At 67.1% G+C, this 55074-nt stretch carries 59 protein-coding genes and 1 tRNA gene (2 of these 60 running past the window's edge); 20 read left to right on the forward strand and 40 right to left on the reverse strand.

The window, feature by feature from the left end:
• On the forward strand, window positions 1-701 hold the 3' portion of the coding sequence (locus IAE24_RS10735; protein WP_013804419.1) for a putative bifunctional diguanylate cyclase/phosphodiesterase. 1255 nt of this gene lie to the left of the window's left edge; only the last 701 of its 1956 coding nucleotides appear in the window; its start codon lies beyond the left edge, outside the window; it ends in the stop codon at window positions 699-701.
• Window positions 702-780: 79 nt separating this feature from the next.
• On the opposite strand, the gene hmpA is transcribed toward IAE24_RS10735, so the two are convergent.
• The gene (gene hmpA / locus IAE24_RS10740) at window positions 781-2007 is read right to left on the reverse strand and encodes an NO-inducible flavohemoprotein (RefSeq protein ID WP_199960531.1); all 1227 of its coding nucleotides are present in this window, start codon (window positions 2005-2007) and stop codon (window positions 781-783) included.
• A 120-nt stretch (window positions 2008-2127) separates the two neighbouring features.
• Between hmpA and norR the strand changes: the two genes are divergently transcribed.
• Entirely contained in the window at window positions 2128-3711 is a 1584-nt protein-coding gene (gene norR / locus IAE24_RS10745; RefSeq protein WP_199960532.1) for a nitric oxide reductase transcriptional regulator NorR, read from the forward strand.
• On the opposite strand, the gene IAE24_RS10750 is transcribed toward norR, so the two are convergent.
• The 5 genes from IAE24_RS10750 to IAE24_RS10770 all read right to left on the reverse strand — a co-directional run bounded on the left by IAE24_RS10750 (window position 3695) and on the right by IAE24_RS10770 (window position 11550).
• Entirely contained in the window at window positions 3695-4615 is a 921-nt protein-coding gene (locus IAE24_RS10750) for a DMT family transporter (RefSeq protein ID WP_034389992.1), read from the reverse strand. The two genes, norR and IAE24_RS10750, sit on opposite strands and share 17 nt — an antisense overlap.
• An 88-nt stretch (window positions 4616-4703) precedes the next feature.
• On the reverse strand, window positions 4704-5123 hold the full coding sequence (locus tag IAE24_RS10755) for an FKBP-type peptidyl-prolyl cis-trans isomerase (RefSeq protein ID WP_047219586.1): 420 nt from the start codon (window positions 5121-5123) through the stop codon (window positions 4704-4706).
• A gap of 145 nt (window positions 5124-5268) precedes the next feature.
• The gene (locus IAE24_RS10760; protein WP_061287232.1) at window positions 5269-6411 is read right to left on the reverse strand and encodes a pyridoxal-phosphate-dependent aminotransferase family protein; all 1143 of its coding nucleotides are present in this window, start codon (window positions 6409-6411) and stop codon (window positions 5269-5271) included.
• A gap of 100 nt (window positions 6412-6511) precedes the next feature.
• Window positions 6512-9805, reverse strand: coding sequence for a carboxyl transferase domain-containing protein (locus IAE24_RS10765; protein WP_199960533.1), 3294 nt, complete (start codon window positions 9803-9805; stop codon window positions 6512-6514).
• A 146-nt stretch (window positions 9806-9951) separates the two neighbouring features.
• Window positions 9952-11550, reverse strand: a complete 1599-nt coding sequence (locus IAE24_RS10770) for an AMP-binding protein (RefSeq protein ID WP_199960534.1) — start codon at window positions 11548-11550, stop codon at window positions 9952-9954.
• 158 nt (window positions 11551-11708) lie between these two features.
• On the opposite strand from IAE24_RS10770, the gene IAE24_RS10775 reads away from it, so the two are divergent.
• Both IAE24_RS10775 and IAE24_RS10780 read left to right on the forward strand, forming a co-directional pair.
• Complete coding sequence (locus IAE24_RS10775; protein WP_199960535.1) at window positions 11709-12431, forward strand: TetR/AcrR family transcriptional regulator; 723 nt, start codon at window positions 11709-11711, stop codon at window positions 12429-12431.
• Window positions 12432-12457: 26 nt separating this feature from the next.
• Window positions 12458-13726 (forward strand): branched-chain amino acid ABC transporter substrate-binding protein, encoded by a 1269-nt coding sequence (locus tag IAE24_RS10780; protein WP_199960536.1) that lies wholly within the window; start codon window positions 12458-12460, stop codon window positions 13724-13726.
• A gap of 38 nt (window positions 13727-13764) precedes the next feature.
• Here IAE24_RS10780 and IAE24_RS10785 read toward each other — a convergent pair whose 3' ends face one another.
• A complete protein-coding gene (locus IAE24_RS10785; RefSeq protein ID WP_099734814.1) occupies window positions 13765-14490 on the reverse strand; it encodes a YggS family pyridoxal phosphate-dependent enzyme in 726 nt (241 codons plus the stop codon).
• A 37-nt stretch (window positions 14491-14527) separates the two neighbouring features.
• Here IAE24_RS10785 and IAE24_RS10790 point away from each other — a divergent pair, with 37 nt between their 5' ends.
• From IAE24_RS10790 to IAE24_RS10805, 4 genes are all read left to right on the forward strand, one after another.
• Entirely contained in the window at window positions 14528-15571 is a 1044-nt protein-coding gene (locus IAE24_RS10790; RefSeq protein ID WP_012202999.1) for a type IV pilus twitching motility protein PilT, read from the forward strand.
• A gap of 31 nt (window positions 15572-15602) precedes the next feature.
• A complete protein-coding gene (locus tag IAE24_RS10795; RefSeq protein ID WP_012202998.1) occupies window positions 15603-16235 on the forward strand; it encodes a cyclic nucleotide-binding domain-containing protein in 633 nt (210 codons plus the stop codon).
• Between the two features lie 121 nt (window positions 16236-16356).
• Complete coding sequence (locus tag IAE24_RS10800; RefSeq protein WP_012202997.1) at window positions 16357-17493, forward strand: PilT/PilU family type 4a pilus ATPase; 1137 nt, start codon at window positions 16357-16359, stop codon at window positions 17491-17493.
• 125 nt (window positions 17494-17618) lie between these two features.
• Window positions 17619-18530 (forward strand): NAD(P)-dependent oxidoreductase, encoded by a 912-nt coding sequence (locus tag IAE24_RS10805; protein ID WP_012202996.1) that lies wholly within the window; start codon window positions 17619-17621, stop codon window positions 18528-18530.
• Between the two features lie 199 nt (window positions 18531-18729).
• On the opposite strand, the gene IAE24_RS10810 is transcribed toward IAE24_RS10805, so the two are convergent.
• From IAE24_RS10810 to IAE24_RS10820, 3 genes are all read right to left on the reverse strand, one after another.
• Window positions 18730-19461: a BON domain-containing protein gene (locus tag IAE24_RS10810; protein ID WP_063327425.1), complete on the reverse strand. Its 732-nt coding sequence runs from the start codon at window positions 19459-19461 to the stop codon at window positions 18730-18732.
• The gene (locus IAE24_RS10815; protein WP_012202994.1) at window positions 19458-20066 is read right to left on the reverse strand and encodes an SIS domain-containing protein; all 609 of its coding nucleotides are present in this window, start codon (window positions 20064-20066) and stop codon (window positions 19458-19460) included. Before IAE24_RS10815 ends, IAE24_RS10810 begins: the two co-directional genes overlap by 4 nt.
• Before the next feature lie 73 nt (window positions 20067-20139).
• On the reverse strand, window positions 20140-20556 hold the full coding sequence (locus IAE24_RS10820; protein WP_013804432.1) for a YraN family protein: 417 nt from the start codon (window positions 20554-20556) through the stop codon (window positions 20140-20142).
• Here IAE24_RS10820 and rsmI point away from each other — a divergent pair.
• Window positions 20556-21497 carry a 16S rRNA (cytidine(1402)-2'-O)-methyltransferase gene (rsmI, locus tag IAE24_RS10825; protein WP_192367366.1) on the forward strand — a complete coding sequence of 314 codons (942 nt, stop codon included), beginning with the start codon at window positions 20556-20558 and terminating at the stop codon, window positions 21495-21497. The genes IAE24_RS10820 and rsmI overlap by 1 nt on opposite strands.
• Here rsmI and IAE24_RS10830 read toward each other — a convergent pair whose 3' ends face one another.
• The 3 genes from IAE24_RS10830 to IAE24_RS10840 all read right to left on the reverse strand — a co-directional run bounded on the left by IAE24_RS10830 (window position 21498) and on the right by IAE24_RS10840 (window position 24272).
• A complete protein-coding gene (locus IAE24_RS10830; RefSeq protein ID WP_099751589.1) occupies window positions 21498-22754 on the reverse strand; it encodes an Hsp70 family protein in 1257 nt (418 codons plus the stop codon).
• A 116-nt stretch (window positions 22755-22870) separates the two neighbouring features.
• Complete coding sequence (locus IAE24_RS10835) at window positions 22871-23695, reverse strand: VOC family protein (RefSeq protein WP_199960537.1); 825 nt, start codon at window positions 23693-23695, stop codon at window positions 22871-22873.
• Between the two features lie 25 nt (window positions 23696-23720).
• A complete protein-coding gene (locus IAE24_RS10840; protein WP_199960538.1) occupies window positions 23721-24272 on the reverse strand; it encodes an OsmC family protein in 552 nt (183 codons plus the stop codon).
• A 252-nt stretch (window positions 24273-24524) separates the two neighbouring features.
• Here IAE24_RS10840 and IAE24_RS10845 point away from each other — a divergent pair, with 252 nt between their 5' ends.
• From IAE24_RS10845 to IAE24_RS10875, 7 genes are read left to right on the forward strand one after another with little or no spacing between them, the layout of a single operon-like run.
• Complete coding sequence (locus tag IAE24_RS10845) at window positions 24525-26198, forward strand: TIGR04028 family ABC transporter substrate-binding protein (RefSeq protein ID WP_199960539.1); 1674 nt, start codon at window positions 24525-24527, stop codon at window positions 26196-26198.
• 28 nt (window positions 26199-26226) lie between these two features.
• Complete coding sequence (locus IAE24_RS10850; RefSeq protein ID WP_012202987.1) at window positions 26227-27174, forward strand: ABC transporter permease; 948 nt, start codon at window positions 26227-26229, stop codon at window positions 27172-27174.
• A complete protein-coding gene (locus IAE24_RS10855) occupies window positions 27171-28127 on the forward strand; it encodes an ABC transporter permease (RefSeq protein ID WP_199960540.1) in 957 nt (318 codons plus the stop codon). Before IAE24_RS10850 ends, IAE24_RS10855 begins: the two co-directional genes overlap by 4 nt.
• Window positions 28124-29815, forward strand: coding sequence for a dipeptide ABC transporter ATP-binding protein (locus IAE24_RS10860; RefSeq protein WP_199960541.1), 1692 nt, complete (start codon window positions 28124-28126; stop codon window positions 29813-29815). The genes IAE24_RS10855 and IAE24_RS10860 overlap by 4 nt, the downstream gene beginning before the upstream one ends.
• A complete protein-coding gene (locus tag IAE24_RS10865) occupies window positions 29796-30926 on the forward strand; it encodes a putative FMN-dependent luciferase-like monooxygenase (protein WP_199960542.1) in 1131 nt (376 codons plus the stop codon). Before IAE24_RS10860 ends, IAE24_RS10865 begins: the two co-directional genes overlap by 20 nt.
• The gene (locus IAE24_RS10870; protein ID WP_199960543.1) at window positions 30923-31618 is read left to right on the forward strand and encodes a CMD domain protein; all 696 of its coding nucleotides are present in this window, start codon (window positions 30923-30925) and stop codon (window positions 31616-31618) included. The genes IAE24_RS10865 and IAE24_RS10870 overlap by 4 nt, the downstream gene beginning before the upstream one ends.
• On the forward strand, window positions 31615-32202 hold the full coding sequence (locus tag IAE24_RS10875) for an alkylhydroperoxidase domain protein (RefSeq protein ID WP_013804442.1): 588 nt from the start codon (window positions 31615-31617) through the stop codon (window positions 32200-32202). Before IAE24_RS10870 ends, IAE24_RS10875 begins: the two co-directional genes overlap by 4 nt.
• Window positions 32203-32214: 12 nt before the next feature.
• Here IAE24_RS10875 and IAE24_RS10880 read toward each other — a convergent pair whose 3' ends face one another.
• Window positions 32215-33720, reverse strand: a complete 1506-nt coding sequence (locus IAE24_RS10880) for a DASS family sodium-coupled anion symporter (protein WP_199960544.1) — start codon at window positions 33718-33720, stop codon at window positions 32215-32217.
• Window positions 33721-34014: 294 nt separating this feature from the next.
• Here IAE24_RS10880 and IAE24_RS10885 point away from each other — a divergent pair, with 294 nt between their 5' ends.
• A complete protein-coding gene (locus IAE24_RS10885; protein WP_012202980.1) occupies window positions 34015-34332 on the forward strand; it encodes a hypothetical protein in 318 nt (105 codons plus the stop codon).
• An 81-nt stretch (window positions 34333-34413) separates the two neighbouring features.
• Here the strand turns inward: IAE24_RS10885 and IAE24_RS10890 are convergent.
• The 26 genes from IAE24_RS10890 to IAE24_RS11015 form a co-directional block, all read right to left on the reverse strand.
• A tRNA-Met gene (locus IAE24_RS10890) sits at window positions 34414-34490 on the reverse strand.
• 21 nt (window positions 34491-34511) lie between these two features.
• On the reverse strand, window positions 34512-34904 hold the full coding sequence (gene rplQ / locus IAE24_RS10895) for a 50S ribosomal protein L17 (protein ID WP_012202979.1): 393 nt from the start codon (window positions 34902-34904) through the stop codon (window positions 34512-34514).
• 186 nt (window positions 34905-35090) lie between these two features.
• A complete protein-coding gene (locus IAE24_RS10900) occupies window positions 35091-36089 on the reverse strand; it encodes a DNA-directed RNA polymerase subunit alpha (protein ID WP_012202978.1) in 999 nt (332 codons plus the stop codon).
• 112 nt (window positions 36090-36201) lie between these two features.
• The gene (gene rpsD / locus IAE24_RS10905) at window positions 36202-36825 is read right to left on the reverse strand and encodes a 30S ribosomal protein S4 (protein WP_012202977.1); all 624 of its coding nucleotides are present in this window, start codon (window positions 36823-36825) and stop codon (window positions 36202-36204) included.
• A gap of 90 nt (window positions 36826-36915) precedes the next feature.
• A complete protein-coding gene (gene rpsK / locus IAE24_RS10910) occupies window positions 36916-37320 on the reverse strand; it encodes a 30S ribosomal protein S11 (RefSeq protein ID WP_012202976.1) in 405 nt (134 codons plus the stop codon).
• An 18-nt stretch (window positions 37321-37338) separates the two neighbouring features.
• Entirely contained in the window at window positions 37339-37704 is a 366-nt protein-coding gene (rpsM, locus tag IAE24_RS10915; RefSeq protein WP_012202975.1) for a 30S ribosomal protein S13, read from the reverse strand.
• Window positions 37705-37726: 22 nt separating this feature from the next.
• A complete protein-coding gene (rpmJ, locus tag IAE24_RS10920) occupies window positions 37727-37840 on the reverse strand; it encodes a 50S ribosomal protein L36 (protein ID WP_003050535.1) in 114 nt (37 codons plus the stop codon).
• A gap of 132 nt (window positions 37841-37972) precedes the next feature.
• A complete protein-coding gene (gene secY, locus IAE24_RS10925) occupies window positions 37973-39292 on the reverse strand; it encodes a preprotein translocase subunit SecY (protein WP_012202974.1) in 1320 nt (439 codons plus the stop codon).
• Window positions 39293-39316: 24 nt separating this feature from the next.
• Window positions 39317-39748: a 50S ribosomal protein L15 gene (rplO, locus tag IAE24_RS10930; protein ID WP_012202973.1), complete on the reverse strand. Its 432-nt coding sequence runs from the start codon at window positions 39746-39748 to the stop codon at window positions 39317-39319.
• An 11-nt stretch (window positions 39749-39759) separates the two neighbouring features.
• The gene (rpmD, locus tag IAE24_RS10935; RefSeq protein ID WP_012202972.1) at window positions 39760-39942 is read right to left on the reverse strand and encodes a 50S ribosomal protein L30; all 183 of its coding nucleotides are present in this window, start codon (window positions 39940-39942) and stop codon (window positions 39760-39762) included.
• 14 nt (window positions 39943-39956) lie between these two features.
• Window positions 39957-40478: a 30S ribosomal protein S5 gene (gene rpsE, locus IAE24_RS10940; RefSeq protein WP_012202971.1), complete on the reverse strand. Its 522-nt coding sequence runs from the start codon at window positions 40476-40478 to the stop codon at window positions 39957-39959.
• A 15-nt stretch (window positions 40479-40493) separates the two neighbouring features.
• On the reverse strand, window positions 40494-40859 hold the full coding sequence (gene rplR / locus IAE24_RS10945; RefSeq protein ID WP_012202970.1) for a 50S ribosomal protein L18: 366 nt from the start codon (window positions 40857-40859) through the stop codon (window positions 40494-40496).
• 11 nt (window positions 40860-40870) lie between these two features.
• The gene (gene rplF / locus IAE24_RS10950; RefSeq protein WP_199960545.1) at window positions 40871-41404 is read right to left on the reverse strand and encodes a 50S ribosomal protein L6; all 534 of its coding nucleotides are present in this window, start codon (window positions 41402-41404) and stop codon (window positions 40871-40873) included.
• A gap of 24 nt (window positions 41405-41428) precedes the next feature.
• Complete coding sequence (rpsH, locus tag IAE24_RS10955) at window positions 41429-41824, reverse strand: 30S ribosomal protein S8 (RefSeq protein WP_012202968.1); 396 nt, start codon at window positions 41822-41824, stop codon at window positions 41429-41431.
• A gap of 20 nt (window positions 41825-41844) precedes the next feature.
• Window positions 41845-42150 (reverse strand): 30S ribosomal protein S14, encoded by a 306-nt coding sequence (gene rpsN / locus IAE24_RS10960; protein WP_012202967.1) that lies wholly within the window; start codon window positions 42148-42150, stop codon window positions 41845-41847.
• An 8-nt stretch (window positions 42151-42158) separates the two neighbouring features.
• Window positions 42159-42698: a 50S ribosomal protein L5 gene (gene rplE, locus IAE24_RS10965; RefSeq protein WP_012202966.1), complete on the reverse strand. Its 540-nt coding sequence runs from the start codon at window positions 42696-42698 to the stop codon at window positions 42159-42161.
• 10 nt (window positions 42699-42708) lie between these two features.
• Window positions 42709-43029, reverse strand: coding sequence for a 50S ribosomal protein L24 (rplX, locus tag IAE24_RS10970; protein WP_012202965.1), 321 nt, complete (start codon window positions 43027-43029; stop codon window positions 42709-42711).
• A gap of 10 nt (window positions 43030-43039) precedes the next feature.
• On the reverse strand, window positions 43040-43408 hold the full coding sequence (rplN, locus tag IAE24_RS10975) for a 50S ribosomal protein L14 (RefSeq protein ID WP_012202964.1): 369 nt from the start codon (window positions 43406-43408) through the stop codon (window positions 43040-43042).
• Window positions 43405-43566, reverse strand: coding sequence for a hypothetical protein (locus tag IAE24_RS10980; RefSeq protein ID WP_013804445.1), 162 nt, complete (start codon window positions 43564-43566; stop codon window positions 43405-43407). The genes rplN and IAE24_RS10980 overlap by 4 nt, the downstream gene beginning before the upstream one ends.
• 529 nt (window positions 43567-44095) lie before the next feature.
• Window positions 44096-45685 carry a glycerol-3-phosphate dehydrogenase/oxidase gene (locus IAE24_RS10985; RefSeq protein WP_012202963.1) on the reverse strand — a complete coding sequence of 530 codons (1590 nt, stop codon included), beginning with the start codon at window positions 45683-45685 and terminating at the stop codon, window positions 44096-44098.
• A 344-nt stretch (window positions 45686-46029) separates the two neighbouring features.
• On the reverse strand, window positions 46030-47763 hold the full coding sequence (locus tag IAE24_RS10990) for an ABC transporter substrate-binding protein (RefSeq protein WP_012202962.1): 1734 nt from the start codon (window positions 47761-47763) through the stop codon (window positions 46030-46032).
• 100 nt (window positions 47764-47863) lie between these two features.
• Complete coding sequence (locus IAE24_RS10995) at window positions 47864-48172, reverse strand: DUF2160 domain-containing protein (RefSeq protein ID WP_043820414.1); 309 nt, start codon at window positions 48170-48172, stop codon at window positions 47864-47866.
• A gap of 182 nt (window positions 48173-48354) precedes the next feature.
• A complete protein-coding gene (locus tag IAE24_RS11000) occupies window positions 48355-49170 on the reverse strand; it encodes a carbohydrate ABC transporter permease (RefSeq protein WP_013804448.1) in 816 nt (271 codons plus the stop codon).
• A gap of 75 nt (window positions 49171-49245) precedes the next feature.
• A complete protein-coding gene (locus IAE24_RS11005) occupies window positions 49246-50139 on the reverse strand; it encodes a carbohydrate ABC transporter permease (RefSeq protein WP_013804449.1) in 894 nt (297 codons plus the stop codon).
• Window positions 50136-51218, reverse strand: coding sequence for an ABC transporter ATP-binding protein (locus IAE24_RS11010; protein ID WP_199960546.1), 1083 nt, complete (start codon window positions 51216-51218; stop codon window positions 50136-50138). The genes IAE24_RS11005 and IAE24_RS11010 overlap by 4 nt, the downstream gene beginning before the upstream one ends.
• A 1-nt stretch (window position 51219) precedes the next feature.
• Window positions 51220-52299, reverse strand: coding sequence for an ABC transporter ATP-binding protein (locus IAE24_RS11015; protein WP_199960547.1), 1080 nt, complete (start codon window positions 52297-52299; stop codon window positions 51220-51222).
• 271 nt (window positions 52300-52570) lie between these two features.
• On the opposite strand from IAE24_RS11015, the gene IAE24_RS11020 reads away from it, so the two are divergent.
• From IAE24_RS11020 to IAE24_RS11030, 3 genes are all read left to right on the forward strand, one after another.
• Window positions 52571-53335, forward strand: coding sequence for a DeoR/GlpR family DNA-binding transcription regulator (locus IAE24_RS11020; RefSeq protein ID WP_012202956.1), 765 nt, complete (start codon window positions 52571-52573; stop codon window positions 53333-53335).
• A gap of 73 nt (window positions 53336-53408) precedes the next feature.
• The gene (gene glpK / locus IAE24_RS11025) at window positions 53409-54905 is read left to right on the forward strand and encodes a glycerol kinase GlpK (RefSeq protein WP_199960548.1); all 1497 of its coding nucleotides are present in this window, start codon (window positions 53409-53411) and stop codon (window positions 54903-54905) included.
• Window positions 54874-55074 carry the start of an esterase-like activity of phytase family protein gene (locus IAE24_RS11030; protein WP_199960549.1) on the forward strand. Its footprint extends 1005 nt past the window's final position, so 201 of the gene's 1206 nt are visible here — the first part of the coding sequence; the start codon lies at window positions 54874-54876; its stop codon lies off the right edge, out of view. The genes glpK and IAE24_RS11030 overlap by 32 nt, the downstream gene beginning before the upstream one ends.

Below are 55074 nucleotides of genomic sequence, written 5' to 3' on the forward strand. Positions count from 1 at the left end.
GCCGCCTGGTGGGCGCCGAGGCCCTGGTGCGCTGGCTGGACCCGGACGAGGGCCTCATCTCCCCGGCACGCTTCATTCCCGTGGCCGAAAGCTCGGGCGTCATCGGCGCGCTGGGCCTGTGGGTGCTGCGCGAGGCCTGCGCCCAGGGTCAGCGCTGGCGCGATCAGGGCCTGCCCGAGATGACCATCGCGGTCAATGTCTCGCTGCACCAGTTCCTGCTGACCGACATCGCCGGTGCCACCGCCGACGCGCTGGCCGCCACGGGCTTCGCTCCGCACTGCCTGGAACTGGAGATCACCGAAAGCGCCCTGGCCGAGCGCCCCGAGGAGGCCCTGGCCGTCATGCGACGCCTGCGCGCCCAGGGCCTGCGGCTGGCCATCGACGACTTCGGCACCGGCTATTCCTCGCTCGCCCACCTCAAGCGCTTTCCGCTGGACCTGCTCAAGATCGACCAGGGCTTCATCCGCGATATCCCGCACAGCGCGGACGACATGGCCATCAGCGGATCGGTGATCGCGCTGGGGCATGCCATGGGGCTCAAGGTTCTGGCCGAGGGCGTGGAGACGGCCGAGCAACTGGCATTCCTGCGCGGCAAGGGGTGCGACTTCTTCCAGGGCTATCTGTGCAGCAAGCCCTTGCCCGCACAGGCGTTTGGGGAGTGGGTGTCGGACAACCAGGGCATGTGGGCCGTGCAGGGCTGATCGCCCGATGCACGGCGGGCCGAGGCCCGGCCCCTGCTCCACCACTCAGGCCAGGGGACCCGAGCGAATCGACGGCAAATCAGGCCAACGCCTCCGCCGGCCCAAAGAATTCATAGCGGACCTGCCCTTCCGGCACCCCCAACACCCGCAACGACTCCTTCACCGACCGCATGAACGGCCGCGGTCCCAGGAAATACACATCGGCATCCACTGAAGGCAGCCACTCACCCAACTGCCGGGCGGTCAGCAGCCCCTGCGCATCGGCCTCATCGCCCTCCTCCACCCGGTCATAGCAGTAGTACCGGCTGAGCTGCGGATGCACTGCGGCCAGCGCATCCACACGTTCACGGAAGGCATGCACCCCGCGCTCGCGTGCGCAGTGGATGAAGACCACGGGCCGCCGGGTCGGCAAGGCCGCATCCAGCATGGGCAGGGTCGGCGTGATGCCCACGCCACCGCTGATCAGCACCAGCGGACGCTCGCCGGGCTGCAGCGTGAAGTGGCCTGCGGGCGGGAACAGCTGCAGCGTGTCGCCGACGCGGACCCGGTCGTGCAGGAAGTTGGAGACCTTGCCGCCTGCCTCGCGCTTGACGCTGATGCGCAGGCTGCGGCCATCGGCGGGCGCGGACAGCGAGTAGTTGCGCCGCTGCTCCTGGCCGTCCACCACCAGGCGCAGGCCGATGTACTGGCCGGGCTGGTGGGCGATCACGGGGCCGCCATCGGCCGGCACCAGGTAGAACGAGGTGATCTCGGCGCTTTCCGCCACCTTGTCCGCGACCACGAAGGCACGCTCGCCGCGCCAGCCGCCTTCGGCCGCCGCCGTGCGGTCATAGGCCTGGCGCTCGGCGCCGATCAGGATGTCGGCCAGTTGCTGGTAGGCGGCGCCCCAGGCATCGATGACCTCGTCGGTGGCGATCTCGGCGCCCAGCACTTCGCGGATGGCGCGCAGCAGGCAGGTGCCGACGATGGGGTAGTGCTCGGGCTGCACCTGCAGCGCAACGTGCTTGTTGATGATCTGCGCGGGCAGATCGCCCAGGGCTTCGAGCCGGTCGATGTGCTTGGCGTACATGAGCACGCTATAGGCCAGGGCACGCGGCTGGGCACCGCTTTGCTGGTGGGCCATGTTGAACAGGGCGCGCACCTCGGGGTACTCGCCCAGCATGGTCTGGTAGAAGTGGGTGATCAGCGCCTCGCCGCCGGTTTCAAGCAGCGGGACGGTGGATTGGACGATGGCACGTTGGCGGTCGGTCAGCACAAGAAACTCCTTGGGTACGGGGACGGGCATGCCCGAAGCGATGGCGGGCATGCCTTGACAAAGGCAAGTGCCGTGCCAGGACTGCAGCCCTTGCAGAACAAGGGTTTGGCGTTTCATGCGTCAATATGACCTTCGTCAAATCGAGTCTTTTTGACAGCGATTGCAGTCTTTATGACCACATCCACCGCCCTGCATGCCCTGACCCCTCTGGTGGCCGACCTGGCCCAGGACCTGCCCGAGCGCGAGCGCTTTCGCCGCCTGCTGGCAGCCCTGCGCGCCGTGCTGCCGGCCGATGCCGCCGCCCTGCTGCGGCTGGAGGGCGAGTGGCTGCGGCCCGTGGCCATCGATGGCCTGGTGCCCGATGCGCTGGGCCGGCGCTTTCGCATTGCCGAGCACCCGCGCTTCGCCCAGCTGCTGGCGGCGGGCCAGGCCATGCGCTTTGCGCCCGACAGCCCGCTGCCCGATCCCTATGACGGCCTGGTGGCCCAGGGCCACGGGCCGCTGGAGGTCCACGACTGCATGGGCTGCGTGCTGCAGACGGGCGGCCTGCCCTGGGGCCTTCTCACGCTGGACGCGCTGGACCCGGGGCGCTTTGCCGACCCCGCCGCGCTGGCGGCGCTGCAGGCCTTCAGCAACCTGGCGGCGGCCACCGTGACCACGGCCGAGCGGCTGCGCCGGTTGGCGCGCAGTGCGCGCGCCCTGCCCGCGCCCGGCGCCGCCCCGGGGGGCGATTCATCGCGTCCGCTGATCGGCCAGAGCCCGGCCATGCGCGCGCTGCAAAAGGACATCGCCCTGGTCGCGGCCAGCGACCTCAACGTGCTGATCACGGGCGAGACCGGCACGGGCAAGGAACTGGTGGCCCAGGCCGTGCATGCGCAGTCGGCGCGTGCAGGCCGGGCGCTGGTCAGCATCAACTGCGCGGCCCTGCCCGACAACCTGGTCGAAAGCGAGCTGTTCGGCCATGTGCGCGGCGCCTTCACGGGCGCGCTGTCCGAGCGCAGCGGCAAGTTCGAGCAGGCCGACCAGGGCACGCTGTTCCTGGACGAGGTGGGCGAGCTGTCCCTGCCCGTGCAGGCCAAGCTGCTGCGCGTGCTGCAAAGCGGCCAGCTGCAGCGCCTGGGCTCGGACCGAGAACACCATGTGGACGTGCGCGTGATCGCCGCCACCAACCGCGACCTGGCCGCCGAGGTGGCGGCAGGCCGCATGCGCGCCGATTTCTTCCACCGCCTGAGCGTGTACCCGCTGCGCGTGCCCGCGCTGCGCGAGCGCGACAGCGACGTGCTGATGCTGGCCGGCTTCTTCCTCGAGGAAAACCGTTCGCGCCTGGGCCTGGGCGGCCTGCGCCTGCACCCCGCCGCGCAATCTGCCTTGCTCGCCCAGGAATGGCCCGGCAATGTCCGGCAGCTGGAGCACCTCATCAGTCGCGGCGTGCTGCGGGCGCTGAGCCGTGCGCCCTCCACCGCTCCAGCCGGTGGCCGGGCTCGCATGGTCACGCTGGGCCAGGCCGATCTCCGGGATGACGCGCAGCCCCCGGCGACGGGCACCCCGTCCCTGCCCGTCCCACAGGCCGCATCGCCCGGCGCCAGCCCCCAAGGCCTGCGCGAAGCCGTGGAGAGCTACGAGCGCCATCTGATCGACGCCAGCCTGCAGCGCCACCAAGGCAGCTGGGCCGCCGCCGCACGCGAACTGCAGATGGACCGCGCCAACCTGCAGCGGCTGGCGCGGCGGCTGGGACTGGTCAGGCAGGACGCCTGAGCGACTTCAGCCACCCATACCCGCTCACCAGCAGCACCCCCGCCAGCACCATCAGTGCCCCTGCCAGGAAGTTGGGCTCGATGGGCTCGCTGAGCAGCCAGGCACCGAAGACCACGCCGAAGATGGGCGTCATGAAGGAGAACACGCCCAGGCGCGAGGCCAGGTATTGCGTGAGCAGCCAGAACCAGACCAGGAAGCTCACGAAGCAGACCAGCACGGACTGGAAGGCCAGGCCGGCCCAGGCCAGCGGCGTGGGCTCGAAGCGGGTCTGGCCCAGCAGGAAGGCGGCGGGCAGGAGCAGCGCAAAGCCGGTGGCCAGTTGGTAGAGCAGGGTCTGCGCGGCGGGCAGCGATGCCAGCCGCGTGGTGCGGATGGCCACCGTGGTGGCGCCCCAGGCCACGCCGGCGGCCAGCGCCAGCAGGTCGCCCAGCAGCATGGCGGCGCCGGCTGCCTTCGAAGGCTTGCCGCCGCCCAGGAAGGCCAGCGCTATGCCGGCAAAGGCCAGTGCGATGCCCAGCCATTGCAGCGGCGCCAGGCGCTCCGAGGGCAGCTTCCAGTGCAGGCCCAGCGCCGCGAACACGGGGGCGGAATACAGGAAGACCACCACATGGGCGGCCGAGGTGTGGTTGATGCTCTCGCCCACCAGCAGGAATTCCAGCGCAAACAGCGTGCCCACGGCCAGGCCCGGGCGCCAGCTGCCGTCGCCCCACTGCACGCGCATGCCGCGCCAGCGCATGAACAGCCACACCAGCACGGCGCCCACGCCCGAGCGCAGCGCGATCTGCAGCGTGGGCGCAATGGCATCGGCCGTGGCCTTGAGCAGGATCTGCTGCAGGCTCCAGATCAGGCACAGCATGAGCATCAGCGCGGCGGCGCGCGCGTCCAGCGGTTTGCGTGAATCCACGGCATATCCCTTTCAACGACCGTAAAAAAGCCGGCCCGCAGGCCGGCTTTGCATCAAGCGGGGGCTGGCCCGGCCAGCGGGCCGGCCATCACTTGATGCCCAGCAGTTCCACCTCGAAGTTCAGCGTGGCGTTGGGCGGGATCACGCTGCCCGCGCCACGGCTGCCGTAGGCGATGGAGGGCGGGCAGGTCAGCTTGGCCTTGCCGCCGACCTTCATCTTCTGCACGCCTTCGGTCCAGCAGGGAATCACGCCGGTCAAGGGGAACTCGATGGGCTGGCCGCGCGTGATGGAGCTGTCGAAGTCCTTGCCCGTGTCGGGGAAGTAGCCGCGGTAGTGCACGCGCACCGTGTCGCTGGCCTTGGGGCTGGCGCCCGTGCCTTCCTTGAGGCTTTCATAGACCAGGCCGCTGGCCGTGGTCACGGGCTGGGCCGCATGGGCCGCCACGCCGGTCAGTGCGGCGAGCATCAGGCCGCAGGAGGCGGCCAGGGTGGTGAGGGTCTTGTTCATGAGGGTTCTTTCAAATCAAAAAATGCATTCAACAGCAATGCCATGCCGTGCGGCCTCAAGCGCTAACACTGCCTGAAGGCGGGACGCCGAGCAAGAGCCGCCTCGCAGCGAGGGCGTCGTCCCCTGGGGGAAGCGGCGCAGCCGCTCAGGGGGTGCCATTTACACCGATATCGTCCAGCGCTTTGGCGATGTGGCCGACGGTGCGGTCCACGTTGTGCCATTTTTCCAGGCCGAACAGGCCGATGCGGAAGGTCTTGAAGTCCGGGCCTTCGTCGCACTGCAGGGGCACGCCCGAGGCGGTCTGCAGGCCGGCTTCCATGAACTTCTTGCCGCTCTGGATGCCGGGGTCGGTGGTGTAGCTGACGACCACGCCGGGGGCCTTCCAGCCTTCGGCCGCCACGCTGGGAAAGCCGCGCGATTCCAGCAGGGCACGCACCTTGGCGCCCAGGGCGATCTGCTCGTCGCGCACCTTGGCGAAGCCGTAGGCACGCGTCTCCAGCATCACGTCGCGCAGGCGGACCAGAGCGTCGGTGGGCATGGTGGTGTGGTAGGCGTGCTGGCCTTTTTCGTAGCCCTCGGCGATCTGCATCCACTTCTTGAGATCGCAGGAGAAGCTGGAGCTTTGCGTGTGCTCGATGGCTTCGCGCGCGCGCTGCGAGAGCATGACCATGGCGCAGCACGGCGAGCTGCTCCAGCCCTTTTGCGGCGCGCTGATCAGCACGTCCACGCCGGTCTTTTCCATGTCCACCCACATGGCGCCCGAGGCCACGCAGTCCAGCACGAAGAGTGCGCCCACCTCGTGCGCGGCATCGGCCACGGTGCGCAGGTAGCTGTCGCTGAGGATGATGCCGCTGGCCGTCTCCACATGGGGGGCGAACACGACCTTGGGTTTTTCAGTGCGGATGGCGGCGGCCACGTCCTCGGCCGCGCAGGGCGCCCAGGGGTCCTGGCTGCCCGGTCCCTGGCGACGCGCCTTGCAGACCACGGCGCCGCCGCCCAGGCCGCCTTCCTCGAAGATCTGGGTCCAGCGGTAGCTGAACCAGCCGTTGCGCACGATGAGCACCTTTTCGCGGTTGGCGAACTGGCGCGCCACGGCCTCCATGCCGAAGGTGCCGCTGCCCGGCACCAGCACGGCCGTGTGGGCGTGGTAGACCTCCTGCAGCGTGGTGAGGATGTCCTGCATCACGCCCGCGAAGCGCTTGGACATGTGGTTGAGCGCGCGGTCGGTGTAGACCACCGAGAATTCGAGCAGGCCGTCGGGATCGATATCGGGCAGAAGTCCGGGCATGGGGAGTCTCCAGAGGCAGCGGGGCCTGCACCGCAGGCCCGCCATCATGTTCGTCGGAAAGGCGGCCAGCTTAGCATGCCGTCCGTGGCGTTTTCAGGGCCTACCAGGTGTCCACGAAGCCGGCTTGGGCAGGCGCAACGCGCGCCCCTGCCAGGCCGCGCGACAGCCAGGCGCGCGTGTCGGCGGGGTCGATGACGGCGTCGATCTCCAGCGTGCCGGCCATGTGCATGGCCTCGCCGTGGGCGTACTGCTGGGCCAGCAGCCGGTCGAACAGGGCGTTGCGTTCGGCGCCCTCGGGCAGGGCCTCCAGTTCCTTGCGAAAGCCCAGGCGCACGGCGCCTTCCAGACCCATGGCACCGAACTCGCCCGTGGGCCAGGCCACGTTGAACACCGGCGCATGGAAGCTGCCGGCCGTCATGCCCATGGCCCCCAGGCCGTAGCCCTTGCGCAGCACCACGCTGAAATACGGCACGCGCAGCTTGGCCGCCGTGACGAACAGGCGGCTGACATGGCGCACCTGGGCCGTCTTCTCGATCTCGGGGCCGACCATGAAGCCGGGCGTGTCCACCAGGCTCACGATGGGCAGGCCATGGGCATTGCACAGCTGCATGAAGCGCGCGGCCTTGTCGGCCGCATCGGCGTCGATGGCACCGCCCAGGTGGGAGGGGTTGTTGGCCATCAGCCCCACGGGCCGGCCTTCGATGCGCGCCAGCGCCGTGTGGATGCCTGCGCCAAAGCCCGTGCGCAGCATCAGCAGGCTGCCTTCGTCCACCAGATGCGCCATGGCCGCACGCGTGTCATAGGCACGCAGCCGGTTCTCGGGCACCACATGGCGCAGGGCGCGCGTGTCGGGCGCGGTCCACTCCGTGGTGCGGCCCTGGAAGAAGGACAGGTAGTGGCGCGCGGCGGCCACGGCTTCGGCCTCGTCCTCGACCAGCACGTCGATCACGCCATTGGCATGCTGCACGCTGCTGGGACCGATCTGCTCGGGCCGGAAGACGCCCAGCCCGCCGCCCTCGATCATGGCCGGCCCGCCCATGCCGATGCAGCTGGCGCGCGTGGCGATGATCACATCGCTGCAGCCGAGCAGGGCTGCGTTGCCCGCGAAGCAGCGGCCATGGGTGATGCCGATCACGGGCACCTGGCCCGACAGGGCCGCATAGGCCGCGAAGGTGTGCACATGCAGGCCGGCGACCACGGGCGTGTCGGTGTCACCGGGCCGCCCGCCGCCGCCTTCGGCGAACAGCACCACGGGCAGCTTCTGCGCCAGCGCAATGCCCAGCATGCGGTCGGTCTTGGCATGGTTGCGCGCGCCCTGGGTGCCCGCCAGCACGGTGGCGTCGTAAGACATGACGACGGCGCGCGAGCGCTCCTGGCCGAACTGCGCGCCGTTGATGGAGCCCATGCCCGTGACCATGCCGTCGGCCGGCGTGTTGGCGATCAGGTCGTCCATGCTGCGCCGGCGCGTCTGCGCGGCAATGGCCAGCGCACCGTACTCGATGAAGCTGCCTGCGTCGCAGAGGTCGGCGATGTTCTCGCGCGCGCTGCGGCTGCCCTGGGCATGGCGTTTGGCCATGGCCTCGGGCCGGGCGGTGTCCAGCGTGAAGGCATGGCGGTCGATGACGCGGCGCAGGTCGGCCCGGATGTGGTCCGGGTCCTGGGCGATCTGCTGCGCGCGTGCGTCGGCCTGCACGCCTTCGGCGGCGGCCAGCACCAGCAAGGGCTGGTCCTGGGCCACATAGGCACCGGCCTCGGCCAGCCGTTGGGTGATGGTGCCGGCCTGCGGCGCCAGCAGCACATGCTCCATCTTCATGGCTTCGAGCACGCCCAGCTCGGCGCCTGCAGCCACGGCATCGCCCACGGCCACGCTCCACTGCACGATGCGCGCGGGCATGGGGGCCGTGATGGCGCCTTCGGGGACGGGCGCGCCAGCAGCCTCGGCCGCCATCGGCACATCGGCGGCCACAGCCGTGCGGCGCGCGCCTTCGGCCAGCGCCTGGGCGTCCGCCACCAATTCGGGAAGGGCCTCTTCAAGCCAGCGTGTGTGCACGGCCTGCGATGCCATCTCGGGCCGCCGGGCCAGCGCCTGCAGCAGCGGCAGGTTGGTGGCCAGCCCGTCGATGCGGCATTCGTCCAGTGCGCGACGTGCGCGGCGAAGCACGTCTTCAAAGCGCGGCCCGCTGCTGTGCACGATGAGCTTGGCCAGCAGCGTGTCGTAGTGCGGCGAGGGGCTGGCGCCCGCCACCGCATGCGTGTCGATGCGGATGCCGGGGCCGGCCGGCCACTGCAGTGCGCCTATGCGCCCGCTGCCCGGGCGCGACTGGCCTGCGGCATCCAGCGTCTCGGCATTGATGCGCCACTGCATGGCATAGCCGCGCGGCGCGGGCGGTGTCCTGGCATCCAGGCCCAGCTCGCCCAGGTGATCGCCCGCCGCCACGCGGATCTGGGCCTGCACCAGGTCGATGCCGAAGACTTCCTCGGTGATGGTGTGCTCGACCTGCAGGCGCGGGTTGGCCTCGATGAAGACATAGGGCAGGGAGTCGGAGGCGGCATCGACCAGGAATTCGAAGGTGCCCAGGCTCTCGTAGCCGATCTCGGCGGCCATGCGCAGCGCGTCGCGCGTGATGCGCTCGCGCAGCGGCTGCGCCAGGCTGGGGCTGGGCGCGATCTCGACCAGCTTCTGGAAGCGCCGCTGCAGCGTGCATTCCCGTTCGCCCAGCGCGATGGGGCCTGCGCCGCCGTCGCCCAGGATCTGCACCTCGATATGGCGTGCGCCCGTCATCAGCCGCTCCACATAGACGCCGTCCACGCCGAAGGCGGCGCGCGCCTCGCTGCGGCAGCGCTCGTAGGCGGCAGGCAGGTCCTCGGCGCGCGCCACGGCACGCATGCCGCGCCCGCCGCCGCCGCCGATGGCCTTGACCATGATGCCGCTGGCGCCCCCGGCCTGCTGCGCCTCGAAGAAGGCCTGGGCCTGTTCCAGCGTGACAGCCTCGCTGCTGCCCGGCATCAGCGGCACGCCGCAGCGGCGCGCCAGATCGCGTGCGCGGGCCTTGTCGCCCAGCAGCGCCAGGTGCTCCGGCGCGGGGCCGATGAAGCGCAGGCCCGCATCGGCGCAGGCCTGGGCAAAGCCCGCGTTCTCGCTGAGAAAGCCGTAGCCCGGATGGATGCCGTCGCAGCCGTGCTCGCGCGCAATGCGCAGCAGGTGGGCGCCGTCCAGGTAGGCCGAGGGGCCGCTGGCGCCCAGGGGCACGGCTGCATCGGCAGCGGATACATGGGGCGCCTGCGCATCGTCTGCGGCATAGACGGCCAGGCTCGGCACACCCAGCTCGCGCAGCGCGCGCACGATGCGCAGCGCGATCTCGCCGCGGTTGGCAATCAGGATCTTCTGGAACATGGGTAAAAGGTCCGGTATCAATGGTCAACAGCGTTTGCAACTGGCGCCCTCAAATGCAAGGGGCACCGAGGAAGGGCCGCCCCGCACCGAAGGTGTCGTCCCCCTCCCCCGCGAAGCGGGTAGAGAGGGGGAAGGCGCGAAGCGACTCAGGGGGTGTCTTTCAACATCCTGCGCAGCACCTTGCCCGCGCCGGTGGCGGGCAGCGCCTCGATGAAACGCACCTCGCGCGGCGCCTTGTAGCTGGCCATGTTCTCGCGCGACCACTGCACCAGGTCCTCGGCCGCGATCTGCTGGCCCGGCCGCGTGACGATGAAGGCGCGCACGACCTCGCCCTTGTGCGGGTCGGGCACGCCGATCACGGCGGCCTGGGCCACGGCCGGATGCTTGATGAGGATGGCCTCCACCTCCTCGGGGAAGACGCTGTAGCCCGAGACCTTGATCATTTCCTTGAAGCGGCCGATGAAGGTCAGGTAGCCATCGGCGTCGATGCGGCCCATGTCGCCCGTGTGCACCCAGCCGTTCTTCAGGGTCCTGGCCGTGGCCTCGGGCTTGTTCCAGTAGCCCTTGAAGTTGCCGGGGCCGCGGATGGTGATCTCGCCCACTTCGCCGGCCGGCAGCGGCTCGCCGGTCTCGGGGTCGATGATGCGCACCTCGTTGCCCGGCAGCGGCTTGCCGTGCGTGCCCCAGCGGATGGCGTCGCCCGGCATGGAGGTGTCCATGGTGTGGGTCTCGCTCAGGCCATAGGCCGCCTCGCTGGAGATGCAGTTCGGGGTGAAGCGCTTCCACTGCCGCGCCAGCTCCTCGGTGTAGGCGATGCCGAAGCTGGTCACGGTGTTACGGCGCAGCGCGGAAAAGTCCATGGCCTCCACGCCCGGCAGCTGCATCACGGCCACGTTCATGGGCGCGATGCTGTACCACCAGGTCACGCGGTAGCGCTCCAGGGCCTGGGCCACGGCCAGCGGGTCGAATCGGTGCAGCAGCACGCAGGTGGCGCCGCTGTGCACGGGCATGTTCACGCCCATGGACATGCCGGCAATGTGATAGAGCGGCGCCACGGCCAGCAGCATGTCCCCGGCGTTCACGCCCGTGGCACTGGAGGCGCCGGCCGTCTTGCTGGCCGCGTTGCCGTAGCTGAGCATGGCGCCCTTGGGCAGGCCCGTGGTGCCCGAGGTATAGGTCATCAGCGAGACATCGTCCATGGCGACATCGACGGGCACGGGCTTGGCGCCGCTGTGCATGACATCCCAGAACGATTCCACGCCCTCGGGCAGCGGCTGCACGGGGGCCTGCAGTTCGGGCGGCAGCGCCAGCGTGGCCGATTCAGGAAGCCAGTCGCCATAGCGCACGGCCAGCACATGCCTGAGCGCCGTGCTGGCGCGCACCTTGTCCACCACGGGCAGCAGCACATCGGCCGCGACGATGACGCGGGCCTTGAGGTCATCGAGCTGGTACTGCAGCTCATGCTCCTTGTTCAGCGGCCCGCAGGGGCAGACGATGGCGCCGACTTTCTGGATGCCGTAGTGCGCCACGATGTACTGCGGGCAGTTGTTCATGAACAGCGCCACGGGCTCGCCCCGGCCCACGCCCAGCGCCTGCAGCCGCGCGGCAAAGGCGTCGCTGGCCGCATCCACCTCGGCCCAGCTGATGTGGCGGCCATACCAGATGTAGGCGTCGCGGCCGGGGTGGTTGCGCGCATTGCGGCGCAGGGCCTCATGCAGGGGAATGAGGGTCTCGGAATCCGCCATGCTTGTCTCCTGGGTGTCTGGCCATCCCGGAACCAGTCCTAAGGGATAGCCTTGATTTGTTTTGGGGTCCAGCGGCTTGCCAATATATACCCGCTGGTAGAACATTGCTACCCATCGGTATAACCATCGCAGCCACCGACGCGACACGAGATTCCCGCATGCCCAAGCCCCCTGTCACCCCGCGCGGCCGCCAGCGCCTTCCCACGGCCGGCTCCGATGAAAAGCGCGAACGCATCCTCAAGGCGGCCGAGGCCCTGTTCGACCGCAACGGCTACGCCAACACCACGATGGAGCAGATCGTCCAGGCCCTGGGCGTGACCAAGCCCTTCGTCTACTACTACTTCCGCAACAAGCAGGAGATCTTCGAGACCCTGTGCTGGGCGCCCACCGAGGCCTGCTTCACGGTGCTGGACTTCGCAGCCGACGATCCGCGCGCCGCGCACGAGAAGGCCGTGGACGGCCTGCAGCGCCTGATCGCGGCCACCATTGCCCACTATCCGGCGGCCTTCTTTCCGTACCGCGAGCCCCAGGCCTTCAGCCCTGCGTACATGAAGGCCTCGCGCACGCTGGCGCGCCAGTTCTACCGCCAGTTCTGCGCGCTGCTCGAAGAAGGCCGCGCCAGCGGCCACCTGGACTTTCGCGAGACACGCATCACCGCCCAGGCCGCCTGCAGCCTGCCGGGCTTTCTCTACAACTGGTACCGCCCCGGCGGCCGCCTGGGCACGGCCGAGATGGTGGCCGAGCTGACCGAGCTGGCCAGCCGCGTGCTGGGCCTGCGCACGGCGCCAGCCACCATGCCCGAAGCCATTGCCGCATCCCCCGCGAAAAAGACGCCTGCACGGCGCAGCCGGCTCCGCGCCGAGCCGCCCGGCAAGGACTGACGACCATTCCTTCGAGGAGACAAGACATGCCCGTACGCCGCTTTTCCCGGCCATCCATCGTTCTCGCCGCCGCCCTGCTGTGCGCCACGGCCGCCCACGCCCAGGGAACCGACACGTTCAAGATCGCCTTCATCGACCCGCTGTCCGGCCCCTTCGTCAGCACGGGCGAGCTGATGCGCGACCACGTGCAATACGCGGTCGAGGACGTGAACGCCAAGGGCGGGCTGTTCAACGGCGCGAAGCTGCAGCTGCTGCAGTTCGACAGCAAGCTCTCGGCCCAGGAAAGCCAGGCCGCGTTGCAGGCGGCCATTGACCAGGGCGCGCGCGTGGTGGTGACGGGAGGTTCGGGCTCTTCGGTGGTGGCGGCGCTGGTGCAGGCGGCATCGCGTCACAACCAGCGCAATCCGGGCAAGGAGGTGCTGGTGCTCAACCACTCCTCCATCGACCCCGAGCTGACGGGCAAGGCCTGCAGCTTCTGGCATTTCATGTTCGATGCCAACACCGCCATGCGCATGCAGGCGATTGCCAGCTACATCAAGACCCAGCCGGGCATCCGCAAGGTCTACCTGCTCAACCAGGACTACGCCCACGGCAAGCAGTGGGCGGCGTACGGGCGCCAGATGGTGAGCGCGGCCCGGCCCGACATCCAGTTCACGGGCGAGATGCTCCACCCCATAGGCCGGGTCAAGGACTTCGCACCCTATGTGGCCAAGATCAAGGAAACGGGGGCGGACTCGGTGATCACGGGCAACTGGGGCCAGGACCTGACGCTCCTGCTCAAGTCCGCTGCCGACTCGGGCTATGACCTGCGCTACTTCAACCACAGCGCAGGCGGCATGCCGGGCACGGTGACATCCTTCGCCCAGACCCGCATCGGCCAGCTGACCTGGGTGGCCGAATGGCACCCGGGCCAGGCCGGCCGCCCGCTGGCCGACGCCCGCGCCCAGGAATACAAGGCCCGCATGGGCAAGGACTTCCTGGCACCGCGCATGGACCTGGTGCCGCGCATGCTGGCCGCCGCCATGGCCAAGGCACAGTCCACCGAACCCGTGAAGATCGCGCTGGCCATGGAGGATTTGCAGATGGACACCGTGGTCGGCCCCGTGCGCATGCGCGGCAAGGACCACCAGCTGCTGCTGCCCCAGGTGGTCAACACCATCGCGCCCGTGGACGGCAAGCTGGTCAAGGCCGGTTGGGAAGGCACGAACTACGGCTTTCGCACCGATGCCGTCTACACGCCCGAGCAGGTGGAATTGCCCACGGACTGCCAGATGAAGCGGCCCGGCGGGCGCTGAGGCGGCCTGCCCCGCCAGCCAAGCCAGCTACGCCCTGGTCAGCGCGGGGCGTAGTTTCGTTGGCCAAAGATGCCGCTGCCCACGCGCACCATCGTGCTGCCTGCGGCCACGGCCGCTTCCAGGTCGCCGGTCATTCCCATGGATACCGTGTCGAAGCGCTCCAGCCCCGGCAGGCCGCTGGCGCGGATCTGTTCGAAGACGGCCGTGGCGCGGGCATGCACCTCGCGCTGGGCCTCGAAGCCCGGCGCATCGTCGGGAATGCTCATCACGCCGCGCAGCGCCAGGCGCGGCAGTTGCACGATGGCAGCGGCCAGCTCCAGCGCCTGCTGCGGCGCCACGCCGGCCTTGGTCTCGCCGCCATCCACGTTCAGCTGGATGCAGACCTGCAGCGGCGCCAGGCCCTCGGGGCGCTGGGCCGACAGGCGCTCGGCGATCTTCAGGCGGTCCACGGTCTGGGCCCAGTCGAAATGCTCGGCCACCAGGCGCGTCTTGTTGCTCTGGATGGGGCCTATGCAATGCCATTGCAGGGCCTCTCCGCCCGGCAGGCCCATGGCGCGCACGGCGGCGATCTTTTCCACGCCCTCCTGGATGTAGTTCTCGCCGAAGCTGCGCTCGCCGGCCAGCACGGCCTCGCGCACGGCGTCGGCACCGAAGGTCTTGGAGACGGACAGCAATTGCACCGAGCCGGACGCCCTGCCCGCCTGCGCGCAGGCCGAGGCAATCCGTTCGTGAATCTGTTGAAGCTTGTTTTCAATCGTCGTCATAATTGCCGCCAGCGTACCAAACGAGGGAGCGAACTCCGTGGACATCACCCAATTGCTGGCATTCAGCGTCAAGAACAAGGCCTCCGACCTGCACCTGTCCGCGGGGCTGCCGCCGATGATCCGTGTGCACGGCGATGTGCGCCGCATCAATGTCGATCCGCTGGACCACAAGACGGTCCACGCCATGGTCTACGACATCATGAGCGACTCCCAGCGCAAGGCCTACGAGGAGTTCCTGGAGGTGGACTTCTCGTTCGAGATCGAGGGCCTGGCGCGCTTTCGTGTCAACGCCTTCAACCAGTACCGGGGCGCGGCCGCCGTCTTCCGGACCATTCCCAGCAAGATCCTGACGCTGGAGCAGCTCAACGCGCCGCGCATCTTCGGCGACCTGGCCCTGAAGCCGCGCGGCCTGGTGCTGGTGACCGGCCCCACGGGCTCGGGCAAGTCCACCACGCTGGCCGGCATGGTCAACCACCTCAACGAGACCGAGTACGGGCACATCCTGACGGTGGAGGACCCCATCGAATTCGTGCACGACTCCAAGAAGTGCCTGATCAACCAGCGTGAAGTCGGGCCGATGACGCAGTCGTTCTCGGCCGCCCTGCGCTCGGCGCTGCGCGAGGACCCGGACGCCATCCTGGTGGGCGAAATGCGTGACCTGGAAACCATCCGCCTGGCCATGACCGCAGCCGAGACGGGCCACTTGGTCTTCGGCACCCTGCACACCTCCAGCGCCGCCAAGACCATCGACCGCATCATTGACGTCTTCCCGGCCGAGGAAAAGGAGATGGTGCGCGCCATGCTCTCCGAATCGCTGCAGGCCGTGATCTCGCAGACGCTGTGCAAGACCAAGGACGGCCAGGGCCGCATCGCGGCCCACGAAATCATGCTGGGCACCAGCGCCATCCGCAATCTGATCCGCGAGGCCAAGGTGGCCCAGATGTACTCCACCATCCAGACGAGTCAGAATGTGGGCATGCAGACGCTGGACCAGAACCTGACCGATCTGGTGCGGCGCAACCTGATCAGCCCGGCGGAAGCCCGCGCCAAGGCCAAGATACCGGACAACTTCCCGGGCTGACCGCCACCCGCCCAGCCTCTCGCCACGCGCCATGAAAAGCATTTTCCGCAAGCTGCGAAGCGGCCAGGAGCCTTCGGCCCCGGCCTCCGAGTCGGCCTTCTTCACGACCACGCTGGCGGCGCATGGCTTCATGGACCCGCACACTCCTCCCGTTCCCTGGGAGGCACGAGCCATCGAGGTCGGGGCCACGCGGCTGCCGCGCGGCGGCGGGGGCCAGCTGGAGCAGCTGTGGTCGCGCGACCGCTACCTGGGCCAGCTGGATGCGGCCAGCCTGCAGCGGCTCAGTGAATACTTCATCTACGCGGCCGTGGCACCGCAACGCGACGTGATCCGCCAGGAAGAGAACGGCAGCTTCATGGCCGTGGTGCTGTCCGGCCAGATCGCCGTGGAGCGCCAGCAGCCCTGGGGCGAGCGCATGCGCCTGGCGCAGACGCGGCCCGGCGACATCCTGGGCGAGATGTCCCTGCTGGACGGCGGTCCGCGCTTTTCCAGCTGCACCACGCTGACCGACTGCGAGATCGGCGTGCTCAGCGCCGAGGCGCTGGACGAGATGATGGCCAAGGACGCCGCGCTGGCCGCCAAGCTGATGGCGCTGCTGGCGCGCAAGCTCTCGTTCCGGCTGCGCGCCATCAGCGTGCGCCTGGGCGAAGAGCAGCACACATAGACAGTGAGTGAGTGAGTTGAATATGAGGACGCCTGGCCCCTGCGGGCCGGACCGGCCTACCTGCAAATAACAAAACAACCTGTGCGCCACAACGGCGCGCAATGCCCGGGGGAATACGGCAATGGAAAGAGATCAGGCCACCAAGTTCATCAACGACCTGCTCAAGCTCATGGTCAGCCGCAACGGCAGCGACTTGTTCATCACGGCGGAATTCCCGCCGGCGATCAAGATCGACGGGCGCATCACCAAGGTGTCGCCGCAGCCGCTGTCGCCCGTGCACACGCTGACGCTGGCGCGCTCGGTCATGAGCGACAAGCAGATCGCCGATTTCGAGCGCACCAAGGAGTGCAACTTCGCCATCTCGCCGCCGGGCATAGGGCGCTTTCGCGTCAACGCCTTCATCCAGCAGGGCCGCGTGGGCATGGTGATGCGGACGATTCCGCTGGCCCTGCCCACCATCGACAGCCTGGGCGTGCCCCAGGTGCTCAAGGAGGTGGCCATGACCAAGCGCGGCCTGTGCATCCTGGTCGGCGCCACGGGCTCGGGCAAGTCCACCACGCTGGCCGCCATGGTGGACTGGCGCAACGAAAGCTCCTACGGCCACATCGTGACCATCGAGGACCCCATCGAATTCGTGCACCCGCACAAGAACTGCGTGGTCACGCAGCGCGAAGTGGGCCTGGACACGGACAGCTGGGACGCGGCGCTCAAGAACTCCCTGCGCCAGGCGCCGGACGTGATCCTGATGGGCGAAATCCGCGACCGCGAGACCATGGAGCACGCCATCGCCTTCTCGGAAACCGGCCACCTGTGTCTGGCCACGCTGCACGCCAACAGCGCCAACCAGGCGCTGGACCGCATCGTCAACTTCTTCCCCGAGGACCGCCGCCCGCAGCTGCTGATGGACCTGTCGCTGAACCTGCGCGCCATGGTCTCCCAGCGCCTGCTGCCCAAGCAGGACAGCAAGGGCCGCGTGGCCGCCATCGAGGTGATGCTCAACTCGCCGCTGATCTCCGACCTGATCTTCAAGGGCGAGGTCACCGAGATCAAGGAGATCATGAAAAAGAGCCGCAACCTGGGCATGCAGACCTTCGACCAGGCGCTGTTCGACCTGTTCGAGTCCAACCTGGTCACCTACGAGGATGCACTGCGCAATGCCGACTCGGTCAACGACCTGCGGCTGCAGATCAAGCTGGGCAGCCAGCGCGCCAAGTCGCTGGACCTGGCGGCGGGCACCGAGCATTTCGCCATCGTCTGAGGGGCGTGCCATGCACGCCCTGACCGCGCCTTCAGTGCGCTGAGCCGGCATGCCGGCTCCTTCCAGGGCCGCGCCGGACGCGGCCCTGCGCCACCCGCCTCCCACCACCTCTCAGGATTGCTTCCATGTCCGACTCCTCCATCGCCGCCCGCAGCTATGCGGACACCGCCCCTCTTTCCGTGGCCTTCCTCGGGCTGGGCGTCATGGGCTACCCCATGGCCGGCCACCTGGCCACGGCAGGCCACCGCGTCACGGTCTACAACCGCACGCCGGCCAAGGCCCGCGCCTGGTGCGAGGAGTTCAACGGCGGCCATGCGGCCACGCCGCGCGAGGCCGTGGCCGGCGCCGACATCGTGTTCAGCTGCGTGGGCAATGACGATGACCTGCGCTCGGTCGTGCTGGGGCCGGACGGCGCCTTCGCGGGCATGCGCCGCGGCGCCATCTTCGCCGACCACACGACGGCATCGGCCGAAGTCGCGCGCGAGCTGCATGCGGCCGGGCTGGAGCTGGGCCTGCAGTTCATCGACGCACCCGTCTCGGGCGGCCAGGCCGGCGCCCAGAACGGCCAGCTCACCGTGATGTGCGGCGGTGACGAGGCCGCCTTCGCCACCATGCAGCCCGTGGCCATGGCCTTCTCGCGCGCCTGCACGCTGATGGGCGACAGCGGTGCCGGCCAGCTCACCAAGATGGTCAACCAGATCTGCATCGCCGGCCTGGTCCAGGGCCTGTCCGAGGCCATCGCCTTCGGCCAGCGCGCGGGACTGGACATTCCCAGCGTGCTCGATGTCATCGGCAAGGGCGCCGCCCAGAGCTGGCAGATGGACAACCGTGGCCGCACCATGGCCGAAGGCAAGTTCGACTTCGGCTTTGCTGTGGACTGGATGCGCAAGGACCTGGGCCTGGTGCTGGCCGAAGCCCAGCGCAACGGCGCGCGCCTGCCCGTCACGGCCCTGGTGGACCAGTTCTATGCCGATGTGCAGCAGATGGGCGGCAGGCGCTGGGATACCTCCAGCCTCATCAAGAGGCTCACCCCCTGAGCGGCTTACGCCGCTTCCCCCTCTCTACTTGCTTCGCAAGGGAGGGGGACGGCACCATCGCTGCGGGGCGGCCCTTGCTTGGTGTCCCTGGCTTTAGGCCCTGCCAGATTCAAGTGCTATGCCCTGAGGAACGAGATCTTCCTATGTCCAAAACAAAAAGCCGGAACATGTTCCGGCTTTTGCTTTCAGGCGGCGGTGATCACTTCACCGGGGTGGCGGTGGCGCCTGCGGGGGTGGACAGGCTGCTTTCCGAGAGGCTGGTGGGAGCGCTGGCTGCGGCGGCCTTGCCGGAGTCGTCGGTGACCACGGGGGCGGACTGGGGCTGCATGCGGGCCAGTTCGTCCTCGGAGATGACTTCCACCACGCGCACGACCTTGGTCACGTCGTTGATGCCGCGTGCAATCTCGGCACCGCGCTTGGCTTCGCGCGGGGTGACGATGCCCATCAGGAAGACGACCTTGTTCTCGGTCACGACCTTGAAGGCCGAGGCCTGGATGTCCTTGGCGTCCAGCAGGCTGGCCTTGACCTGGGTGGTGATCAGCGTGTCCTTGGAGCGCTGGCTCAGCGTGGAGGTGAAGGGAGCCACCACCACTTCGTTGAAGACATTGCGCACCGTCGGCTGCTCGCGCACGAGCTTCTCGATGGTCTGGCGGTCGGCCTCATTGCCGGCCTCGCCGGTCAGCAGCACCTGGCGGTTGTAGCTGGTGACGTTGACATGGGCCTTGTCGCCCAGCACTTCGGCGATGCGGTTGTTGGCGCGCAGCTCGATGCCCTGGTCTTCCACCTGGGTGCCGGTGGTGCGGCGGTCCGCCACCGACATGCCGGCCATCACGGCGCTGCCGCCCACCAGGGCGACGCAGCCCGACAGGGCGGCGCCCAGGGACGCGACGGCGAGCACACCGCAGGCGGCGCGGGACCAACGGAACTTCATAGAGGCATCTCCTGTTCACCAAGTAACTGGGCATCCACGCCGTCGCACAGGCAGTGCAGCACCAGCGTATGGGTTTCGCGCACGCGCGCCGCACGGTCGTGCGGCACGCAGATCAGAACATCGGTCTCGCGCACGCGGCCGGCCAGCGAGCCGCCCGTGCGGCCGGTCAGCACCACGGCCATCATGTCGCGCTCATGGGCGGCATCCAGGGCCTCCAGCACGGCCACGTCGTTGCCCGTGGCGGACAGCACCAGCAGCAGGTCGCCGGGCTGGCCCAGGGCGCGTATCTGGCGCGCCAGGTACTGGGTGGCGTTGCCGCCCGAGCCCGTGGCGCCCACGGTGCCCAGCAGGCCGCCGTCGGAGACCAGGGCCACGGCAGCCAGCTCGGGCCGGTCGCGTTCGAAGCCGGCCACGCACAGGGCGGCGAAGAGTTGGGCATCGCTGGCAGAGGCGCCTGCGCCGCAGGCCAGAACCTTGCCGCCACTGGTCACGCAGGCCAGCATGGCCTGCACTGCCGCCGCAATGGGCTGGCTCAGCGCCTGGGCGGCCTGGTATTTCAGGTCGGCGCTGTCGATGAAATGCTGTTGGATACGTTGCTCAAGCATGGAGGCCCGATGATAACTGCCGCCCTTGAAGTCTTTCGTAGCCAGGCGTTATTTGTGCTGCAGCGGTAACGGATCAGGCGCCTTCGGCGTCAAAGGCGGCCTGCAGCCACTGCACGGCGGACCCGGCACCGGGCTCGACCAGCACCACGTCGAAGCGGCATGGCGGCGGCGCGGACCAGCGCATCAGGTAGTGGCGCGCCGCAAATACGATGCGCCGCTGCTTGGTGGCACCGATGCTGGCGCCGGCACCGCCGAAGGCGCGCGTGCCGCGGCTGCGCACCTCGACGAAGACCACGGTGCCGTCGCGCGCCTGCACGATGAGGTCGATCTCGCCGCCGCCGCGGCCCGGCGTCCGATAATTGCGCTCGACCAGACGCAGGCCGGCCGCCTGCAGATGGGCCAGCGCCGCATCCTCGGCCTGCTGGCCCCGGTGCCGGGTCGTGAGGGCAGACGGCCCCGCGCCTGCCGGCTTTTTCGCAAGGAAACCCATTGACTACCTCTTTCGCCACCGCGCTGGGCGCAGCCAAGGATGCTGCGGCATCCCAGCATTATCCGCAGGGCGCCCTCTACGTGGTGGCCACTCCCATCGGCAATCTGGCCGACATCAGCCTGCGCGCCCTGCATGTGCTGCAGCTGGTGGACTGCGTGGCCTGCGAGGACACGCGCCACACGCAGGGCCTGCTGCGCTCCTATGGACTGGACCGGCCCGGCAGCCAGCTGCTGGCCGTGCACCAGCACAACGAGGCCGAGGCGGCCCAGCAGATCGTGGCGCGGCTGCAGCAGGGCCAGCGCATCGCCTATGTCAGCGATGCGGGCACGCCCGGCGTCAGCGACCCCGGCGCACGCCTGTGCGCAGCCGTGCAGGCCGCGGGCCTGCGCTGCATTCCGCTGCCCGGCGCCAGCAGCATCACGGCCGCCATCAGCGTGGCCGGCGCGGTCACGCCTTCGCAGGGCGAGGGAGGTTTCGTCTTCGCAGGCTTTCTGCCCACCAAGTCGGCCGAGCGCCTGGCTGCCGTGCAGCAACTGGCCCTGCAGCCGCGCTGCACCGTGCTGCTGGAGGCGCCCCACCGCATTGCCGACCTGGCCGCAGCCCTGGCCACGCTGGGCGAGCGCCCGGTGACGCTGGCACGCGAGATCACCAAGCAGTTCGAGGACATTGCCACCATGCCCGCCAGCGCGCTGCCGGCCTGGCTGCAGGCCGTGCCCCAGCGCAGCAAGGGCGAATTCGCCGTGGTGCTGCACCCGGTGGCCCTGGGTGGCGATGAGGCCGACGCCGACGCCCTGCGCGTGCTGCGCCTGCTGCTGGCCGAGCTGCCCACCAAGACCGCCGTGCGCCTGGCCGCCGAGATCACGGGCGCACCGCGCAACCGCCTCTATGACGCCGCGCTGGCGATCAAGCAGGCCGCCGAGGAGGACGGCGACGCGGAGTGATCAGGCATACGCGAGGCCGGTGGCGACGCCACCGAACAGGTCGCCTTCGACCTGCGGCACGCCCGGGAAGGCCTCGCGCAGCGCATCGCGCAGCGTGCGCAGGGCCGATGAGCCGCCCGTGAGGTAGATGGCGTCCAGCGCCTGGGGCGCCACGCCGGCCAGGCGCAGGCAGTCCTGGGCGCAGGCAACGACCTGTTGCAGCGGGCCTTGCAGCTGCTCGTGCAGCACCTCGGGCGAGATGGCGGCGGACAGGCCCGATTCCAGCCAGCCCAGCTCGATGGGCGACTCGGCATGGCGCGTGGAGGCCTCGATCTTGGCCTGCTCCACCACGGCGGCCAGGCGGTGGCCTTCGCGCAGCTCCAGCACTTCCATCAGGCGCTTGTGCAGGCGCTGGTCGCTGTAGTCAGTGCGCAGGTTGCGCGCCTCGGCCAGGGCCTTGGGCGAGTACAGCCACTGGATCAGGTGCCAGGTCGAGAGGTCGAAGAACACGCGGCTGGGCACTTCGCGGCCGCTGGGGCCGATGTGCCGGTAGCCCAGCAGCGGCATGAGCTGGGCCAGGTTGAGCCGGTGGTCGAAGTCCGTGCCGCCGATGTGCACGCCGCTGGTGGCCAGGATGTCGTCGCGGCGATCGCTGCGGCCGGCCTGCTCGGGGCCCAGGCGCACGACGGTGAAGTCGGAGGTACCGCCGCCGATGTCCACCACCAGCACCACGGATTCCTGCGTGAGGCGCTGCTCGTAGTCCAGCGCGGCGGCAATGGGCTCCATCTGGAAATCCACTTCGCCCAGGCCTGCGGCGCGCGCGGCATCGGCCAGGGCCTGCTGGGCCTGGCGGTCGCGCTCGGGATGGTCGTCCACGAAATGCACGGGCCGGCCCAGCACCACGCGCTCGGGCAGGCGGCCGTCCAGCGAGGCACGCGCCCGGTCGGCCACGCGGCGCAGGAACAGGCCGATGATGTCCTGGTAGCTCACGAACTGATCGTGCACCGCCGTCTTTTCCTGCAGCAGCGCACTGCCCAGCAGGCTTTTGAGGGAGCGCATGAGCCGGCCCGGCTCGCCGTCCAGGTACTGGGCCATGGCGTCGCGCCCGAAATGGGTGCTGTGCTCGTCCGTATGGAAGAACAGCGCCGTGGGCATGCCGCAGGCATCGCCCTCCAGCGGCAGCAGGCGTGCGGTCTGGCCGGGGGCGCGCCAGGCCATGGCGGAGTTGGAGGTACCGAAATCTATGCCCAGCGTGGCAGGAGTGGAAGCAGTCGTCATGGCAAGCAGCGCCGCGCCACGGCACCCCTCAAGGAAGGCCGCAGCTGCAACGAAAACGCCCACCGGGGTGGGCATGGGTGTCAGCGGGGCGCCATTCTAGCGCCCACGCATTTCGCCTAGGCGGCGGCGGTTTCCCTGGCCGGAGAAACCTGGGCCAGCACGATGCGCGCGCCATGCGTGGCGGTCTCGTCCAGCGCCAGCGCAGACGCGGGCTGGCGTACCTGCAGCTCGATGGCATAAGGGCCTTCACCGCGCGTGGCCAGACGGTGGCCCAGGGCGCCCGTGGCAACGCTCTGGGCGGGCGCAGCCAGCACCAGCGCAGTGGCGCCCAGCCTCAGCGATGCGCGGTAAGCGCTGCCGTCGTCCGACAGCCGGGCCTCGCCAATGTCGGCGCCCTCGCCCAGCAGCGCGCGCCAGCGCGCCAGGCTGGCGCGCAGGTCATGCACGGCCACGTACAGCCGGGCCACGCCGGTGGCGCCGTTGGGGTGCACGCGTGCATCGCCCTCAGGCACGCGCAGGGCGCGCGGCGTGAGGTCGCCGCAGAGAAAGGGCAGGTCCTGGCTGCGGGCGCGTGCATTGCGCCAGCGCAGCTGCGCGCCGTCGGGGCGCAGGCGGCCGCCTTCGTAGGGCGCCTCGTAGTCCAGGCCGCGCGCCTGGGCGGCGGCAACCACGGCGCCGGTCTCGGTGGGCAGCAGCGCGAAATCGACAATGCCCTCGCCATGGCGCTGCAGCTGCTGCCACCAGCGTTCCTCGGGCGCGGGCGCCCGCCAGGCAATGAGTTCGAAATAGGCGCCGTCGGCAAACACCACCAGGGCGTTGTGCGTGGAGCGGCCCGGGTGCTCGCCGCCACGCAGCACGTTGAAGCCCAGCGCGGTGTAGTCGACAATGGTGCGTTCCAGGTCCTGGACCGCGATGACGATGTGGTCGAGTGGCAGGGTCATGGCAGGGGTGCTTTCCGCACGGTGTTCAGGCTGCCAGGCGCGCGGCGGCGCTGGAGTCGGTGTGGCGCACTTCGGCGCGGATGTTCTGCGGATTGCGCAGCAGGTTGAGGATGGGGCAGGTGCGCTCCACGGCCTCGAACAGCGCATCGATCTCGGCGCGGCTGGCAGGCGAGTCGATGTGCACGGTGTAGCCGATCTCATGCGGCCAGATGGGCGTGGCCTCGTGGCCGGGCTTGCCGCCGCGCGGGTCGATGATGCCCGTGACCTCGACCTCCAGGCTCTCCACGGGCACCTGGCGCTCGGCCGCCTGGATCAGAAAGATGTGGGTCACGCAGGTGCCCAGCACGCCCAGCTGCAGCTCGGGCGAGCTGGGGCCGAGGTTGTAGCCCGCGAAGTCGGGCGGGCTGTCGCTGATGACCTGGTGCTCGCGGATGCGCAGGCGGCGCACGCCGCTGCGGCCCTCGGCGCGCACGTGGGCCTTGAGGTGGGCGGGCTGGGCCGTGCCGGCCGCGATGGCGGCGCTGCGGGCGAGCACGGCGGCGCGCTTTTCGGCGAGGTATTCGTTGAGATGGCTCATGGACGGGCTTTCGGTGAAGGAAGTACCAGCCCATTGTTGGGACCGCCGCATGCGCGGCAAACAAACGAATCCGTCTGCGCTTATGCACTGGGCAGATATGCAGGGGGCCCATCCCTTAGTCGTTTTCCAAATAACGATGCAACTCGATATATGAGCGCAAATATTTGGCATCGATAGCATGAAAAACATGGAGCCGGTCCTGTGGCCGGCAGTCTTGTTTTTTCAGCGCCCCAGCGGCGGCGAGGTACGAACGTGTTTTCCCAATCGAAGGCGGCTCAGGTGGCATGGAAGGCCGCGATAGCGGTATTGGCGGGCAGCAGCCTGCTGCTGGCGGCGTGCTCCAAGCAGGCCGATACGGCCCAGGCGGGCGCGGCTGCCGGCCCCGTGGAAGGCGGCACCCTGGTCTACCTAGAGCAGCAGGCCCATACCAACCTCTATCCGCCGGCCGGGGGCTTCTATCCCAACGGCGGCGTGCTCAACCAGATCACCGACAAGCTGACCTACCAGGACCCGAAGACGCTGGAGATCCAGCCCTGGATCGCCGAATCCTGGACCGTGAATGCCGATGCCACCGAGTACCGCTTCAAGCTGCGCCCCGGCGTCACCTTCTCCGACGGCACGGCGCTGGACGCGGCGGCCGTGGCGCGCAACTTCGACACCTATGGCCTGGGCAACAAGGCGCTCAAGCAGCCGGTGTCCGAGGTGATCAACAACTACGAGCGCAGCGAGGTGGTCGACCCGCTGACGGTGAAGTTCTTCTTCAGGAAGCCTTCGCCGGGCTTTCTGCAGGGAACTTCGGTGATCGGCTCGGGCCTGGTCTCGCCAGCCACGCTGGACCGCCCCTTCGAGGAGCTGGGCGACGCCACGCGCATCATCGGCTCCGGCCCCTTCGTGGTGGCCAGCGAGACGCTGGGCAAGGAGCTGGTGCTCAAGGTGCGCAAGGACTATGCCTGGGGTCCCGCCAAGCTGGCCCACCAGGGCCGCGCGCGGCTGGACGAGGTGAAGTTCATCGTCACGCCCGAGGACAGCGTGCGCATCGGCGCGCTGCTGGCCGGCCAGGCCGGGCTGATCCGCCAGATCCAGGCCTACGACGAAAAGCGCGTCGAGGACCAGAAGTTCAGCATCTACGCCCCGCCCACGCGCGGCGTGAACAACAGCGTGGCCATCCGCCCGGACAACGCCCTGGTGGCCGATCTCAAGGTGCGCCAGGCCCTGCTGCACGGCACCAATGCCAAGGAGATCGTGGAGACGCTGTTCTCGCCGCGCTATCCGCAGGCGCGCTCGGTGATTGCCTCCACGGCGGCCGGCTTCGTGGACCTGTCGGCCAAGCTGGCCTATGACGAGGCCAAGGCGAAACAGCTGCTGGACGAGGCCGGCTGGACGCTGGGCGCCAACGGCCTGCGCCAGAAGGACGGCCGCGATTTCGTGCTCTCCACCTACGAGTCCCTGCCCCAGCCGCAGAACAAGGAGACGCTGCAGCTCGTGGCCCAGCAGTGGGCGCACATCGGCGTCAAGCTCAACGTGCTGTCGGGCGACGCGGGCAGCCGCGCCGTGGACACGCTGGACCCCGACAAGACCGGCGTGCTGCCCGGCATGGTGGGCCGCGCCGATCCCGACGTGATCAAGAGCAACTACTACCCGACCAACCGCAACGTGCTGCTGCAAAAGGGCGGCGTGAGCCAGAAGGTGAAATCCTTCGAGGACACCAAGCTCAACGGCCTGTTCGACGCCATCGCGGCCGAGACCGATGCCGCCAGGCGCCTGGCGCTGGCCGGCGAGGTGCAGAACTACCTGATCGACCAGGCCTATGTGATCCCCATCTTCGAGGAACCCCAGGCCTTTGCGGGCGCGGGCTGGGTGCGTGACGTGGGCTTCGAGGCCGTGGGCCGGCCCAGCTTCTACAGCACCTGGCTGGCCAGGCGCTGACCGGAACGCTCCCTGAGGAACCACTCCCATGCCGCGCCGCTATCTGCTCAGCCGCATCGCCCAGGCCGCCCTGGTGCTGTGGGCGGCCTTCACGGTCTCGTTCATCCTGCTGCAGCTGCTGCCGGGCGATGCCGTGCTGATCAAGTTCCTGAACCCCGAGCTGGGCCTGGGCCCGCAGGAGATTGCCGACATCCGCGCCGCCTACGGCTCGGACCAGCCCGTGTGGCAGCAGTACCTGCACACGCTGGGCCAGTTCCTCACGGGCCATTTCGGCTATTCGCTGCAGGCCGGCGTGCCGGTGAGCCAGGGCCTGGCCACCAGCCTGCCGCCCACGCTCAAGCTCGCGGCCCTGGGCTTTGCCGCAGCCGCGCTGCTGGCCGTGGCGCTGGCGGCGGCTGCCAGCCTGGCGCCCTTTGCCTGGCTGCGCAACGCGCTGTATTCGCTGCCTTCGGTCTTTGTCTCGGTGCCCGTGTTCTGGCTGGGGATCATGCTGATCCAGGTGGTGTCGTTCCGCCTGGGCTGGATCGCCGTGATCAATCCCGGCCCCTGGGAAGGACTGGTGCTGCCCACGCTGACCCTGGCCGTACCGATCTCGGCGCCGCTGGCCCAGGTGCTGCTGCGCAATATCGACGCCGTGCTGGCCCAGCCCTTCGTGGCCGTGGCACGGGCCAAGGGCGCCTCGCGCCGCTGGGTGCTGCTGCGCCATGTGGCACGCAATGCCCTGCTGCCCACGCTGACCATTGCCGGCGTGCTGTTCGGCGAGCTGCTGGCCGGCGCCGTGGTGACGGAGGCCGTGTTCGGCCTCAATGGCCTGGGCACGCTGACCCAGCAGGCCGTGGGCAACCAGGACACGGCCGTGCTCCAGGCCGTGGTGGTCGTCTCGGCCGCCGCCTTCGTACTCATCAACCTCGCCGTGGATCTGCTGTACCCGCTGCTTGATCCGCGCCTGCGCCATTCCGTGGAGAACCGGCCATGAACACTGCCGTCTCAAGCGCTCTTTCCCCGGCCCTGGATGCCCAGGCCGCGCCCGCCACTCCTACTCCCATTCCCACGGCGCTGCCAGCGTCGTCCCTGGCCCCTGCGCCAGCCGCCCCGCGCCGCGGCTTCGCCTTGCCGGCCCGCCTGCAATCCCTGAAACGCCTGCCGCCCACGCTGGCCCTGGCCTGGCTGGTGATTGCCGTGGCCGCGCTGTGGGCGCTGGCGCCCGGCTGGTTCGCCCACCAGAACCCGATCGCGGGCCAGGCCGGCCAGCAGTTGCTGGCGCCCAGCGCCGCGCACTGGCTGGGCACGGACGCGCTGGGGCGCGACCTGTGGGCGCGCGTGGTGCATGGCGCCGTGCATTCGCTGTCGGGCGCCTTCGTGGCCGTGGGCGTGGGCCTGGCCGTGGGCACGCTGATCGGCCTGCTGGCCGGGGCCACGGGCGGGCGCACGGAGGATGCGCTGATGCGCCTGGTCGATGTGCTGCTGGCCGTGCCTTCGCTGCTGCTGTCGCTGACCATCATCATCGTGCTGGGCTTTGGCACCATCAACGCGGCCATTGCCGTAGGCGTGGTCTCGGTGGCCAGCTTCGCGCGCCTGGTGCGCTCGGAGGTGGTGCGCGTGCGCCGCTCCGACTATGTGGAGGCCGCCTTTGGCAGCGGCGGGCGCTTTGCCGCCGTGCTGTGGCGCCATGTGCTGCCCAACTCGCTGACGTCGGTCATCGCCATGGCGGCGCTGCAGTTCGGCTCGGCGATCCTTGCGATTTCCACCCTGGGTTTTCTGGGCTACGGCGCGCCGCCGCCCACGCCCGAATGGGGGCTGCTGATCGCCGAAGGCCGCAACTACATCGCCACCGCCTGGTGGCTGACCACGGCGCCGGGCCTGATCGTGGTGGCCGTGGTGCTGGCGGCCAACCGCATCGCCACGGCCTTCGCACGGAGGCCTGCATGAGCGCCGCCATCGAGGAACGCATCCACGCCGCACCAGCGGTGGCAACGACCGCCCCCGTGCTCGAAGTGCAGGACCTGGCCGTGGCCTACCGCGATGCCGCAGGCCAGGCACAGCGCGTGGTGCACGGCGTGTCGTTTTCCGTGGCGCCGGGCGAGGTGGTGGCCCTGGTCGGCGAATCGGGCTCGGGCAAGACCACCACGGCCCAGGCCGTGATCGGCCTTTTGGCCGACAACGGCCACCGCGAGCACGGCAGCATCCGCCTGCAGGGCACCGAGGTCTCGGGCTGGCCGGCCGCACGCTGGAACGCCATCCGCGGCCGCGTGGTCAGCCTGGTGCCGCAGGACCCCACCATGTCGCTGAACCCCGTGCGCACGGTGGGCGACCAGGTGGGCGAGATCCTGCGCATCCACGGCCTGCGCGACCGCACGGCCGTGCAGGCGCGCGTGCTGGAGCTGCTGGCCCGCGTGGGGCTGTCCCAGCCCGCGCTGCGCGCACGCCAGTATCCGCACGAACTGTCGGGCGGCATGCGCCAGCGCGTGCTGATCGCCATCGCCATCGCGCTGCGGCCCGCCCTCATCATTGCCGACGAGCCCACCAGCGCGCTGGACGTGACCGTGCAGCGGCGCATCCTGGACCTGATCGATGCGCTGCGCCGCGAGACCGGCACGGCCGTGCTGCTGGTCACGCATGACCTGGGCGTGGCGGCCGACCGTTCGCACCGCTTGGTCGTCATGCAGGGTGGCCGCATCCAGGAGCAGGGTCCCACGCTGGAGCTGCTGCGCAATCCGCAAAGCGCCTATACGCGGCGGCTGCTGGCCGATGCGCCTTCTCTGGCGCCCGCGCCGCGCCGCACGCCCAGGCCCGCCACGGCCGATGACTGGGCCATCGAGGTCGAGGACCTGGTGCACGAGTTCGCGGCCCCCGGCCATGCCTCCGCCCACGGGCGCGGCATCTTTCGCGCCGTGGACGGCGTGTCACTGCGCGTGCGCCGGGGCAGCACGCATGCCATCGTGGGCGAGTCGGGCTCGGGCAAGACCACCACCATCCGCGCCATCGTGGGCCTGGGTCGGCCCACGGCGGGCCGCATCCGCATCGAAGGCACCGAGGTCACGGGCCTGCGCGGCGAGGCCCTGCGCCAGCTGCGCCGCCGCGTGCAGCTGGTCTACCAGAACCCGTTCAGTTCTCTGGACCCGCGCCAGAGCGTGTTCGACATCATCGAGGAGCCCCTGCTGAACTTCGACCCGCTGCCGGCCGATGAGCGCCGCCGGCGCGTGCACGACATGCTGGAGCGCGTGGGCCTGCCGGCCGCCGTGCTGCAGCGGCGCCCGCATGCGCTGTCGGGCGGCCAGCGCCAGCGCGTGGCGATTGCGCGCGCCCTGGTGCTGCAGCCGCAGGTGCTGGTGCTGGACGAGGCCGTATCGGCCCTGGACGTGACGGTGCAGGCGCAGATCCTGGCCCTGCTCGCCCAGCTGCAGCAGGACCTGGGGCTGACCTATCTCTTCATCTCGCACGACCTTGCCGTGGTGCGCCAGATTGCCGACACGGTGTCGGTGCTGCGCGCGGGCCGGGTGGTGGACGCGGGCAGCGTGGAGGAGGTGTTCCAGCGCCCCACCAGCGACTACACGCGCGAACTCATGGACGCCATTCCCGGCAAAAGGAGCATTGATTTTGTCCCTCACCCCGCCTGATACCAACCGTGGCCACGGCTCCCGCAACGGCCCGCGCCTGGGCTTCTTCAGCCGCCTGCTCGACGATGCGCCGGCCGGCGAGCGCTACCGCCTGGTGGCCGAGCAGATCGCCCATGCCGAGGCCCACGGCTTCGACTCGGCCTGGGTGGCCCAGCACCATTTCCATGAAAGCGAGGGCGGCCTGCCCTCGCCCTTCGTCTTTCTGGCCCATGTGGCGGCGCGCACGCGGCGCATCCGCATCGGCACGGGCGTGATCACGCTGCCGCTGGAAAACGCGCTGCGCGTGGCCGAGGACGCGGCCGTGCTGGACCTGCTGACCGGCGGCCGCCTGGAGGTGGGCCTGGGCACGGGCGGCACGGCCGAATCCTTCGAGGCCTTTGGCGTGCAGGGCGCCGAGCGCGGCGCCGTCTTCGCACGCAACTTCGGCGTGCTGCAGGACGCCTGGGCCGGGCGCGCGCTGGCCGGCGGCGTGCGCCTGTACCCGGCCGCGCCGCAGCTGCTGGAGCGCGTCTGGCAGGCCACGTTCTCGGCCGAGGGCGGCGCGCGGGCCGGGGCCAACGGCGACGGCCTGATGCTGTCGCGCACCCAGCCACGGCCCGAAGGTGCGCCGCAGGCCACGCTGTCCGAGATCCAGAACCCCATCATCGACGCCTACCTCGCCCGCCTGCCCGCAGGGCGGGCGCCGCGCATCCTGGGCTCGCGCACGCTGTTCGTGGCCGACCGCCGAGACGATGCGCTGCGCTGGGCCGAGGCCGGCCTGCGCCGCGTGGCCCTGCGCCATGCGGCCCAGCCCTCGCAATGGGCGGCCCGCGTCGATCCGCAGGCGCCGCTGGCCGATCTCATCGCCGCCTACGACGTGCATGTGGGCACGCCCGACGAGGTCATCGCCTCGCTGCGCGCCGACACGGCGCTGGCGCGCGTGAGCGACATCGTCTTCCAGGTGCACTCCATCGATCCGCCGCACGCCGCCATCCTGCGCTCCATCGAGCTGACGGCCGCCCATGTGGCACCGGCCCTGGGCTGGCGCCGTGCCGATGAGTCCACATCCACGTCCACCCCAGCGCCCTCTTCCCTCCCCGCAGTCCGGGCCGGACTGCTGCAAGCCGCATGACCATGAACACCACCGCAACGCCCCGCTTTCCCGGCGACGTGATCGACCACCTCGCCGACATCACCCCCGGCAGCGCCCTGGACCGCGTGCGCCGCCACCGCACCGAGGCACGCACGCAGGCCCAGCAAAGCTTTGCCGCCCTGTTCACGCCCGCCGAGCCTGTGCCCGGCACGGTCTCGCTGCGCGAGCGGCTGGCCCTGGCCGCCTTCACGGCCGGGCTGCATGGCGAGCCGCGCAGCGCCGTCTTCTATACACGCGCGCTGGCCATCGAGGATGCGGAACTGGCCGCCGTGGTGGCGTCCGAAGTGGTGCGTGGCCGCGCCCAGAGCCTGCAGGCCGGCAGCGGCCCGCACGGCCCCTACGGCAGCTACCCGGCAGGCCCGCTGAGCCGCGAGGACCAGCCCGGCCCCGCCTATGCCGTGGACCTGGCCCACGCCGCACTGCTGGGCCCGCGCCTGGCCGCGGCGCTGGCCCATGCCCACCTGCTGGCCTACCACCCGCGCGACGCCAGCGCCGGGGCCCTGCAGGCGCTGCAACAGGCGGGCTGGAGCGAGACGGACATCGTCATCCTGTCCCAGCTGGCGTCCTTCCTGTCCTTCCAGATCCGCGTGGTGGCGGGGTTGCGCGTGCTGGCTGCACGCCCCGCGCCCCAGGCAGCCCATCAACCCACCACCCTGCAAGCCCAGCCATGACCTCAACGAACTCCGCCGCTCCCCAGGTCTTCACCCAGGAACAGCTCGACTGGCTGCCCTGGATTGAGCCACTGGAAGAAAGCGAGCTGACCGAACGCCACCATGCAGGCCTGGTCGATGCCTCACGCGCGCAGTCGCCCTACTTCCGCCTGCTGGCGCGCGACCCCGACACGCTGGGCGCACGCACGCGCACCGACAAGGACATCTTCTACAACCCCGACGCCGGCCTGCCGCGTGCCGAGCGCGAGCTGGCCGCTGCGGCCACCTCGCGCGCCAATGGCTGCATCTACTGCGCCTCGGTCCATGCGCGCTTTGCCACGCACTTCTCGCGCAGGGGCGGCGACGTGCAGCGCCTGCTCGACGAAGGCCCGGGCACGGACCTGGGGCCGCGCTGGAACGCCATCGTCACGGCGGCCGTGGCGCTGACCCAGACGCCGCCTGCGCTGGAGCCCGCCCACATCGATGCGCTGCGCACCGCAGGCCTGGACGATGCCGCCATCTCCGATGTGCTGCACGGCACGGCCTTCTTCAACTGGGCCAACCGGCTCATGCTGTCGCTGGGCGAGCCACGGACCACGGCTTGAGGGCGGCCGCCCTCACCACAGGCCCAGCAGCTTCCACCAGACACTGCCGACCACGGCAAAGATCAGCAGCTCGATCACGCACATGGCCGCCCCCACCCGCCACCAGTTGCCCAGCGTGACGTAGCCGCTGCCGAAGATGATGGGCGAAGTGCCGGTGGCGTAGTGGGTCAGCGTCATCATGATGGCCGAGCCGGCTGTCATCATCAGCATGAAGGGCACGACATAGTCGGCCGGAATCAGCTGCGCACCCACGGTCAGGAAGGCCAGCATCATCGCGCTGATGTGGGCCGTGGTGCTGGCGAACAGGTAGTGCGAGAACACGAACACGCCCACAAGGATGGCCGCCACCGGCAGCCAGTCCAGGCCGCTGGCGACGATGGCGTTCTTCATGCCCACGGCAAACCAGGACACCACGCCGAGCTTGTTGAGCTGCTCGGCCAGCATGACCAGGGCGCCGAACCACACCAGCGTGTCCCATGCGCTTTTCTCGGACAGCACGTCATCCCAGTCGATGGTGCCCGTGATGATCAGCACGAACAGGCCCAGGAAGGCGACCACGGTGGGGTCCAGCACGAAGGCCGGGCCGAACAGCATCTGCGGCACGTTGGCCCACAGCAACAGCATCAGGCCGAAGGTGCCCAGCATCACGCGCTCCTTGCCCGACAGCGGCCCCATGCGCGCCATCTCGCTGCGGGCGTACTCCACGGCATTGGGCGTGGCCTTGAGCTCGGGCGGCGACAGCAGGTAGATCACCAGCGGCATCAGCAGCAGGCACAGCAGGCCCGGCAGCAGCATGTACAGCGCCCAGGTGGTCCAGCTCAGGTGCAGGGCCTGGCCCGTCGCCTTGGCCACGAAATCCACCACCAGCGGGTTGGGCGCGGTGGCGGTCAGGAACATGGCCGAGGTGATGGGATTGGCGTGGTAGTTGACCAGGGCCAGGTAGGTGCCCACCTTGCCCTGCGTGCCCTTGGCCGGGTCCGACTCGAAGGCATTGGCGATGGACTTCATGATCGGGTGCACGATGCCGCCGCCACGCGCCGTGTTGCTGGGCGTGAACGGAGCCAGCACCAGCTCGCAGATCGCCAGGCCGTAGCCGATGCCGATGGTGCGCTTGCCCAGCAGGGCGATGAACATCAGGCCGATGCGGCTGCCCAGCCCCGTCTTCTTGAGGCCGCGCGAGATCAGGATGGCCACCACGATCAGCCAGATCAGCGGGCTGGAAAAGCTGCTCAGCGCATCGGTGATGGCACCCTTGGACGAGCCGGAGGTGACCTGGGACAGCGAGACGATGACGATGGCCATCAAGGCCATCACGCCGATGGGCATGACCTTGAGGATGATGGCCACGATGGTGGTCAGGAAAATGGCGACCAGCTGCCAGCCCTTGGGCGTCAGCCCCTCGGGCACGGGCATCAGCAGCAGGCCGAACAGCACGGCGGTGGCAATCAGTGCCGGCACCAGCCGGAACGGCACGGCCGCCTTGAAATAGCGGAACAGCGAGACGATCTTCTCGAGCATGTGGATCCTTTGCGTTGCCGGAGCGGCGCCGAGAGCGCATGGCCTGCCGGGAGCAAAAGCCCACCAGCCTGCACGGGCACTGGCGGCCGCGCCGCATGACTGACATCATGATGCAGTGCAGCATGAGCCCAGCTTCCAGCGGGCGCCTGCGCCACCGAAGTTTGACAGGCATCAAGGCCGGGCCAGTAAACCTGGCGACCCAGGCCACCGAGCCCCGCTCACATGACAGCATCCCCAGACCGGGTGCCTTTCGCCCCGGTGTACCCATGCAGTGAAAAAAGGAGAAAAGCCGACATGCCAGCCAACCGATTCTTGCCCGAGGAATGGGAATGCCGGCTCCAGGAGATCGACCTGGAGATCGCCCGCCACGCCGTCATATGCAAGATCCCGCTGCTGCAGGCCGGTGTGGTGGAGCGCGTGCTGGCCAATGACGCCAGCGTCTGCGGCGCCGAGCACGAGGCCGCATTCAAGACCCTGCGCGGCCTTCTGTACATGCACTACACCGAGCTGCTGCACATCAGCGAAGTGCTCAGCCCCGAGGTCGCCCAGGAAATCGCCCACCGCGTGCGCCTGCGGCTGGGCCAGCGCATCGGCAACCAGCTGGGCGGCTGATGCCGGGCTGTCCGCCTGGCCTTTGCCCTGGCGCGAGGGCATGAAAAAAGGGCTACGACAGTGTCGTAGCCCTTTTCAATTTGGTTGCGCGAGAAGGATTTGAACCTCCGACCTTTGGGTTATGAGCCCAACGAGCTACCAGACTGCTCCATCGCGCGGTATTCCAAAATTATAGCAGATTATTCAGCTGCCTTGGCTTCGGCGGCGCCTTCTTCAGCGCGCTCGACCAGTTCCACGAAGGCCATGGGGGCGTTGTCGCCCACGCGGAAGCCCATCTTCAGGATACGGGTGTAGCCACCAGGACGCTTTGCGAAGCGGGGGCCCAGCTCGTTGAAGAGCTTGGTCACGCTGTCGCGGTCGCGCAGGCGGTCGAATGCCAGGCGGCGGTTGGCAACGGTATCGACCTTGGCCAGGGTGATCATGGGCTCGATCACGCGGCGCAGTTCCTTGGCCTTGGGAACGGTGGTCTTGATGGCTTCGTGCTCGATGAGCGAATTCATCATGTTCTTCAGCATCGCCAGGCGGTGCGAAGAGGTGCGATTGAGTTTGCGGAGGCCGTGACCGTGACGCATGGTGCTTTATTCCTAAAATATGTAATTAGGGCTTGCGCAAACAAGGATGCAAGCCTGGACCCGTTACCGGATCTGCAGCTTGCCTCAACCGAATTTGCGCAAGTTGTTGATTAATTCGTGCAGCCGTATCAGGTACTGCCCGAGGCACTGAGGCTCTCCAAAAAGGAGAGCCTGCAATTATAGTGCTTAGCGCTTTTCCAGGCCAGCAGGCGGCCAGTTCTCGAGCTTCATGCCCAGCGTCAGACCGCGGGAAGCCAGGACTTCCTTGATCTCGTTGAGCGACTTGCGACCCAGGTTGGGGGTCTTGAGCAGCTCGTTTTCGGTACGCTGGATCAGGTCGCCGATGTAGTAGATGTTCTCTGCCTTGAGGCAGTTGGCCGAACGCACGGTGAGTTCCAGCTCGTCCACGGGACGCAGCAAGATGGGATCAAAGGCAGTTGCGGCACCACGGCCACCGGCCGGAGCATCGAAGACGCTGGCGATATCACCGCCGTCCAGCTGAGCGAACACGGCGAGCTGTTCCACCAGGATCTTGGCGGATGCGCGCACGGCGTCCTCGGCAGTGATCGCACCATTGGTTTCGATCTCCACCACCAGCTTGTCGAGGTCGGTGCGTTGTTCAACGCGGGCCGATTCGACGGCGTAGCTCACGCGCTTGACGGGCGAGAACGAAGCGTCCAGCACAATGCGGCCGATCGACTTCGTGGACTCGTCGCCATAGCGGCGCACGTTGCCGGGCACATAGCCACGGCCCTTCTCCACCTTGATCTGCATGTCCAGCTTGCCGCCTTGCGACAGGTTGGCGATGACATGATCAGGGTTGATGATTTCCACGTCGTGGGGCGTCTGGATGTCGCGCGCCGTCACGACGCCTTCGCCATCCTTGCGCAGCGAGAGCGTGACCTCATCGCGGTTGTGCAGCTTGAACACCACACCCTTGAGGTTCAGCAGGATGTTGACCACATCTTCCTGGACACCGTCGATGGACGAGTACTCGTGCAACACACCAGCAATCGTCACTTCCGTCGCTGCGTAACCCACCATGGACGAGAGCAGGACACGGCGCAGGGCGTTGCCCAGCGTATGGCCGTAGCCACGCTCAAACGGCTCCAGAACAACTTTGGCGCGATTGTGGCCAAGCTGCTCGACATTGATCGTCTTGGGCTTCAGCAAATTGGTTTGCATGCAGACTTCCTCTCAATACCCCCGGCTCGTTACACCGGTAAGGCTGGTGAAGCACCCCAGCGCGATGCCTCGCGGCTGGGGGACGGTTTTACAGAAATGTCGCTGCGCGGAATTAACGCGAGTACAACTCAACGATCAGGGATTCGTTGATGTCTGCACCGAACTCGTCGCGGTCAGGCGACTTCTTGAACGTGCCTTCAGCCTTGTCGGCAGACACTTCCACCCATGCGGGGAAACCGACTTGACCAGCCAGTTGCAGGGCTTCGACGATACGAGCCTGCTTCTTGGACTTTTCACGCACGGCGACCACGTCACCCACCTTCACCATGTAGGAAGGGATGTTGACGGATTGGCCGTTGACCGTGATGGCCTTGTGCGACACCAGCTGACGCGCTTCCGAGCGGGTCGAGCCGAAGCCCATGCGGTACACCACGTTGTCCAGACGCGACTCCAGCAGCGACAGCAGATTGGCACCGGTGTTGCCCTTCTTCTTGTCGGCGGCTTCGAAGTAGCGGCGGAATTGCTTTTCCAGCACGCCGTACATGCGCTTGACCTTCTGCTTTTCACGCAGCTGCAGGCCGAAGTCGGAAGTACGCTGACCGGAAGTGCGGCCGTGCTGGCCGGGCTTGGTGTCGAACTTGGACTTGTCGGCGATCGAGCGACGTGCGCTCTTCAGGAACAGGTCAGTGCCTTCACGGCGGGAGAGTTTGGCCTTGGGGCCGATATAGCGTGCCACTTGATTTCCTTTGTGTCATCTGCCGTGCACAAGCACGGGAGCCGCCCGCGATGTTACACATCTGGGCGGCGGTGGGCTTGGTGAAAAAGCTTAGATACGACGGCGCTTTTGAGGGCGGCAGCCGTTGTGGGGAACCGGCGTCACGTCCGCGATGGAAGTGATGCGGATGCCCAGGGCGCCCAGGGCGCGAACCGAGGATTCACGGCCAGGACCGGGACCCTTGATTTCGACGTCCAGGTTCTTGATGCCCTGTTCGATGGCAGCACGACCAGCCACTTCCGAAGCCACCTGGGCAGCGAAGGGAGTCGACTTGCGCGAACCCTTGAAGCCCTGGCCACCCGACGAGGCCCACGACAGAGCGTTGCCTTGGCGGTCGGTGATGGTGATGATCGTGTTGTTGAACGAAGCGTGCACGTGGGCAATGCCGTCCGAAATGTTCTTACGGACTTTCTTGCGAACGCGCTGTGCAGCGTTGTTTGCGGGAGACTTAGCCATAGTGATCTTTCAATCTCTTTATTTCTTCAAAGCCGCGGCACCCTTGCGCGGACCCTTGCGGGTACGTGCATTCGTGCGGGTACGTTGACCACGCATGGGCAGGCCACGACGATGACGGAAACCGCGATAGCAACCGATGTCCATCAAACGCTTGATGTTCATCGTTGTTTCGCGACGCAGATCACCTTCCAGAGTCAGGGAAGTCAGCTGATCACGGATCTTTTCCAGATCACCGTCAGTCAGTTCCTTGATTTTCTTGGAATATGCGATGCCAGCGGCTTCGCAGATCTTGCGTGCAGTGGTGCGACCGATCCCATAGATAGCGGTCAGGCCGATTTCAGCGTGCTGATGCGGCGGGATGTTAATGCCAGCGATACGTGCCATTATTCGTCCTCAAACTTTCCTATCAACCCTGGCGCTGCTTGTGGCGCTGGTCCGTGCAGATCACTCGCACCACACCTTTGCGGCGGATGATCTTGCAGTTACGGCAGATTTTTTTGACCGAAGCCGAAACTCTCATTTCATTCTCCTAAAACTCTACATCCGTTACGGCCTATCGACCGGGAAACATGCCCGCGATGGATAGATCGAGTGGGCGTCTACTAACTCTTACTGGACCCGCCGGCGCCGCCGGCCAGGCCCATCACTTAGTTCAATTGCCAAGTGTCGCTTTGAAGTTCGCCTTTTTGAGGAGCGATTCGTACTGTTGCGACATCATGTAGTTCTGCACCTGGGCCATGAAGTCCATGGTCACCACCACAATAATCAGCAGTGATGTGCCACCGAAGTAGAACGGAACGTTGTACTTCAGGATCAGGAACTCGGGCAACAAGCACACGAATGTGATGTACACCGCGCCAGCCAGGGTCAGGCGAACCAGGATCTTGTCAATGTAGCGGGCCGTCTGGTCACCGGGACGGATCCCGGGGATGAAGGCACCACTCTTCTTCAGGTTGTCGGCGGTTTCCCGGCTGTTGAACACCAGGGCCGTGTAGAAGAAGCAGAAGAAGATGATGGCAGTGGCGTAGAGCATCACATAGATCGGCTGACCGGGGGTCAGCGTGCTAGCAATGTCCTTCAGCCAGCGCATGGATTCCCCTGCACTGAACCAGTTCACAACGGTCGCCGGCAGCAAGATGATCGAGGAAGCGAAGATGGGAGGAATGACCCCCGCCATGTTCAGCTTCAGCGGCAAGTGCGAAGACTGGCCACCATACACCTTGTTACCCACCTGACGACGCGCATAGTTCACCAGGATCTTGCGTTGTCCCCGCTCGACAAACACGACGAAGTACGTCACGGCTGCCACCACGAGAACGATGAAGATCGCGGCCAGGATGCTCATGGCACCGGTGCGCACCAGCTCCAGCAGACCACCGATGGAGCTCGGCAGACCTGCGGCGATACCTCCAAAGATGAGGATCGAGATGCCGTTGCCCAGACCACGTTCCGTGATCTGTTCACCGAGCCACATCAGGAACATGGTGCCGGCCGTCAGGCTGACCACCGCCGTGAGGCGGAAGCCGAAGCCAGGGCTCAGAACCAGACCTGCGGAGCTTTCCAGAGCCACGGCAATTCCCAGGGACTGAAAAATCGCCAGGCCCAATGTGCCGTAGCGGGTGTACTGGGTGATCTTGCGACGACCCGATTCACCTTCCTTTTTCAGCTGCTCGAATGTAGGGACCACGTAGGTCATGAGCTGCATGATGATCGATGCCGAGATGTACGGCATGATCCCCAGTGCGAACACCGTGAAGCGCGAGAGCGCCCCACCCGAGAACATGTTGAACAGATTGAGAATGCCGCCCTGCTGGCCATTGAACAGCTGCTGCAGCTGCGCTGGATCGATGCCCGGCACGGGGATATGAGCCCCGATCCGGTAAACGACCAGCGCGAGCAACAGAAAAACCAGACGGCGGCGAAGATCGCCGAATTTTCCGGTTTTTGCAATTTGAGCTGCGCTAGTAGCCACGGATGTCTTCTTTCAGATCATTAATCAGGCGATGCTGCCACCGGCAGCTTCGATGGCAGCCTTGGCGCCGGCGGTAGCGCCGATGCCGTTGAGCTTGACAGCCTTGCTGATTTCACCGCTCTTGATGATCTTGACCACCTTTGCGATTTCACCAACCAGACCGGCTTGCTTCAGAGCTGCCAGATCGACTTCGGCCAGGCCCAGCTGTTCCAGAGCGGACAGGGTCACTTCTGCATTGAACTTCAGCAGATGCGACTTGAAGCCACGCTTGGGCAGACGGCGCTGCAGAGGCATTTGACCGCCTTCGAAGCCCACCTTGTGGTAGCCACCCGAACGCGACTTCTGACCCTTGTGACCACGGCCGGCAGTCTTGCCCAGGCCGGAGCCGATGCCGCGACCGACACGGCGCTTGGCGTGCTTGGAGCCCTCTGCAGGCTTGATGCTATTGAGTTCCATCATCAATCCTTTCAGAGAACTTTGACCAGGTAGCTGATCTTGTTGATCATGCCGCGCACGGCAGGCGTGTCCTGCAGTTCGCTGATGCTGTTCAGCTTGCGCAGGCCCAGGCCACGGACGGTGGCGCGGTGCGATTCCTTGGTGCCAATGGGGCTGCGCACCAGTTGCACCTTCACGGTTTGTTGCGTTGTCATGTGATTGACTCCGATCAGGCGGTGAAGATGTCTTCAACCGACTTGCCGCGCTTGGCTGCCACTTCCGAAGGGGTCGTGGAGTGCTTCAGAGCGTCAAAAGTCGCGCGGACCATGTTGTAGGGATTCGACGAACCATGGCTCTTGGCCACGATGTCGGTGATGCCCAGCACTTCGAAAACGGCGCGCATCGGGCCGCCGGCAATGATGCCGGTACCCTTGGGAGCGGGGTTCAGCATCACGGATGCTGCGCCATGCTGACCCATCACCGTGTGATGGATCGTGCCGTGCTTCAAAGACACCTTGATCATGTTGCGACGGGATTCTTCCATCGCCTTTTGCACGGCTGCAGGCACTTCCTTCGACTTGCCCTTGCCCATGCCAACGCGGCCATCACCATCGCCAACCACGGTCAGTGCAGCGAAGCCGAGGATACGACCGCCCTTCACAACCTTGGTGACGCGGTTCACCGCGATCATTTTTTCGCGCAGACCGTCGTCACGACCTTCGTCTTGCACCTTGGGAGAAAACTTTGCCATTTCTATCCGCTCCGCTTAGAACTGCAGGCCGGCTTCACGAGCGGCTTCTGCCAAAGCCTTCACGCGGCCGTGGTATGCGAAACCAGCGCGATCGAAAGCCACTTTCTCCACGCCGGCAGCCTTCGCCTTCTCGGCAATGCGCTTGCCAATCAGCGTAGCGGCAGCCACGTTGCCACCCTTGCCGATGGCACCCAGTTGGGTGCGCACTTCGGCTTCGGCGGTGGAGGCCGAAGCCAGCACCTTGGTGCCGTCTTCCGACACCACGCTTGCGTAGATGTGGAGGTTCGTACGGTTCACGCTCAGACGTGCCACGCCTTGCTGTGCAATGCGGATGCGGGTCTGGCGGGCACGACGGAGACGCTGCTCTTTCTTGGTCAACATAATGCAGCTCCTTACTTCTTCTTGGTCTCTTTGATCACGACCTTCTCATCCGAGTAACGGATGCCCTTGCCCTTGTAGGGCTCGGGAGGACGAACGGCACGGATCTCAGCAGCCATTTGGCCAACGGCCTGGCGGTCAGCACCCTTGACCAAGATTTCGGTCGGTGTGGGGGTGGTGACAGTGATGCCGGCCGGCATTTCGAAGTTCACCGGGTGCGAAAAGCCGATCGCCAGGTTCAGCTTGGAGCCCGAGGCCGAAGCCTTGAAACCCACGCCAACCAGCGACAGCTTCTTCTCGAAGCCCTTGCTCACGCCCACCACCATGTTGTTCACCAGCTGACGCATGGTGCCGCTCATGGCGTTGGCTTCGCGCGAGTTATTGACGGGCTCGAAAGACAGCTTGCCTTCGTTGTTGGAGATCTTCACCAGAACGTTCTGGGCTTGCGACAGCGTGCCGCCGGTGCCCTTCACATTGATCTGGTCGTCTTTGATGGACACATCCACGCCTGCGGGGATGGCCACGGGAGTCTTTGCTACGCGAGACATTTCAGTATTTCTCCTTAATGTCCGTTAGGCCACGTAGCACAGCACTTCGCCGCCCACGCCAGTGGCGCGTGCCTTGCGATCCGTCATCACGCCCTTGGGAGTGGTGACGATGGCAACGCCCATACCGTTCATGACCTGGGGGATTGCGTCACGGCCCTTGTACACGCGCAGGCCGGGACGGCTCACGCGCTCGATGCGCTCGATCACCGGACGGCCGGCGTAGTACTTCAGGGTAATTTCGAGTTCGGACTTGCCAGCGTCGGTCTTCACTTGGAAGCCGTCGATGTAGCCTTCATCCTTCAGCACCTGGGCGATGGCAACCTTGACCTTGGAGGAAGGAGCCGTCACGGTGGTCTTGGAGACCATTTGTGCATTGCGGATGCGGGTCAGCAAGTCAGCGATGGGATCACTCATGCTCATGTTTAATCTCTCCTGCTTGCTTACCAGCTGGCCTTGGTGACACCGGGGATGTCGCCAGCGAAGGCCAGTTCACGGATCTTGGCGCGGCCCAGACCGAATTGACGGAAGGTGCCACGGGGACGACCCGTGATCTCGCAGCGGTTGCGCTGGCGAGTGGGGTTCGCGTTACGGGGCAGCTTCTGCAGGCCCAGGCGAGCGGCGTCGCGCTCTTCGTCGCTGCGCTTTGCGTCAGCGGCGATTGCCTTCAGTTCTGCGTATTTGGCAGCGTACTTGGCTGCCAGCTTTTCGCGCTTGAGTTCGCGCTGGATCAATGCAACTTTAGCCATGCGCCACCTCAGTTCTTGAAGGGGAAACGGAAAGCGGCGAGCAGTGCCTTGCACTCATCGTCGGTCCGAGCTGTCGTCGTGATGCTGATGTTCAGACCACGCAGAGCGTCCACCTTGTCGTACTCGATTTCGGGGAAGATGATCTGTTCCTTGACGCCGACGTTGTAGTTGCCGCGACCGTCGAAAGAACGGCCGGAGATACCACGGAAGTCACGCACGCGGGGCAGAGCCACGGTGACGAAACGGTCCAGGAATTCATACATCTGAACGCCACGCAGGGTCACCATGCAGCCAATGGCCTGGCCTTCACGGATCTTGAAGCCGGCGATAGCCTTCTTGGCCTTGGTCACCACGGGCTTCTGACCAGCAATCTTGGTCAGGTCAGCCACGGCGTTGTCCATCACCTTCTTGTCGGCCACGGCTTCGCTCACACCCATGTTCAGGGTGATCTTGGTCAGACGGGGCACTTCCATGGAGGAGGTGTAGCCGAACTTTTCCTTGAGTTCAGCCGCGATCTTTTCGCGATACAGTTTTTGCAGTCGTGCCATGTGTTACCCCTTAGGCCGCCTTGATTTCGGCGCCGCTGGACTTGAACACGCGAACGCGTGTGCCGTCGGCCTGCACCTTGATGCCCACGCGATCAGCCTTGCCGGTCGCTGCATTGAAGATGGCCACGTTGGATTGGTGGATAGGCATGGCCTTTTCCACGATACCGCCGGTGGTGCCCTTCATGGGGTTCGGCTTGACGTGCTTCTTCACCATGTTGATGCCATCGATCAACAGGTGGGAATCGTCCTTGCGAGCCGAGACCACGCCTTGCTTGCCCTTGTCACGGCCGGTCAGCACGATGATTTGGTCGCCCTTGCGAATCTTGTTCATGGTGCTTCCTTTAGAGAACTTCAGGTGCCAGGGACACGATCTTCATGAACTTTTCGTTGCGCAGTTCACGAGTCACGGGGCCAAAGATGCGGGTGCCGATAGGCTCCAGCTTGGCGTTCAGCAGAACGGCGGCGTTGCCGTCGAACTTGACGAGCGAGCCATCAGCACGGCGAATACCCTTCGCCGTACGCACCACGACCGCGCTGTAGACCTCGCCTTTTTTGACGCGTCCACGCGGTGCAGCTTCCTTGATGGTCACCTTGATGATGTCACCAACACTCGCATAGCGACGATGAGAACCGCCCAGCACTTTGATGCACTGAACAGACTTCGCGCCGGTGTTGTCGGCAACCTCTAACCGAGATTCTGTTTGGATCATTTCAATATTCCCAACTTGCTCCAGCAAACACTCGACAGCCCCAGAGTCTTCTCAAGGGCCGCGAGCAGCCAGTCAGTCTTGGGCCCGTCGTCCACGCCGAAAACCATTTCTCGGCGCTTCCACTGGGCAGATAACTTCACGATTTTCACGTGAAGCATGGGATTGTCCCAGAAATTCCTTTGCGCGTCAAACCCTTAGCTGCCTTTTCCACCCCTGGCCGGCAGCGTTGCGCAACCCCCACAAGAGCGCTATCAACCCAGGAGCAAGCTGGGCCTGCCGATGGCCGCAAACCATCGGAAACGCCCATAAAAAAGCCGAGCCTGGCGGGCTCGGCAAAGGGTGGCAGACTCAACGCAATCGTCTGCTGCGGGCTGGCCGCGCGTACTACGGCGGCGCAGACATCGCAGCGGCTTGGGGCCACCGCGTTGGGCTCGGGCACGGCCCTTGCCCTGCGGAAAACGGACTTTCAAGCGCTTTCTTCATCATTCCCCCTCCCTCGTCAGCCTTGTGCTGGCTGCTGTTCGCCGGCACCGTCACGAGATGCCATGAGCAGCATTTTGATTCATAAAAACAATCAAAGATAGATATCCATCAATTTTGACAATCTTTCCTTGGCTTACATCTGCCTCCAAAAGCAAAACGCCCTGCAGTGCAGGGCGTTTTGCTTGAGAGGGACTTCAGCCGCAATCAGGCCGGCAGGTACTGGGCCGCCAGCGGCATGAAGTCCGCCAGGCCGGCGTCCTGCCCCAGCTCCTCCTGGAGGATGGCTGCCACGCGCGGCGCCACCTCGGCGGCCTTGCGCGCATCAAGGAACAGCAGGCGGCTGCGGCGCGCCAGCACGTCTTCCACGGTGCGCGCGTATTCGAAGCGCGCGGCAAAGCGCACCATGGCTTCGTTCAGGCCGTCTGCCAGCCATTCGTCGTTGCCCGGCAACGCCTCCACTGCCGAGGCTTCCGTGCCATAGGAGTGCAGGCCCTGAACCTGGTTCATGCGGTGGTGCACGGCGGATTCGGCCGGGGCGCCGGCCAGCGGCAGGCGGGCCGTGACGCCACCCGGGCGGTGCGGCAGGCGGCCGATGGCAAAGCACTCGGAGAGCACGTCTTCGGCCATGGCACGGTAGGTGGTCCATTTGCCGCCCGTGACGGTGACCAGGCCGGTGCGGCTGGACATGACCGTGTGCTCACGGCTGATCTTCTTGGTGTTCTCGCCGTCGTCGTCCTGGGGCTTGACCAGCGGGCGAAGGCCGACCCACATGCTGCGCACGTCGGCCAGCGTGGGCTGGCGCGTGAGGTAGCGTCCGGCCTCGGTGAGGATGAAGTCCAGCTCCTCGGGGAACGGCAGGGGCTCGCGTGCCAGGTCGTTGCGCGGGGTGTCGGTGGTGCCCAGGATGACCTTGCCCAGCCAGGGCACGGCAAAGAGCACGCGGCCATCGGCCGTCTTGGGCACGAGCAGGGCGTGATCGCTGGGCAGGAAGTCGCGGTCCACCACCACGTGCACGCCCTGGCTGGGCGCGACCATGGGCTTGACGGGACGGCCCTGGGCCTCGGCATCCTGCTGGCGGAACAGGTCCACCCAGGGGCCGGTGGCGTTGACCACGCACTTGGCGCGCAGCGTGAAGCGCCGGCCCGATTCCGTGTCTTCGCAGACCAGGCCGGCGACCTTGCCGCCTTCATGCAGCAGTTCAAGCGCGGGGCAGTAGTTGACCAGCAGCGCGCCCTTGGCAGCGGCCGTGCGGGCCAGCGCCAGCGCCAGGCGGGCATCGTCGAACTGGCCGTCCCAGTATTTGACGCCGCCCTTGAGGCCTTGCTGGCGCACGGTGGGCAAACACTTGACGGTGCTGGAGCGCGAGAGGAATTCGGTGGCGCCCAGGCCCGCCTTGCCGGCCAGCGCGTCATACATCTTGAGGCCGATGCCATAGAACGGCGTGTCCAGCAGCTTGTAGGACGGCATGACAAAGGCCAGCGGCTGCGCCAGATGGGGCGCGTTGTGCAGCAGCGTGGTGCGCTCATGCAGCGCTTCGCGCACCAGGGCGATGTTGCCCTGGGCCAGGTAGCGCACGCCACCATGGACCAGCTTGGTGGCACGCGAGGACGTGCCCTTGGCGAAGTCATGCGACTCCACCAGCACGACCTTGAACCCGCGCGCCGCCGCGTCCAGGGCCACGCCCAGGCCGGTGGCACCGCCGCCGATGATGGCCAGATCGTAGGTTTCAGGCTGGGCCAGGCGTTCCAGCAGGGCGGCGCGGCCGGTGGGCAGAGGGGAAGCAGCGAGGGACATGGATCTTCGACGAAGGAATGTGGGGCAAGTTAACAGGGCGCCATGTAGCCGCCATGTCAGCACCCGGGACGCCACGCCTGCGCCCAATGCGAAGGGGACGGAATCGGGTTTTCCGCTATTTTCGCTCGTTTTTGTATTTTTTTCTTCGCTATCTTTCGTTTCGTGTTTCTTGCAGTCAACGAATTTGGCGATAGGCCGGGAGACCAGCGCAGGGCATGTTGTCCCAAGCCGACACGGCCCAACTCAGGGACGCCGAGCAAGAGCCGCCTCGCGGCGAGGGCGTCGTCCCCCTCCCTTGCGAAGCAAGTAGAGAGGGGGAAGGCGCGCAAGCGCCTCAGGGGGTGCTAACGCACCTTGCCGTTTTTCCAGGCATTGAGCAGCGTGTCATACGCAATCGTCTCGCCCTTGGGCTTTTCATTGGCCAGCTTCTTCCACGGCGCCTGCTTGTCGCTGAGCCACTTGGCCGGGTCGCCCTTGGGGTTGAGCTTGGGCGCGCAGTGCGCCATGCCGGCACGCTGCAGGCGGGACATGACCTGGTCCATTTCCTCGGCCAGGTTGTCCATGGCGCCCTGGGGCGTCTTCTCGCCGGTGACGGCCTGGGCCACGTTCTTCCACCACAGCTGGGCCAGCTTGGGGTAGTCGGGCACGTTGTTGCCGGTGGGCGTCCAGGCCACGCGGGCGGGGCTGCGGTAGAACTCGACCAGGCCGCCGAGCTTGGGCGCCATGTCAGTCATGGCCTTGGAGCGGATGTCGCTTTCGCGGATGGGCGTCAGGCCGACGATGGTCTTCTTGAGGCTGGTGGTCTTGGCGGTGACAAACTGCGCGTAGAGCCAGGCGGCGGCCGTGCGGTTGGCGTCATGGTCCTTGAAGAAGGTCCAGCTGCCCACGTCCTGGTAGCCGTTTTGCATGCCGTCCTTCCAGTACGGGCCGTTGGGTCCGGGCGCCATGCGCCATTTGGGCGTGCCGTCGGCATTGACCACGGGCAGGCCGGGCTTGGTCATGTCGGCCGTGAAGGCGGTGTACCAGAAGATCTGCTGAGCGATATGGCCCTGGGCCGGCACGGGGCCGGACTCGCCGAAGGTCATGCCCATGGCTTCCTTGGGCGCGTATTTCTTCATCCAGTCCACGTACTTGGTGAGCGCGAACACGGCGGCCGGCGAGTTGGTGGCGCCCCCGCGCGAGACCGAGGCGCCCACGGGCGTGCACTTGTCGTCGGCCACGCGGATGCCCCATTCATCGACGGGCATGCCGTTGGGAATGCCCTTGTCGGCCGCGCCGGCCATGGACAGCCAGGCATCGGTGAAGCGCCAGCCCAGCGACGGGTCCTTCTTGCCGTAGTCCATGTGGCCGTAGATGGGCTTGCCGTCGATCTGCTTGACGTCGTTGGTGAAGAACTCGGCGATGTCCTCGTAGGCGCTCCAGTTCAGCGGCACGCCCAGCTCGTAGCCGTACTTGGCCTTGAACTTGTCCTTGAGGTCCTTGCGCTCGAACAGGTCGGCGCGGAACCAGTAGAGGTTGGCGAACTGCTGGTCGGGCAGCTGGTAGAGCTTGCCGTCGGGCGCGGTGGTGAAGCTGGTGCCGATGAAGTCCTTGATGTCCAGGCCCGGATTGGTGAAGTCCTTGCCGGCGCCGGCCATGTAGTCGGTCAGGCTCATGATGCGGCCGTAGCGGTAGTGCGTGCCGATCAGGTCGGAGTCGGAGATCCAGCCGTCATAGATGGACTTGCCCGACTGCATCGAGGTCTGCAGCTTCTCGACCACGTCGCCTTCCTGGATCAGGTCGTGCTTGACGGTGATGCCCGTGATCTCGGTGAAGGCCTTGGCCAGCGTCTTGCTCTCGTACTCGTGCGTGGTGATGGTCTCGGAGACCACGGCGATCTCCTTGACGCCCTTGGCCTGCAGCTTCTTGGCCGCCTCGATGAACCACTTCATCTCGGCCATCTGCTGGTCCTTGGACAGCGTGCTGGGCTGGAACTCCGCGTCGATCCACTTCTTGGCTTCCGCCTCTCCGGCCCAGGACGCCTGCCCCGCCGCCAGCAGGGCCGCCGCGAGGGCGATGGTATGAAGTCGTTGTTTCATCTGCCGTCTCCTAGATTCTTGCTGTCTCCCCGACATGCACATGCACCAGCGGGCCCCGGGGGAGCTTCGGACCCGGCTGTCGATAAATGGAATGAAGTGATCAGCCTTTGCGCATGACCACGGCCAGCACGAGCATGGACAGCACCAGGCTGATCCACACCGAAGGCTCGGCCTCCAGCGAGAACCACTGCACCATCCTCTCGCCCAGGCCCACCCAGGCCAGATTGACATAGGCCGCCAGCAGCAGCCCGATGAACAGCCGGTCCCCGCGCGTCGTCGCCATCGGCAGCCAGCCCTTGCGCATCACGGTCGGGCTGCGCAACTCCCACAGCGTCATGCCCACCAGCATCAGCACGATGCAACTGAAGAACACCGCCACCGGCAGCGTCCAGGCCATCCAGGAAAACATTGACGAGTCCTTTCAGAAATCCAGCATCAATACCGCAGCTTCTCGAAACCGGCAGAGCCCAGCCCAGGGACACCGAGGAAGGGCATATGCCGGCCGCGCCGCCCCGCCCCGAAGGTGTCGTCCCCCTCCCCCGCGGAAGCGGGTAGAGAGGGGGAAGCGGCGTAAGCCGCTCAGGGGGTGCCTCAAACCCTTCCCATTGCGAAACCCTTGGCGATGTAATGCCGCACGAACCAGATCACGATGGCGCCCGGCACGATGGTCAGCACGCCCGCCGCCGCCAGCGTCGCCCAGTCCATGCCCGAGGCCGAGACGGTGCGCGTCATGGTCGCCACGATGGGCTTGGCATTCACGCTGGTCAGCGTGCGCGCCAGCAGCAGCTCCACCCAGCTGAACATGAAGCAGAAGAAGGCCGCCACGCCCACGCCGGCCTTGATCAGCGGCAGGAAGATGGTGAGGAAAAAGCGCGGGAAGGAGTAGCCGTCGATATAGGCCGTCTCGTCGATCTCGCGCGGGATGCCGCTCATGAAGCCCTCCAGGATCCAGACGGCCAGCGGCACGTTGAACAGCAGGTGGGCCAGGGCCACGGCGATGTGCGTGTCCATCAGGCCTACCGTGGTGTAGAGCTGAAAAAAGGGCAGCAGGAAGACGGCCGGCGGCGTCATGCGGTTGGTCAGCAGCCAGAAGAACACATGCTTGTCGCCCAGGAACTGGTAGCGCGAGAACGCATAGGCCGCCGGCAGCGCCACCGTGAGCGAGATCACGGTGTTGATGGCCACGTAGATCAGGCTGTTGATGTAGCCCGAGTACCAGGAGGCGTCGGTGAAGATGGTTTGGTAGTTGGCCCAGGTGAAATGCTGGGGCCACAGCGAGAAGCTGGACAGGATCTCCTCGTTGGTCTTGAAGCTCATGTTGACCATCCAGTAGATGGGCAGCACGGCGAACAGCAGGTAGGCGACGAGGAACAGCGTGCGCTTGTGGAAACGGCGGTCTTCAGTCATGTCCGGCCTCCCGCAGGGCCACCCCAAGGGAGGCAGAGCCCCCTCGGGGGGCAGTGAACGAAGGGAGCGTGGTGATCATTCTTTTGCCCCTTCCTTGTCTGCCGTGCCCACGCGCTGCATCCAGTTGTAGAGGATGAAGCACAGCAGCAGGATGATGAGGAAATAGATCAGCGAGAAGGCAGCCGCCGGCCCGAGGTCGAACTGGCCCACGGCCTTTTGCGTCAGGTACTGCGACAGGAAGGTGGTCGCATTGCCGGGCCCGCCGCCCGTGAGCACGAAGGGCTCGGTGTAGATCATGAAGCTGTCCATGAAGCGCAGCAGCACGGCGATCATCAGCACGCCGCGCATCTTGGGCAGCTGGATGTAGCGGAACACCGCGAACTTGCTGGCGCCGTCGATGCGCGCGGCCTGGTAGTAGGCGTCGGGAATGGAGCGCAGGCCCGCGTAGCACAGCAGGGCCACCAGCGGCGTCCAGTGCCAGACATCCATGACCAGCACGGTAAGCCAGGCATGGGTGGCATTGCCCGTGTAGTTGTAGTCCACGCCCAGCGCGTTGAGCGCCGCGCCCAGCAGTCCGATATCGGCGCGGCCGTAGATCTGCCAGATGGTGCCGACCACGTTCCACGGAATCAGCAGCGACAGCGAGACCACGACCAGCACGGCCGAGGCCTTCCAGCCCTGGGCCGGCATGGACAAGGCCAGCGCGATGCCCAGCGGAATCTCCACCAGCAGCACGGCCAGCGAAAAGCCGATCTGGCGCAGCAGGGCCGAGTGCAGTTCCTCGTCGCGCATGACCTGGGCAAACCATTCCGTGCCCACGAACACGCGCCGGTCGGGACTGATGATGTCCTGCACCGAGTAGTTCACCACCGTCATCAGCGGGATGATGGCCGAGAAGGCCACGCAGATGATGACCGGCAGGATCAGCAGCCAGGCCTTCTGGTTGACGGGCTTGACGGTCTGGCTCATGCCTGCAGCTCCTCGTTGACGTAGTAGCAGGTGTGGGGGCCCTGCAATTGCACCCAGACGGTCTCGCCCACGGCCGGCAGTGCGGCATCGGCGCCGCAGCGCAGCTTGAGCAGCCGCTCGCCCAGGCGCGCCACCAGTAACTGGTGCGTGCCCACGTCCTGCACGCGCTCCACCGAACAGGCCACGGCGCCGGGCGCGTCGGCCGAGGCCAGTGCCAGGTACTCGGGGCGTATGCCCAGGCTCAGCGGCAGGCCGGGCGCCACGCCGGCCAGCGCTTCGGGCAGGGGCAGGTACTGGCCCTCGGCCAGCAGCCGGCCGCCGTCCTGCTGCAGCGGCACGAAGTTCATGCCCGGCGAGCCAATGAAGTGGCCGACGAAGGCGTGGCTGGGCCGCTCGAAAAGCTGGGCGGGCGTGCCCACCTGCACGGCGCGCCCGCGCGTCATGACCACAACGTGCTCGGCAAAGGTCAGGGCCTCCACCTGGTCGTGCGTCACATAGATCAGCGTGAGCCGCAGTTCATGGTGGATCTGCTTGAGCTTGCGGCGCAGCTGCCACTTGAGCTGGGGGTCGATCACCGTGAGCGGCTCGTCGAACAGCACGGCCGACACATCGGGCCGCACCAGGCCCCGGCCCAGCGAGATCTTCTGCTTGGCATCGGCCGACAGGCCGGCCGCGCGCTGGTCGAGCTGGCCGCTCATCTCCAGCATCTCGGCGATCTGGCCGACCCGCGCGCGGATGCGCTCCTCGGGCATGCGGCGGTTCCTCAGCGGAAAGGCCAGGTTCTCGGCCACGGTCATGGTGTCGTAGATCACCGGGAACTGGAACACCTGGGCGATGTTGCGTTCCTGGGGCGTGGCGCGCGTCATGTCGCGGCCGTCGAACAGCACCTTGCCCTGCGAGGGCACCAGCAGGCCCGACATGATGTTGAGCATGGTGGTCTTGCCGCAGCCCGAGGGGCCGAGCAGCGCATAGGCGCCGCCGTCCTCGAAGACCATGCTCAGCGGCAGCAGCGCGTAGTCGCTGTCCTGCTGCGGGTTCGGCTTGTAGGAGTGGGCCAGATCAAGTTCTATGCGGGCCATCTCATCGTCCTCCGGGCCGCGCCGGCGCCAGCAGCAGCGCGCCGTCCGTGCCGAACACATAGGCATGGGCCGGGTCCAGGTGCAGCGTGACCGCGCTGCCCAGGTCCAGGTGGTGCACGCCCGTGACCTGGGCCACCAGCTCGCCCCAGGGCGTGGTGGCATGCACGAAGGTGTCGGAGCCCGAAATCTCGGCCAGCTCCACCACACCCTGCAGTGCCAGATCGCCGGGCCGGGACTGCAGGCGCAGGGCGCTGGCGCGCAGGCCCAGGGTCAGTTGGCCGGAAGCGGCCAGGTCCGCAGGCAGCGCCACGGGCAGCCGCGCGCCGCCCGGCAGTTGCAGCCCGCCTTCCACGGCACTGGCCGCGATCAGGTTCATGGGCGGATCGCTGAAGGCGCGCGCCACACGCAGCGAATTCGGTTGATGGAAGACCTCGGCCGTGGGGCCGTACTGCAGCAGTTCGCCCTCATGCAGCACAGCCGTGTAGCCACCCAGCAGCAGGGCCTCGCCGGGCTCGGTGGTGGCATAGACCACGGTGGAGTCGCCTGTGGCGAACAGCTGGGTCAGTTCCTCGCGCAGTTCCTCGCGCAGCTTGTAGTCGAGGTTGACCAGGGGCTCGTCCAGCAGCATCAGCGGAGCGCCCTTGGCCAGGGCGCGCGCCAGCGCCACCCGCTGCTGCTGGCCGCCCGACAGCTCGGCCGGGTAGCGGTCCAGGAACATCTCTATGTGCAGCCGCTCGGCCAGGGCGCGCACGCGCTGCGCCACGTCGCGGTCGCCGCGCAGCTTGAGCGGCGAGGCGATGTTGTCCGCCACCGTGAGCGAGGGATAGTTGATGAATTGCTGGTAGACCATGGCCACGTTGCGCTCGCGCACGGGCATGCCGGTCACATCGACGCCATCGGCGCGCACACGGCCTTCGGTGGGCACGTCCAGGCCGGCCATGATGCGCATCAGGCTGGTCTTGCCGGCCTGCGTGGCACCCAGCAGCACGGTCACCGCGCCGCTTTCCAGTTCAAGGTGCATGGGGTGCAGCCAGGTCTGGCCGCCCACGCGTTTGCTGATTCTCTCCAACACCAGTTCCACGACCGCCCTCACTGACGAGGCCGCCTCGGGGGGCAGCGATTGAACAAGGAGAAACATCTCGCTCAAGGCGGCGATTGCGCGCCATCCGAAAGCAAGAACGTGATCATTTTTGTTCTTTCCAGATCGCAGCCCATCAACACATACCCTAGGTACTGTTCTTTTTTCTTCGTTTTAAAGTTCCCCAACCCACGGCCGGCCAGGGGCAAATGCGCTATAAACCGGTCGCCCCGCCTTGTTTGCCTGAGAACGCACCAGATCTGGAATCGCCGCCGTGAACACCAATCCCCGACAACTACAGCTGCTCGACGAAGTGCGCAGCCGCCAGTCCACTTCGGTGGAGCAGCTGGCCGAGATCCTGGGCGTGACCCTGCAGACCGTGCGCCGCGACATACAGAAGCTGGCCGATGCGGGCCTGATGGTGCGCTTTCACGGCGGCGTGCGCGTGCCCAGCGCCACGGTGGAGAACCTGGGCCACACCCAGCGCCAGGTGCTGCATGCCGAAGGCAAGTCGCGCATTGCGCGCGCCGTGGCCGAGGCCATTCCCAACGGCTGCTCGCTGATCCTGAACATCGGTACCACCACCGAGGCCGTGGCCCAGGCCCTGCTCAAGCACCGGGGCCTGCGCGTGATCACCAACAACCTCAACGTGGCGGCCATCCTCAGCTCCAACGCGGACTGCGAAGTCATCGTGGCCGGCGGCGTGGTGCGCACGCGCGACCGGGGCATCGTGGGCGAGGCGGCCGTGGACTTCATCCGCCAGTTCAAGGTGGACATCGCCCTGATCGGCATCTCGGCCATCGAGCCCGATGGCAGCCTGCGCGACTTCGACATGCGCGAAGTCAAGGTGGCCCAGACCATCATTGCCCAGTCGCGCGAGGTCTGGCTGGCCGCCGACCACAGCAAGTTCCACCGCCAGGCCATGGTGGAGCTGGCACGCCTGGACCAGATCGACCGCCTGTTCACCGATACCGCGCCCCCCGCTCCGTTCGATGCCCTTCTGCGCGAAGCAGAAGTGCAATGCGTGGTGGCGCAATAAGTTTTCCGCAGCCGCTGCGCCACCGCCCGCACAGGACACGCGCACCGGCCCTGCTTTTCCTGGATACCGCACCATGACCTATCTGCTTGCCCTGGACCAGGGCACCTCCAGCTCGCGCAGCATCGTCTTCGACACCCAGGGCCGCATCGTGGCCTCGGCCCAGCTGGAGCTGCCGCAGATCTATCCCCGGCCCGGCTGGGTCGAGCACGATCCGCGCGAGATCTGGCGCACCCAGCTGGCCACGGCGCGCGAGGCCCTGGCCAAGGCCGGGCTGGCGGCAGCCGACATCCGTGCCCTGGGCATCACCAACCAGCGCGAGACCACCGTGGTCTGGAACCGCGCCACGGGCCAGCCCATACACCACGCCATCGTCTGGCAGGACCGCCGCGCCGAGCCGCTGTGCGCCCAGCTGCGCGAGGACGGCCATGCCGACACCATCCAGCGCAAGACCGGCCTGCTGATCGACGCCTATTTCTCGGGCACCAAGCTACGCTGGATCCTGGACAACGTCAACGGCGCACGCGCCGCCGCCGAGCGCGGCGAACTGGCCTTCGGCACCGTGGACAGCTGGCTGATCTGGCAGCTCACGGGCGGACGCCACCATGTGACCGATGTCTCCAACGCCAGCCGCACCATGCTGTTCAACGTCCACACCAACCAATGGGACAACGATCTGCTGGCGCTGCTGGAGATTCCGCGCGCGCTGATGCCCGAGGTGCTGCCTTCCGCCGCCGATTTCGGCCGCACGGCAGCCGAGGTGCTGGGCGGCGAAATCGCCATCGGCGGTGTGGCCGGCGACCAGCAAAGCGCCCTCTTCGGCCAGGCCTGCTTTTCGGCCGGCATGGCCAAGAACACCTATGGCACGGGCTGCTTCATGCTCATGCACACGGGCGGCGTGTTCCAGACCTCTGCCAACGGCCTGCTGACCACCGCTGCGGCACAGCCCACCGCTGCGCCGGCCTATGCGCTGGAAGGCAGCGTCTTCGTGGGCGGCGCCGTGGTCCAGTGGCTGCGCGACGGGTTGCGCGCCATCGAGCACAGCGGCCAGGTGCAGCAACTGGCCGAGAGCGTGCCCGACTCGGGCGGCGTGATGATGGTGCCGGCCTTCACGGGCCTGGGCGCCCCCTACTGGAAGCCCGATGCGCGCGGCACCATCACGGGCCTGACGCGCGGCACCACCATCGCCCACATCGCGCGGGCCGCGCTTGAATCCATCGCCTTCCAGAGCGCCGCCCTGCTGCTGGCCATGAGCCGCGACGCGGTGGCCAGCGGCGGCGCGCCGGTCAGCGAACTGCGCGTGGACGGCGGCGCCTGCGTCAACAACCTGCTCATGCAGTTCCAGGCCGACCTGCTGGGCATTCCCGTGGTGCGCCCGGCCTGCGTGGAGACCACGGCCCTGGGCGCTGCCTACCTGGCGGGCCTGTCCTCGGGCGTGTACCAGAGCACCGAGGAACTGTCGGCGCTGTGGAAGGCCGAGCGCCGCTTCGTGCCCACGCTGGACAAGCACCGCGCCGACGAGCTGATGGCGCGCTGGGAGCATGCGGTGGCCCAGACCGCGCTGGCGGCCTGACAACGGGCACACGGCCTTGTTCAGGGCGGCCAGCCTGGTGCTTGCGGGCCTGCTGCTGGCCGGCTGCGCCGCGCCGCCCCAGGCCCTGCCGGCCCCGCAGCCCACGGCATGCGCGCGCCTGCAATGGCTGGGCAGCACCACGATTGCGCGCGATGAGCCCATCCATGGC

The organism is Delftia sp. S65 (genome assembly GCF_016516495.1).
Classification (GTDB): domain Bacteria; phylum Pseudomonadota; class Gammaproteobacteria; order Burkholderiales; family Burkholderiaceae_C; genus Comamonas; species Comamonas acidovorans.

Bases quoted from the DNA above. Each gene is read 5' to 3' on its own strand.
- IAE24_RS10880 (WP_199960544.1), bottom strand. From the start codon at position 33,720: ATGCTCGAGAAGATCGTCTCGCTGTTCCGCTATTTCAAGGCGGCCGTG.
- IAE24_RS10875 (WP_013804442.1), top strand. From the start codon at position 31,615: ATGACCTCAACGAACTCCGCCGCTCCCCAGGTCTTCACCCAGGAACAG.
- IAE24_RS10995 (WP_043820414.1), bottom strand. From the start codon at position 48,172: ATGTTTTCCTGGATGGCCTGGACGCTGCCGGTGGCGGTGTTCTTCAGT.
- IAE24_RS10980 (WP_013804445.1), bottom strand. From the start codon at position 43,566: ATGCTTCACGTGAAAATCGTGAAGTTATCTGCCCAGTGGAAGCGCCGA.
- rplO (WP_012202973.1), bottom strand. From the start codon at position 39,748: ATGGAACTCAATAGCATCAAGCCTGCAGAGGGCTCCAAGCACGCCAAG.
- norR (WP_199960532.1), top strand. From the start codon at position 2,128: ATGACCACATCCACCGCCCTGCATGCCCTGACCCCTCTGGTGGCCGAC.
- rpmJ (WP_003050535.1), bottom strand. From the start codon at position 37,840: ATGAGAGTTTCGGCTTCGGTCAAAAAAATCTGCCGTAACTGCAAGATC.
- IAE24_RS10805 (WP_012202996.1), top strand. From the start codon at position 17,619: ATGTCCGACTCCTCCATCGCCGCCCGCAGCTATGCGGACACCGCCCCT.
- hmpA (WP_199960531.1), bottom strand. From the start codon at position 2,007: ATGCCCGCCATCGCTTCGGGCATGCCCGTCCCCGTACCCAAGGAGTTT.
- IAE24_RS10885 (WP_012202980.1), top strand. From the start codon at position 34,015: ATGCCAGCCAACCGATTCTTGCCCGAGGAATGGGAATGCCGGCTCCAG.
- IAE24_RS10810 (WP_063327425.1), bottom strand. From the start codon at position 19,461: ATGAAGTTCCGTTGGTCCCGCGCCGCCTGCGGTGTGCTCGCCGTCGCG.
- IAE24_RS10835 (WP_199960537.1), bottom strand. From the start codon at position 23,695: ATGACCCTGCCACTCGACCACATCGTCATCGCGGTCCAGGACCTGGAA.
- glpK (WP_199960548.1), top strand. From the start codon at position 53,409: ATGACCTATCTGCTTGCCCTGGACCAGGGCACCTCCAGCTCGCGCAGC.
- rpmD (WP_012202972.1), bottom strand. From the start codon at position 39,942: ATGACAACGCAACAAACCGTGAAGGTGCAACTGGTGCGCAGCCCCATT.
- IAE24_RS10840 (WP_199960538.1), bottom strand. From the start codon at position 24,272: ATGAGCCATCTCAACGAATACCTCGCCGAAAAGCGCGCCGCCGTGCTC.
- IAE24_RS10870 (WP_199960543.1), top strand. From the start codon at position 30,923: ATGACCATGAACACCACCGCAACGCCCCGCTTTCCCGGCGACGTGATC.
- IAE24_RS10855 (WP_199960540.1), top strand. From the start codon at position 27,171: ATGAACACTGCCGTCTCAAGCGCTCTTTCCCCGGCCCTGGATGCCCAG.
- IAE24_RS10800 (WP_012202997.1), top strand. From the start codon at position 16,357: ATGGAAAGAGATCAGGCCACCAAGTTCATCAACGACCTGCTCAAGCTC.
- IAE24_RS10780 (WP_199960536.1), top strand. From the start codon at position 12,458: ATGCCCGTACGCCGCTTTTCCCGGCCATCCATCGTTCTCGCCGCCGCC.
- IAE24_RS10770 (WP_199960534.1), bottom strand. From the start codon at position 11,550: ATGGCGGATTCCGAGACCCTCATTCCCCTGCATGAGGCCCTGCGCCGC.
- rplN (WP_012202964.1), bottom strand. From the start codon at position 43,408: ATGATCCAAACAGAATCTCGGTTAGAGGTTGCCGACAACACCGGCGCG.
- rplF (WP_199960545.1), bottom strand. From the start codon at position 41,404: ATGTCTCGCGTAGCAAAGACTCCCGTGGCCATCCCCGCAGGCGTGGAT.
- IAE24_RS10785 (WP_099734814.1), bottom strand. From the start codon at position 14,490: ATGACGACGATTGAAAACAAGCTTCAACAGATTCACGAACGGATTGCC.
- rpsK (WP_012202976.1), bottom strand. From the start codon at position 37,320: ATGGCTAAGTCTCCCGCAAACAACGCTGCACAGCGCGTTCGCAAGAAA.
- IAE24_RS11005 (WP_013804449.1), bottom strand. From the start codon at position 50,139: ATGAGCCAGACCGTCAAGCCCGTCAACCAGAAGGCCTGGCTGCTGATC.
- rplR (WP_012202970.1), bottom strand. From the start codon at position 40,859: ATGTTGACCAAGAAAGAGCAGCGTCTCCGTCGTGCCCGCCAGACCCGC.
- rplX (WP_012202965.1), bottom strand. From the start codon at position 43,029: ATGAACAAGATTCGCAAGGGCGACCAAATCATCGTGCTGACCGGCCGT.
- IAE24_RS11010 (WP_199960546.1), bottom strand. From the start codon at position 51,218: ATGGCCCGCATAGAACTTGATCTGGCCCACTCCTACAAGCCGAACCCG.
- IAE24_RS10860 (WP_199960541.1), top strand. From the start codon at position 28,124: ATGAGCGCCGCCATCGAGGAACGCATCCACGCCGCACCAGCGGTGGCA.
- IAE24_RS10755 (WP_047219586.1), bottom strand. From the start codon at position 5,123: ATGAACAAGACCCTCACCACCCTGGCCGCCTCCTGCGGCCTGATGCTC.
- IAE24_RS10795 (WP_012202998.1), top strand. From the start codon at position 15,603: ATGAAAAGCATTTTCCGCAAGCTGCGAAGCGGCCAGGAGCCTTCGGCC.
- IAE24_RS10900 (WP_012202978.1), bottom strand. From the start codon at position 36,089: ATGCAAACCAATTTGCTGAAGCCCAAGACGATCAATGTCGAGCAGCTT.
- IAE24_RS10830 (WP_099751589.1), bottom strand. From the start codon at position 22,754: ATGACGACTGCTTCCACTCCTGCCACGCTGGGCATAGATTTCGGTACC.
- IAE24_RS10850 (WP_012202987.1), top strand. From the start codon at position 26,227: ATGCCGCGCCGCTATCTGCTCAGCCGCATCGCCCAGGCCGCCCTGGTG.
- IAE24_RS10985 (WP_012202963.1), bottom strand. From the start codon at position 45,685: ATGTCCCTCGCTGCTTCCCCTCTGCCCACCGGCCGCGCCGCCCTGCTG.
- rplE (WP_012202966.1), bottom strand. From the start codon at position 42,698: ATGGCACGACTGCAAAAACTGTATCGCGAAAAGATCGCGGCTGAACTC.
- IAE24_RS10990 (WP_012202962.1), bottom strand. From the start codon at position 47,763: ATGAAACAACGACTTCATACCATCGCCCTCGCGGCGGCCCTGCTGGCG.
- IAE24_RS10815 (WP_012202994.1), bottom strand. From the start codon at position 20,066: ATGCTTGAGCAACGTATCCAACAGCATTTCATCGACAGCGCCGACCTG.
- rpsH (WP_012202968.1), bottom strand. From the start codon at position 41,824: ATGAGCATGAGTGATCCCATCGCTGACTTGCTGACCCGCATCCGCAAT.
- IAE24_RS10760 (WP_061287232.1), bottom strand. From the start codon at position 6,411: ATGCCCGGACTTCTGCCCGATATCGATCCCGACGGCCTGCTCGAATTC.
- rpsN (WP_012202967.1), bottom strand. From the start codon at position 42,150: ATGGCTAAAGTTGCATTGATCCAGCGCGAACTCAAGCGCGAAAAGCTG.
- rplQ (WP_012202979.1), bottom strand. From the start codon at position 34,904: ATGCGTCACGGTCACGGCCTCCGCAAACTCAATCGCACCTCTTCGCAC.
- IAE24_RS10765 (WP_199960533.1), bottom strand. From the start codon at position 9,805: ATGTTCCAGAAGATCCTGATTGCCAACCGCGGCGAGATCGCGCTGCGC.
- IAE24_RS10820 (WP_013804432.1), bottom strand. From the start codon at position 20,556: ATGGGTTTCCTTGCGAAAAAGCCGGCAGGCGCGGGGCCGTCTGCCCTC.
- rpsE (WP_012202971.1), bottom strand. From the start codon at position 40,478: ATGGCAAAGTTTTCTCCCAAGGTGCAAGACGAAGGTCGTGACGACGGT.
- IAE24_RS11000 (WP_013804448.1), bottom strand. From the start codon at position 49,170: ATGACTGAAGACCGCCGTTTCCACAAGCGCACGCTGTTCCTCGTCGCC.
- rpsM (WP_012202975.1), bottom strand. From the start codon at position 37,704: ATGGCACGTATCGCTGGCATTAACATCCCGCCGCATCAGCACGCTGAA.
- IAE24_RS10775 (WP_199960535.1), top strand. From the start codon at position 11,709: ATGCCCAAGCCCCCTGTCACCCCGCGCGGCCGCCAGCGCCTTCCCACG.